The organism is Stenotrophomonas sp. GD03777 (assembly GCF_029842485.1).
In the GTDB taxonomy this organism is placed as follows: domain Bacteria; phylum Pseudomonadota; class Gammaproteobacteria; order Xanthomonadales; family Xanthomonadaceae; genus Stenotrophomonas; species Stenotrophomonas sepilia.
This window is the reverse complement of the sequence record NZ_JAOCGL010000018.1, coordinates 1-47,965: the sequence shown is the minus strand read 5'-3', so window position 1 is coordinate 47,965 and position 47,965 is coordinate 1. Positions and strand designations below refer to the sequence as shown.

The following is a 47,965-nucleotide window of genomic DNA, read 5'->3' as shown; positions in this document are numbered from 1 at the left end:
CCGGCTGCGGGGAGTTGACAGCGATTCAACCTACTAGTAGGTTGGCGGCATGAAAGAGTCGCTCTCGCCCAAAGCCCAGGAGATCCTGGCGCATGCCCGTTCGCTGCTGGAGGCCGGTGGCTACAACAGTTTCAGCTACGCCGATGTGTCGGCGCGGGTGAACATCAGCAAGGCCAGCATCCATCATCATTTCCCCAGCAAGGCGGACCTGGTGCGCACGGTGGTTGAGCTGTACCGGGCCGAGGCGCGCGAAGGCCTGGCGCTGCTGGACCGGCAGCTGGGCGACCCGCTGCAGGAGCTCAACGCCTATGTGGACTACTGGTCGAGCTGTATTGCCGGTGGCACGTCTTCGTTCTGCATCTGCGCGATGCTGGCGGCCGAGGCGCCGATGATCCCTGCGGAGATTGCCGAAGAAGTACGCGGGCATTTCGAGGATCTGAGCGGGTGGCTGACGGTGACGCTGGAGAAGGGCGCGGCGCTGGGTCAACTGCGCCTGCAGGGTCCGGTGGCCGATGAGGCCAGAGCGTTCATGTCCTCGGTGCATGGCGCGATGCTGGCCGCGCGCGGTTTCGGCGATGCGGCGAAGTTTGCTGCGCTGGCACGGTTGGCCATCGCGCGGGTGAGCGCGGCTGCCTGATGGATGTGTGCTGGGCCTGCGGCAACGTAGGCCTTTTCTTTTGATCTAGAAGTCTACCTACTAGTAGGTTCAATCAACCCTTGGAGATGTTCCATGTCGCACTCTCTGTCCACGCTGGGCGTGATCCATACGGCCGTCAGCCTTGTACCGGTGTTCGCCGGCCTGTATGCCTTCATTCGCCATCGCGCGATCGACCCCGCGACACGCTCCGGCAAGCTGTACCTGCTTGGGCTGGTGCTGTCGGTGGCAACGTCGTTCACCGTCTCCAGTACGGGCGGGATCAACCCGGGCCACGCATTCGGAGTGATCGTGCTGCTGGTGGCGTTCGGCGGCGTGCTGGCGGCCCGGCTGCGCTGGCTGGGTGGCGCAGCACCTTACCTGTCGACATTTGCGCTGTCCTTCAGCTTCCTGCTGTCGCTGGTGCCAGGCGTGAATGAAACGCTGACACGGTTGCCGGCAGCGCATCCGATTGCTGCGGCGCCGATGGCACCGGTGGTGCTGCACACGTTGCTGGGATTGGCGGTGGTGTTTGTGATCGGCTTTGCCGCGCAGTGCTGGCGCATGCGGTTTCAACCGGTTCGCAGGCGCCCTTGAGCAGAGGCGCCTTAGTCCCGCACCGCGAGCGCGGCCAGCAGCGACTGCGGTTCGATCAGCGCAGCCGAACGTGTGGCATCCACCCGAACGTGTCGGCTGCAGAAGTTGAACGGTCGACCCTGCGCCGGCGAGGCTGCGTCTGGAGATGCGTCCGGTGTTTCGATTTCCAGCACTTCATCTACTGCCAGCGCCAGGGTTGCGGTGCCGGCGGTGATCAACAGCATGGCTGGGCTGCCGCCATCGAATGCCGGTTGCCCGCTGAGCCTGCGCAGGTCGGCCACCGGCAACGGCTGCCCCCGTACCTCCAGGTTCCGCCTGCCATGCTGATCTGCAGGGCCGAAGGTCTCGGGGCCGCGTATTTCCACGGCCACCTGTACGTCGATCGCGAACAGGGCCGTGCCTGCACGCAGGACGACGACCTCGAACAACTCGGCGGGCGAGGCACGTGTTTCCGTTGAAGGTTGAGCAGGTACAGGCATGCTGTGGATCTGGCAGGAACGATGGGTAACGCGGCTTGAATGATGACGTGCGCAGGGAGCACGCGGCCGCGTGGGACTACGCGCGCAGGGCGGCGGTTCAGCTGGATCCGACGGACGCATGGTGCGCACTGAGCGGGCCGATGCGCGGAAAGTGCGGACGCAGCAGGCCGACGAGCTGATCCATGCCCGGAACGGCATGGCCAAATTCGTCCCATCGCGCATTGACCAGGCCGGACACCACGACCTGCCCGGTCTCGATGCGGGTCATGGCCCAATAGGGAACCGCACGCGCGCTGATGGCCATGTCCAGTACCGGCACGACGGCAGCATGCGAGCGACTGTCATGGATGCGGCGCTTGACCGCCTCCAGGCCGTCGGGCGGGCCTTCGACGTACTGGAAAAACCGCTGCCCGTCGACGAGCAGCGCTCCGGTAACGTCCACGCGACGGTTGAACGTGGCAGAGCGGGACACGATCTGCCGGAGCATTTCATCGGAAAGCCCAGCCGACATGTGGCTGGAGTAGGCAAATGCGTGGAGCATGGAAGGGGCTTCTTGTGACGCCCGTCACTATACGTGGGTCGCCATAGCCTGCCGTGAGCCTTTCCTCACGCATCACCGGGAAGTGATGCGTTGGATCAGCAGCCCACCAACCGATCCGCGCCAATTCCGCCGCGATGCTGGCTGCGGTATTGGGTAGGACTGGCGTCCACCTGGCCGCGGAAGTGCCGGCGGAACGACTCCTGCGAACCAAAGCCGGCCTGCTCGGCAATCCACTGCAGCGGCCGGTCGGTGGTTTCCAGCAGCTCGCGGGCGAATGCCACGCGCTCGCGGATCAGCCAGTCGATGGGTGACAGGCCGGTGGCTTCCAGGAACTGCCGCTGCAGCGTGCGCTGGCTGAGCGCGGCCTGCTCGGCAAGACTGCCCAGCGAGTGCGGCTCGCGCAGGTTGCGGCGCATCCATTCCATCAGTTTTGCCAGACGCGAGGGCTCGCCATTCGGAATGGCGCGGCTGACACGCTGGCTGCGTTCGGCATCACGCCATGGCGCCAGTACCAGCCGCTCGGCCACCAGGTTGGCCACGCGCGCGCCGTAGTCCTTGCGCACCATGTGCAGCATCATGTCCATGCCGGTGGCCGAGCCGGCCGAGGTGATGACGTTGCCGGTGTCGACGTACAGCACGTCTTCGCGCACATCGATGCGCGGAAAGTCGCGTGCCAGCGCTTCGGTGAGGCGCCAGTGGGTGGTGGCCGGGCGGCCATCGAGCAGCCCGGCCCAGGCCAGCACGAAGGCGCCAGAGCAGATCGAGGCGATGCGTGCGCCACGTGCGTGGGCGCGGACGAGTGCATCGAGCAGTGCCTGCGGCGGGCGTTCGCTGGGTTCGCGCCATCCGGGAATGACGATGATGTCGGCGTCATCAACAGTGCTGAGATCGTAGGGCAGCTGCACCTGTGCATTGCCGAGCATGCGCAGTGCACCGGGTTCACCCGCGCACAGCTGGGTGCGGTACCAGGCCACGCCGAGTTCCGGCCGCACAGGCGCGAACAGGCCTACCGCGCAGCCGAATTCGAACAGCCCCTGGCCGTGGCAGGCAACGATGGCGACGAGCGGTGCGGTGGGATCGGCGGGTGGGCTGGGCATGGCTTGATGCTACGGATGCAGACGCGTGGCGCTGCGTGGTGCGAGGGCATGAGGTGATGCCGGGCAGGCATATGGAGCGGTCGCTCCCTTCCTGTAGGCCCGCGCCCACACTCGGTTCAGTGCCGGCGGGGTGGATGCATCTGACGCCGTCGCGAAGAGCAGCCGAACGTGGGCTCGGCTCTACAGGCAGCAGCGCACCGTTGCGGCCACCTAACGTCATTACCAGCGGTCATGTGGGTGGCCGGATGTTACGGCTGGGTGACGCGATCGCGCCTGTCGCGGTGGGTGAACAGGCCCTTGAATGGAAGCGTGTTTCCGGCCCACCCCCACGAGCCCCCATGCCTGCCGCCCACGCCCCTGTCCTGAGCACTCTCGCTGTTCTGATCACAGCCATTCTTGCCGCTTCGCCCAGCCATGCGGCTGACGCCGATGCAGATCCTGCTGCCACCGCCGCGACGGCCAACGTGGCAGCGTCCACGCTGGATGCGGTGGTGGTCACCGGTTCGCGCACCAGCACGCGTACGGTGAAGAACAGTTCCACACCGATCGATGTGATTTCCGCAGAGGACCTTGCTGCGACTGGCCAGGGCAACCTGCTGGAAGCGTTGCAGCGCAGCCTGCCGTCGCTGAGCCAGATCGGTGGCTACCAGAGCGACCAGGAGAGCCTGATCCGTGGCTACCAGCTGCGCAATCTCTCGCCGGGTTACACGCTGGTGCTGGTGAACGGCAAGCGCCGCAATGCCAGTGCCTATGTGAGCGGTGCCAACGGCGGCGGCTTCCCGGGCCACGCCTGGGCCGACCTGGCGCTGATTCCGGTGTCGGCCATCGACCATGTGGAAGTGCTGCGCGATGGTGCGTCGGCCATCTATGGCTCGGACGCAATCACCGGCGTGGTCAACGTGATCCTGAAGTCGCAGGCGCATGGCGGTGACCTGTCGGTTGAGAGCGGGCAGAGCATTGATGGCGATGGCTCGCGCACAAGCGTGCGTGCCAACGTGGGCCTGCCGTGGGGCGCCGATGGCTTCGTCAACCTGTCCGGTGAAACCACCCGCCAGCATCATGCCATCCGCAGCCGCCGCTACATCGACGGCTACCTGAGCTACCCGGCGGTGGATGCCAATGGCAATCGGGTAGCGTTGCGCCCGAACAACCGGTTGCCTGCGGGTGCGTCGCCGAACCCGGCCGAGGCCGGCCGCGATGCCGAGGCCAACATCATCCTCAGTTCGCCATCGTATGCGCTGAAGGCGTTTGCGGTGAACGTGGGCCATGGCCTGGGCGAGAGCGCGCAGTTCTATGCCAATGCCACCGCCAGTGATCGCACCGCGCAGGCGATCCAGAACTTCCGCCTGCCGGCGACCATCTTCACCACCTACAAGGCACCTGGCGTGCTGAGTGTGTTTCCCGATGGCTTCCTGCCCGTGCTGGAGACCAAGGAGAAGCAGTACACCGGCACCGCAGGTGTGAAAGGCCAGATCGCGGGCTGGGATTACGACGCCAGCCTGACCGGCAACCGCAGCACGGTACGTACCTATACCCGCAATTCGGTGAACTACTCGCTGCCGTACCCCGGTTCGCCCACCGACTTCTATGACGGCAAGCTGGACTACCAGCAGGGCATCGCCAACTTGGACCTGCGCCGTGGCTTCGAGGTGGCCGCCTTTGCGTCACCGCTGGAAGTGAGCGCCGGCGCCGAGTACCAGCATGAACAGTATGAGCGCGGGGCAGGGCAGTGGGAGTCCTACACCGGCTTCGGTGCCGCAGCCTTCGTCGGCTATTCGACTGCCGATGCGGTGAAGGCGACGCGCAACAGCAAGGCGGTCTATGTGGGCGCGGCCAGCAACATCACCGCGCGCTGGTATCTGGATGCCGCTGCACGCTGGGAAGATCATTCCGACTTCGGCAGCGTGTCCACGGGCCGACTGACCACGCGCTTCGACTTCACCGACGCGTTGGGTGTACGCGCGACGGTCAGCAATGGCTTCCATGCGCCCAGCCTGGGCGCGCAGTTCTACCAGGCCACCGGCAGCTGCCCGTGCGGCACCACGCTGGTGGCACAGGTGTCTTCGCCAGCGGCGGTCGCACTGGGTGCCACGCCGCTGAAGCCTGAGAAGGCCACCAATTACAGCCTCGGCGTGACCTGGGATCCGAGCCCGGCGTTCCACCTGGCCGTGGATGCGTACCAGATCGATATCCGTGGCCAGCTCGGTCAGTCCAGCCAGATCGGCTACAACGCACAGGATCCGGCGCGCATCACCGACAACAGCGGCACGGTGCTGAGCGCAGCGCAGAAGAACACCATCGATGCACTGCTGGGGTCGGCCGGCATCAGCATCCTGCCGGGTGATGCGTTCTATGCCAGCTACTTCACCAATGTGGGCAATACCCGCACACGCGGTGTCGAGCTGACCCTGGAAGCGAACCAGGAAACGGCGTGGGGCAAGCTGCGCTGGAGCTATGCGGCCAACGTCGGCCGCACCACGATCCGGAAGGTCAGTGATATTCCGGCGGCGCTGCAGGGGCTGCCCAATATCAACCTGCTGACCAAATCCAGCGAGTACGCACTGCGCTTCCGCACGCCCAGCTACACCCAGGTGGCGGGCTTGGGCTGGCAGAACGGGCGCTGGCGCTCGAATGTCGACTTCACCTACTACGGCCCGATCAAGCGCCTGAACAACGGCGTGGAATACAGGCAGCCGCCGGTGCTGGTGACCAACCTTTCAGGTGCGGTGGAGCTGGGTGCCGGCTGGAGCGCGGCGCTGGGCGTCAACAACGTGTTCGACAAGCGCACGCGCAAGGTGCCGGAGTACGCGCGCAGTGCTACCGATGTGGCCAGCATCGAGACGACGTGGGATTCGGGCGATGTGCTGAGCCGGATCGGGACGTTCTGGTACGGGCGGATCAATTACCGGTTCTGAGGTGGAGCAGCCGAGCATGGCTCGGCTCTACAGAACGCGAAAGGCGGCCGGACGGGGTTCGGCATCATCGAGGAGCAGTTCATGTCTTCTGCATTTAGGGTGGTTGCAGTGGTGGGGTCGCCGACCAGTTCGGCGACGTCGCGTACGTTGCTACTGGTGCGGCACCTGTTGGCGTCGCTGCAGCAGCGGGTGCACGCCAGCGTGGAGGTGGTGGAGCTGGCGCCGATCGCGCGCTCGCTGGGGCAGTCGTTGTCGCGCGATGAGGCGGAGCCTGCGGTGGAGCAGGCGCTGCAGACGATCGAGGCGGCCGAGCTGCTGGTGGTGGCCGCGCCGGTGTATCGGGGGTCGTATCCGGGGCTGTTCAAGCACCTGGTCGACTTCATCGGGCTGGAGGCGCTGGTGGATACACCGGTGCTGCTGGCGGCGACCGGTGGCAGCGAGCGCCATGCACTGGTGATCGACCACCAGTTGCGGCCGTTGTTCAGCTTCCTGCAGGCGCACACGCTGCCGATCGGGGTGTATGCCACGCCGGCCGACTTTGATGGCGAGCACCTCAACAGTGCAGCGTTGCAGGCCCGCATCGCGCTGGCGACCGAGCGTGCGGCCGGGCATCTGGCTACGCAGGCGCTGGCGGTAGCGGCGCCACTGCGACGCATCGCCTGATGCCATAACCGGCGGCGCTTTGCATATGGCCAAGGCGCATCTGCGTGGCCGGATCTGACCTCCGATTGTCGCCTGGCACCGCCACCGCAAGCACCGGCATCCCTAGCATCGAAATCGAAGCGGCATCGCATTGCCGGCCCTGATGAGGACACTCCCGTGGCGTTGGACGCAGCAAGCAAACCCATCCTGTTCCTGCTCGACCGCGAGTTCGAGGATGGCCAGATTCCTGGCCAGCGCTTCTTCTGCCGGCACAGCCTGCTGCTGGAAGGGGCGCTGTCGAGCATCGACGGCCTCGACGCGCAGCTGGACGTACGTCGCATTGGTTTCGCGCGGCCACGCCGCGAGGTGATCGCCGAGATCGGCGAGCAGGACCAGTCGTTGCCCAAGCTGGTGCTGCCGCAGGGCGTGCGCAGCGAGCTGGCCAGTGGCGCGCACCAGGACCGCCAGTACATCTCCGGTGCCGAGCCGATCCTGGCTGCGCTGAACGGATTGCTTGGCATTCCCGTGGCCCACCCCTGAGCGAGGACACGACCTTGAGCTATCTGATCAGCGTCTTGGACAAGAGCCCGGTGGCCGAAGGCGCCTCGCCAGAGCAGGCGCTGCGCAACAGCCTGCAGTTGGCGCAGCGCGCCGAGCAGCTGGGCTATCACCGGTACTGGTTTGCCGAGCATCATGCCGCGCCGGCGCTTGCCAGCCCGGCGCCGGAAGTGCTGGCCGCCTGGGTGCTGGCGCAGACCCGTCGCATCCGCATCGGCAGTGGCGGGGTGATGCTGCGCCACTATGCGCCGTACAAGGTGGCCGAGAGCTTCAACCTGCTGGCGGCATTGGCACCGGGGCGCGTGGATCTGGGCGTGGGCAAGGCGCCCGGTGGCCTGCCAGCATCGACCGCCGCGCTGGCGGCGGGACGCCCGGCATTCGCCGATTTCGACCAGCAGCTGCGCGACCTGGAGGGCTATCTGTCCGGTGCCGCAACCGAGGCGCTGGCGCGCCCGATTCCACAGCAGGCGCCGGAGCGCTTCCTGCTCGGTGCCAGCCCGCAGAGTGCGCAGCAGGCGGCCGAGCTCGGCTGGCGCTTCGTGTATGCCGCGCACTTTGATGGCGACCCGAAACACATCGAGGCCGCGTTCGACGCCTACCGCGGTGTCTCCACGCAACCGCCGTTGCTGGCCACGGTGGCCTTCGCCGCGCCGACTGCCGAAGCAGCCGCACGCCATATCGGTGCGCTGCGCGTCTACAAGCTGCATCTTGGCCCGGGGCAGACAGTGAACCTGCCCAGCCCCGAGGCAGCTGCCGAGTATGCACGCCAGGTAGGTGTGGCGGACTTCCGCATCGAGGAAACACGGCCAAGCGTGCTGTCCGGCGATGCGCAACAGGTACGCGGCGAACTGGATGCGCTGCACCGACGCTTCGGCGTGGGTGAGTTCATCCTCGACGCGCCGGTGGCCGACCTCGACGCACGCCTGACATCCCTCGAACTGCTGTCGCCCGCGCCGCGCGCGGCGGTGGCCTGACCTGCAGGAGCGATCCCCAATGAGCACGACCGCGCGCCACATTCCGTTCGGCATCATGCTGCAGGGCCCCGGCAGCCACATGCATGCTTGGAAGCATCCGTCCAATCCGGCTGATGCCAGCGTCAACCTGCAGTTCTACATCGACATCGCGCGCACCGCCGAGGACAACGGCATCGCCTTCGGCTTCGTGGCCGACGGCCTGTACATCAACGAGAAGTCGATCCCGCACTTCCTCAACCGCTTCGAGCCGATCTCGCTGCTGTCGGCACTGGCCACGGCAACGAAGAAGATCGGCCTGGCCGGCACGCTGTCGACCTCCTACAGCGACCCGTTCACCGTGGCCCGCCAGTTCGCCTCGCTGGATCTGCTCAGCGGCGGCCGCGCCGGCTGGAACGTGGTGACCTCGCCGTTGGAGGGTTCGGGCCGCAACTATGGCCGGCCACACCCGGAACATGCGCTGCGCTACCAGATCGCCGATGAGTACCTGGACGTCGTGCAGGGGCTGTGGGATTCGTGGGACGACGACGCCTTCGTGCGCGAGCGCGACAGCGGTACATTCTTCGCGCCGGAAAAGTTCCGCCGCCTCGACCACAAGGGCCGCTTCTTCCAGGTGGAAGGGCCGCTCAACATCCAGCGTTCGCCACAGGGCCAGCCGGTGATCTTCCAGGCCGGTTCGTCCGACGACGGCATCGCGCTGGCCGGCAAGTATGCCGACGCGGTGTTCACTCATTCGCCGTCGCTGGAAGAAACCCGCGCGTTCACCCAGAAGGTGAAGAACTCGGCGATCGCGCATGGCCGCAGCGCCAACGATGTGAAAATCTTCCCGGGCATCGGCCCCATCGTCGGCCGCACGGCCGAAGAGGCCGAAGCCAAGTACCAGGCGATTGCCGCACTGGCCACGCTTGAGGATGCGCTGGCGTACCTGGGGCGCTTCTTCGATCACCATGATTTCAGCCAGTACGATCCGGACGCGCCCTTCCCGGAGTTGGGTGACATTGGCAGCAACTCGTTCCGTTCCACCACCGATCGCATCAAGCAGGATGCGCGAGAAAAGGGGCTGAGCCTGCGCCAGGTGGCACTGGAAGCAGTGAGCCCACGGCCGAACTTCATCGGCACACCGGAGCACGTGGCCGATGAGCTGATCCGCTGGTTCGATGCCGGTGCCAGCGATGGCTTCATTCTCGGCTTCGCCGCGCAGCGCGAGGGCCTGGACGATTTCGTGACCCAGGTGCTGCCGATCCTGCAGGCGCGCGGCTACCACCAGCGCGGGCTGGAAGGACAGACCCTGCGCGAGCATCTGGGTCTGCCGTACAAGACCAGCCGCTATTCGACCGACGCCGAACCGGCGCGGAAGGTGGGGTAGGGCGATGAGCGGAGAAACTGCGGCAGCACCGGGCCACGCCCGGCGGAATCCCGCGTCCATCGGCGTGCTGCCGGAAATTGCAGCACGCGCCGAGGCCGCCATCGCGATCCGCCATGACCTGCACCAGCACCCGGAGCTGGCCTTCGAGGAGCACCGCACCAGTGCCCGCGTGGCCGAGCTGCTGCAGCAATGGGGCTATGAGGTGACCACCGGCCTCGGTGGCACCGGCGTAGTCGGCACGCTGCAGCGCGGGCAGGGAAGCCGTCGGCTGGGGCTGCGTGCGGACATCGATGCCTTGCCGATCCACGAAGACTCGGGGCTGGCCTACGCCAGCCAGACCGAGGGCCTGATGCATGCCTGCGGCCACGATGGGCATACCGCGATCCTGCTGTCCGCTGCGCACTATCTGGCCCATCACGGCAATATCGACGGCACCCTGCAGCTGGTGTTCCAGCCTGCGGAAGAAACCGGTTCGGGTGCATCGAAGATGCTTGCCGACGGCCTGTTCGAGCGCTTCCCGGTGGATGCGATCTATGGGCTGCACAATTGGCCCGGCGTACCAGTCGGCCACTTCGGCTTCGTCGATGGCCCGGCGATGGCGTCGGTGGACTGGGCGCGGCTGAAGGTGATCGGCAAGGGCGGCCACGGTGCCGAGCCGCAGGGCAGCGTGGATCCGATCCTGGCGGCAGCGCACATCGTCACCGCGCTGCAGAGCGTGGTGTCGCGCAATGTCGATCCGCGGCAGATGGGCGTGGTCACCGTCGGCTCAATCCACGGTGGGCAGGCTGCCAATGTGATTCCGGATGTGGTCGAGCTGAAGCTGACCGTGCGCGCCTACCTGCCCGAGGTGCGCGACACGCTGCGACGCCGGGTCACGGAACTTGCCGAGCAGACCGCCGCCGCGTTCGGCGCGCGCGCCGAGATCGAGTTCCCGCGCGGCTTCCCCAGCGTGATCAACCACCCGCAACAGACGGCCTATGTCCGCAAGGTGGCGGTGCAGTGCTTCGGCGCCGAACAGGTGGTGCCCGGCTTCGCACCGCGCACCGCCAGCGAGGACTTTGCCTTCCTGCTGCAGGCGCGGCCCGGCAGCTTCGTGTTCGTCGGCAACGGCGACAGTCCACCGTTGCACAGCCCGCGCTATGTGTTCAACGACGCCGCCATTGCACCCGCTGCCAGCCTGTGGGCGCGGCTGGCCGAAGACTACCTGGTGAAGGACGTGGCATGAGCAACAACGAACGCTTCCTCTATACCTCGGTCGATGACCCGCTGGCGCGGCCGCTGTTCGCTGGCCTGGAACAGGAGTACGACCGCCGTTACGCCGACGTGCGCCGACGCATCGGTGGCAGCGCCCGCGAGGAGCTGCAGCGCTATCCGGCGCAGGCCTTCGCGGCGCCGGTAGGGGCCTTCGTACTGTTGCTGCGCGACGGTGTGGCGATCTCTGGCGGCGCCTTCATGCCGCACCGCGATCCAGACACCGCCGAATTCAAGCGCATCTGGACGCTGCCGGGGTTGCGACGCCAGGGCATCGCGCGGCGCGTGCTGCAGGAACTGGAAGAACAGGCGGCACGCCAAGGCTATCGGCGTGTGTTCCTGACCACCGGCTTCCGCCAGCCCGAAGCTGTCGGCCTGTACCTCAGCCATGGCTACACCGCGCTGTTCGATCTGGATGCAGATCCGGAAACCGTCGCGCACCTGCCCTTCGAGAAGCACCTGCGGGCGACGACGCCTGTCGTTACCCCTGCACAGGCACTGCTGCACGGAGCCCACGCATGAGCACACCGTCGACCGCGCTGGAGGGCATCGCCGCTCGTCCGGCGCCCGGACAGGCACTGAAGATCGTGCCGGCCCGGCATCCGCTGCAGGTCTTCGGCACGGTGCTGGCACTGGCGCTGATCCTGATCGGGCTGCAGTCCGTGCTGGGCAATCCGCGCTGGGGTTGGGGCACCTTCGCCGAGTGGTTCTTCGCACGCCCGGTGCTGGAAGGCCTGGGTCGCACGCTGCTGCTGACCGCGCTTGGCACCGGCCTCGGTTTCGCGCTGGGTACGCTGCTCGCGCTGGCACGCGTCTCCGGTTCGCCGCTGCTGTCGGCGGTGTCGTGGGGCTATGTGTGGCTGTTCCGCTCGATCCCGCTGCTGGTGCTGTTGCTGCTGCTGAACAACCTGGGCTATCTATACAGCACCATCGAGCTGGGCGTGCCGTTCACCGGCATCAGCCTGTTCTCGTACCCGACCACGCAGCTGATCGGCGTGTTCACCGCCGCGGTGCTGGGCCTGACCCTGAACCAGGCAGCGTTCTCGGCCGAGGTGATCCGCGGTGGCATCCTCTCGGTCGACCACGGCCAGTACGAGGCCGCGGCCGCGCTCGGCCTGCCGCGTGGCCGCCAGGTGCGCCGCATCATCCTGCCGCAGGCGATGCGTTCGATCCTGCCGGCGGCGTTCAACGATGTGATCGGCCTGGCCAAGAGCACCTCGGTGGTCTACGTGCTGGCGCTGCCGGAGCTGTTCTACACCGTGCAGGTGATCTATCGGCGCAACCTGGAAGTGGTGCCGCTGCTGATGGTGGCCACGGTCTGGTACCTGGTGATCCTGACCGTGTTGTCGCTGCTGCAGCGGCGCGTGGAACAACGCTTCGCGCGCGGCCAGCTGCAGCGCGAGCGCTCGGTGTCGCGGGTGTCGTCACCGGTGCGGACACCCAGTGATGCTGCGCCGCGCGTGGCCAACCGCCCGCGCATCGCCACCCAGGTGGAAGCGGGCGAGGGTGCGGCGGTATCGCTGCATGGCGTGGGCAAGGTGTTCGGCGATCAGCCGGTGCTGGAAGACGTGAACCTGGACCTGCGCGCCGGCAGCGTGACGGTGCTGATCGGCCCGTCCGGTGCCGGGAAATCCACGCTGCTGCGGTTGATCAACCACCTGGAACGCGCGGACAGTGGTTACGTGACTGTTGGCGGCCAGTTGATCGGCTACCGCCGTGACGGTGACACCCTGTACGAACTGCCCGAGCGTGAGATCCGCCGTCGGCGTGCCGAGGTGGGCATGGTGTTCCAGGGCTTCAATCTGTTCCCGCACCTGACCGCGCTGGAGAACATCATCGAGGCACCGATCGCGGTGCGTGGCGTGCCACGTGCGCAGGCCGAACAACAGGCGCGCACGCTGCTGGAGCGGGTCGGCCTGGCCGACAAGGCCGATGCCTTCCCGCGCCAGCTGTCCGGTGGCCAGCAGCAGCGCATCGCGATTGCCCGCGCGCTGGCGCTGCAGCCGAAGGTGCTGCTGTTCGACGAACCCACGTCGGCGCTGGATCCGGAACTGGTGGCCGAGGTGCTGAGCGTGATCGAAGAACTGGCCCGTTCCGGTACCACGCTGGTGATCGTCACCCATGAGCTGAGCTTCGCCCGCCGCGTGGCCGACCACGTGGTGATGATGGACCAGGGCCGGGTGATCGAGCAGGGTACGCCCGACGCCGTGTTCGAGCAGCCGCGCCAGCAACGCACGGCCGATTTCCTGGCCAAGACCCTGTAACCCCGGAAGGAGCACCATGAGTCGTGCAGCATCGCGTCGTCCCTCGCGCAGCACCCTGTTGATCGTGGCGGTGCTGGTCATCGGCATTGCCGGTATCGTCTACTCGCGCGTGCGCCAGGCACCGGATGCAGGCACCATAGCCGCGACCAGCCTGGCCGGCGCGAACACGGCCGTCCTGAAGGGCACCTTCGACCCGAAGGCGAAGGCGTTGATCCCCGCCGGTTATCAGTTCGTCACCCCTGGGGCGTTTACCGTGGCCACCCATCCGGGGCAGCTGCCGCTGGCCGACTACGGCGCCGACAGCAAGGACGTGGTCGGCATCGAGCCGGACATCGCGCGGCTGATCGCCGATGCGTTGGGCCTGAAGCTGGTGATCGTGCCGGTCGCGTGGGCGGACTGGCCGCTGGGGCTGGAATCGGGCAAGTACGATGCGGTGCTGTCGAACGTGACGGTGACCGAAGAGCGCAAGAAGAAGTTCGACTTCTCCAGCTACCGCTACGATCTTCTGGGCATCTATACGCGCAGCGACGGGCCCATCCAGAAGATCGAAAAGCCCGCTGATGTGGCCGGGCTGAAAGTGGTGGTGGGTGCCAGCACCAACCAGGACCAGATCCTGCGGCAGTGGGACCGGCAGAACATTGCGGCCGGGCTGAAGCCGGTGGAGTACCAGTACTTCGACGACGCCGTGGTCGGCCGCTTGGCGGTGATCACTGGCCGCGCCGATGTCTCGTTCGAGCCCAATGCCACCGGCGCCTACTCGGCACGCGATGGCAAGGTGCGGCGCGTGGGCCTGTTCCCCGGTGGCTGGCCGAACGCTGCGGCGATCTCGGTGACCACGCGCAAGGGCAGCGGCCTGGCCGATGCGGTGACGCAGGCGTTGAACACCCAGATCGGCAGCGGCACCTATGCGCAGGCATTGGCGCGCTGGAACCTGGCCGAGGAGGCGGTGCCGCAATCGCAGACCAATCCGCCGGGGTTGCCGACGCTGCAATGACACCGGGCGTGGCCCGGCGCTACCGCTGCTTCTGTAAAGCCGAGCCATGCTCGGCTGCAGTTCGCGCGGTGCGCGATGAGTCGAGCATGGCTCGACTCTGCAGGAGCATCCACCCATCGCGTGGATCTACTGGTGGAGTCTGCTTTCCGTAGAGCCGAGCCATGCTCGGCTGCTCTACCAACGCGCCTCCAGCGTTCTGAATGGTCTTGCCAGGCGCACGCCCTCCGCATCGAACGCGGTAACGTCGCGCCCATCCACACGCACGGTCTTCGGCATCGTCCGCGCCGGCCACCAGACCTTCACCGCCGTCCCACTGCGCAGGCCCTTGCCCAGCGTGATCGATAGCGTGCCGTCGCGTTGCCGTGCCTGCATCTGCAACGTGCCATACGCGGTGGGCAGGCGTTCCACCGCCAATCCATCGCCCGCCACCCACGAGGGGGGCGTGCCCGGCAGCAGTGAGAGCGCATCATCGTCTTCGCGCATCAGCATGCCGAACAGCGTGCGGCCGTATTCGGCACCGATCCAGGTGTGCGGCATGTCGCCCAGGTAGCGAGGAAAGCGCAGGCGTGAGTGCACGACCTCGGCCAGCACCTGCCACTGAAGCGGGCGCCGGTCATGCAGCAGCCCCTGCAGCAGCTCATCGGCGACCTGCGGCTGGCCCAGGTGTACGTAACTCAGCACGTTGCGGATCTCGTACGGTGTGTACGCGTACAGCGCACCGGGCTGGCTGCGCTTGCGCACGTCCTCCAGATAGCGCGCAAAGGTTGTCCGCAACGCGTCGGCGGGCAACACGCTCTGTGCGCCGGTCGGGTCCAGTGCGATCGAAACGCCGGTGGGATCGCCATCGCCCAGGTCGGCCGAAGAGGGAATGAAGTCGATGCCCTTCCACGCCATCGTCGCCCGGATCGAGGCATGCAGTGCGTCGTAGAGCAGCTTGTATTGTTCGCGCGCCCAGGCTGCGGTCTCGTAGTCGCCCAGCGATTCGGCCAGCCAGGCACCGTCGTGCCAGCCCTTCAGGCCCCAATAGTCATCCCAATAGCTGTGGGTGGGTGACGGGTAGCCCTCATGGCTGATCGACGGCGCAAGAATGCCCGCGAACCGTTCCGGCGAAGGCTGGTCAGCCTTGTAACCGGGCACCAGCGTGCGTTCGCGCAGTTCCTGCAGGAAGCGCAGCGCTGCTTTCACTTTCGGCAGATAGCCACGCACAGACTCGGGGCCGCCGTCCAGGCGCGCGACATCGGCCACCAGCGCGACGTACTGGCCCTGACTGTCGTACTCGATGTCTGATCCAAAGCCGGTGTTGACGCTGCCATCGTCGTTGAGGATCGGTGAGACCAGGCCGTTGGGATGCACGCCGTGCTCGCTGTACCAGGCTAGGTAGTCGCGCGCCACGCGGGCTTCCCCCATGCGCAGCAGCACCGCCGAGGTGGCCATGCCGTCGCGGATGAAGGAACGGTTGTAGTTGCGCGGGCCGGGCTGCATGGCTGGACCGGTCTGGTTGATCAGCATGTAGGCGGCCTGCGCGCGCAGCATGTCCACCAGCGACGGATCGGGCAGGCGCAGGCCGACCTGGCCCAGCCGTGCCTGCCAGTCCGCAGACGCCTGCGTGGCCAGTGAATCAAACGCCGCACTGGCATCGTGGGGCAGCGTGGCCAGATCCAGCGCAGGCGCTTCGGGCAGCACGCCATTGGCATCGGCGGCGGCGGTGCCCAACGGGAACGCGACCACGACGGCATCACTGGTTCCCGGCGCCAACGAGACGCGGTAGTTCAATGCAGCCGAGGCAAGCCCCTGATCATCACGCACCTGTTGCGTGGAAGGCAGCTGGCCGGCAGCGAGGGTCGCGGTGATCTCCGTTGCGCCATCCTTGCCGAATGGCGCCGCACCCGACGCAGCCACCGGCGTGAGCGACTGCAGCAGCGTGCGGCCATTGATACGCAGGGCTTGCCCGTCGATGGTGACCTCGCGGATCGGGGACAGCCCGCCGTTCTGCCACGGTGGATTCATCTGCATCGGGCGCACCACCAGGCTGAGCGTGCCTTCGATCTTGGTGCTTCCCGTGTTCTGCAGCCGATGCCGCAGGAAGGTCACCGGCTGGCCATCGCGCTCGATGGCAAATACTTCACTGCGCAGCTGCAGGCCGGGTTGCGGTGACCAGGTGGCAGAGGGCATCGGCTTCCAGCCGTCGCGCAGGGCATGCTGCATTGCCTGCCCGGCGGCACCTGCGGCGCGCCCGTCAGCGCTACGCCAGATCGGCTGCACCAGTGGCGCGCCCTTGAAGGCTTCCAGGTTGCCGTACTCGTCGAAGATCGATTTCTGTCGTCCTGCATGCACACCCACGGCCGTCCAGTAGGTCTGCTGCATCTGCAGCGAGGCCGGGAACAACGCGCGCTGGGCGCCGCTGGCAACGATCTGATACTGCTTCATCGGCGTCATCACGGCTTTAGGACCGAGCAGGCGCAGGCGTGCGATCCGTGGCGCAGCGCCGTCCACGCTCAGGCGGAAAGCACGCAATGGCTGTGCTGCAGTGGCGGCCAGCCAGCTTTGCCGGTGACTGGCCGCCTGTGCATCGTGTGCGAGGTCCTGCCAACGGCCCTGTGCATCCTGCGCCTGTAGTCGGGCGGCGCCTCGTGCGCCATCGGCCCAGTCGACCACCAGGCCAGCCGTTGATTGGGCCTGCGGCAGCGTGATCTCGAACGTATGGGATCCATTTGCCCCGGCCGGCATCGCGACGGTGCCGCCGCCTTGCCAGAGCGCCGCTGCCTGCGTTGCATCGATACCGCTGATGCGTGCGCTGAGCGTGCTGTCCAGCGGCTCCATCTCGAAGATCGACACGCCCCAATCGGAAGTGCGCTGCGGGCTGGCCAGCCGCAGGTAGCGCGCCTGGCGCGGCGCGAAGTACAGCGTTTCCACATCGCCCAGCGAATCGGCCATCGTGTACGCGGTCTGCCACTGCCTGCCATCCATTGAGGTCTGCAGTGAATAGCCTTCCGGGTTCGATACGTCCCAGGTGAGGCGTGCGCCGGCCAGCAGGGTGGGCGCGCCCAGGTCGATCTGGAACCAGTGGCCCGGACTGAACGCGCCGCCGGTAACGGTCTTCGGGTTGCCGTCGATCAGGTGGCTGATCGCCATCGCCGGCACTTGCTGCGAGGAACTGCTGGCCTGCCATTGGCTGCGCGGGGGAAGGGTCTGTGCCTGTGCGCTGGAGGCCAGGGCGGCCAACAGCAGGGCAGCGGCAGGGCGCAATGGGAAGAACGGTGTGGAAACCTTGTAGCGTTCGGCGCGCAATGTCATTACGGACAGCCTCGCAGGTTCGACCGGAATCGGGCGAGCGCTACGCTAGCAAGGGATGTAAACGGTTACATGACGCACTGCAGCGCCGCTGGACGCTGGCGCTGCCATCACGGGAGGGCTGACGGATGTGGCTCTGGACGTGTAGCGCGGATTGGCTAGGGCACGTCGAAAGTCCGTCCACGTGGTTGTCATTTGACAACCAATGTGAGCCGTGTGCAGACTATGGAGAACAAGGAATGTCTCGAGCGCGTCATCCAGACAAGGACATCGAAGCGGCGTTGCAGTTCGCGGAGGATCGTGGGTGGAGGCTCCGTATGGCGGGCGGCCATGCGTGGGGCCGGATGTATTGCCCTTACAACGACACCGATTGCCGATGCGGGGAGTTCTGCATCGTCAGCATCTGGAGCACACCGCGTAGCGGCAGCCATCATGCAAGGGCCTTGCGGCGTGTGGTCGAGAACTGCAGTCGTGAGCAATGAGATCTCGCTTCGTCAGAAGCGAAGGGGTCAATCATGGAATTCAACTTCACCCTGAAGTACCGCTTGCCGGACACAGGTATTGAAATCGGTGTCCTCGAGCAGCGCCTGGCCGAAGGCGGCTGTGACGACGCGCTTGTGGGCCTTGGGCTGCCGGGACGGCTGGCCTTGGCGTTCTGCCGCGAAGCAGATAGCGCAGGGGCTGCCCTGCGTTCGGCGCTGGACGATGTGCAGCGGGCCGTGCCCGGTGCCGAACTGGTTGAAGTGAGCCCCGATCTGGTTGGGCTCACTGACGTCGCAGACCTGCTCGGAATGTCGCGCCAGAACATGCGGAAGCTCATGCTGGCCAACCCGCAGTCGTTTCCATCCCCCGTGCATGACGGCTCGACCTCGATCTGGCATCTCGTCGACATTCTCGGTTGGCTGCGAGCGCGCGGCAGCGGGAAAGTCACGACGGAAATGACCGAGCTCGCCGCCGCTGCGCTACAGATCAATCTGGCCCGGGAAGGGCGCAGGCTTCACCCGAAGACGTAGCGGCGGCCAGAATTGTAGCCCACCGCATTACAGCTCCACCGTCTCCCACCAGCGCGTACCTGCCTGCGGCGCCTGCATGTCCAGTGCTTCGCCCATCATCGGCGTAGCCACTGCAACATTGTTTGCAGCGGCCAGCGCGGTGATGCGTTCGAATGGCTGCTGCCATGCGTGCAGGGCCAGGTCGAAGGTGCCGTTGTGGATCGGCAGCAGCCACTTGCCGCGCAGGTCCAGGTGCGCCTGCAGGGTCTGTTCCGGCTGCATGTGCACGAATGCCCAGCGTCGATCATAGGCGCCGGTCTCGATCATGGTCAGGTCGAACGGACCGTATTTCTCGCCGATGGCCTTGAAGCCGTCGAAGTAGCCGGTGTCGCCGCTGAAGAAAATGCGGAAGTCACCGTCCTGGATCACCCATGAAGCCCACAGGCTGCGGTCGCTGTCACCCAGCCCGCGGCCGGAGAAGTGCTGGCCCGGGGTCGCGGTCAGGCGCAGGCCGTTGGCTTCGGTGGATTGCCACCAGTCCAGCTGCTCGACCTTGCGCGCATCCACCCCCCACGCGACCAGCTGGTCGCCAACGCCAAGCGGTGCGATGAAGCGCGCGGTCTTGCCGGCCAGCTGCATGACCGCGGCATGGTCCAGGTGGTCATAGTGGTTGTGCGAGAGGATCACACCGGCGATCGGCGGCAGCGCGTCGATGCTGATCGGCGGTGCATGGAAGCGTGCCGGCCCCATCCACTGCACCGGCGAGGCGCGCTCGGAGAACACCGGATCGGTCAGCCAGTACTGGCCACGCAGCTTCAGCAGGATCGTGGAGTGCCCCAGCCGGAACAGGCTGCGATCCGGTGCGGCGTCCAGCGTGGCGCGGTCCAGCGGCTTCACCGGAATCGGGTGCGCGGGCACGGTGCCCTTGGGCTTGTTGAACAGGAACGTCCACCAGATCTCCGCGCCGTCGCGCAGGCCCATCGCCGGACGGGGCAGGGCATTGCGGAACTTGCCATCACGGTACTGCGGCGAATCGGGGAAGTCGGGAAGGGACCAGGACTTGCAGAAGGTGTAGGTGGTCACGGCGAGGATTCCGAGCAGGAGGACAAGGAGCAGGCGCTTCATGGGTGACGTCCGCTGGGTACACTGCACAGTGTAGTTTCGTGTTTTTTAAAAAGTACACTGTCGAGTGTAAAATGGAGGCATCCGTTCAGTTATCCGGTTCCCGCCATGTCCCGTCCCCCGCAACGCCTGACCGACCGCAAACGTGACGCCATCGTGCGCGCGGCGGTGGAGGAGTTCCGTGCATCGGGCTACGAGGCGACCAGCATGGACCGCATCGCCGAGGCGGCGGGGGTCTCCAAGCGCACCGTCTACAACCATTTCCCGAGCAAGGAAGCACTGTTCTCGATGATCCTGGAGGAGCTGTGGGAGCGCAGCGTGGCCAGCGACGCACTGCCGTACCGCGCCGACCAGCCGCTGCAGACGCAGCTGCTGCAGTTGCTGGGCCAGAAGCTGGACCTGCTCAGCGATGGGAATTTCATCGATCTGGCGCGGGTCGCGATGGCCGAGATCATCCATTCACCGGAGCGCGCGCAGGCCATCGTCTGCCGCATGGGCGAGAAGGAAAGTGGCGAGAGTGCCTGGATCCGCGCAGCAATTGCCGATGGCCGCCTGCGCGAGGTGGATCCGGACTTTGCCGGCCACCAGTTGCATGGGCTGGTGAAGAGCTTCGCGTTCTGGCCGCAGGTCACGATGGGGCAGCCACCGTTGACCGCGCAGGAACGTGCGCGCGTGGCCGAATCGGCGGTGGCGATGTTCCTGGGGTTCTACGCGGTCTAGCTGGCTGCGAAGCGACGGAACTCGTCGGCCGGCAGCGCCGCCGAGTACAGGTAGCCCTGGCCGACATCCACCCCGAGTGCGCGCAGCTTCTGTTCCTGGGCCAGGGTCTCGGTACCCTCGGCCACCACGATCGCGCCGCAGCGGTGCGCGACCTCGACGATGAAGCGCACGATCGACTGCGACTTGGCGTCGGACAGCGTGGCGATCAGCGCCTGCTCGATCTTGACCTCGGCGATGGCCAGCTGCGAAAGCAGGATCAGGGTTGAATAGCCGGCGCCGAAATCATCCAGCGACAGGGTGACCCCGGCTGCCAGCAGCTGTGCGATGTTGGCATCGACCACGTCGCGCTCGACGATTTCGGTCCATTCGACGATCTCCAGGCGCAGCATCGCACCGGGGATGTCATGCAGCTGAAGCAGCTCCTGCAGGCGCAGGCCGAAGTCGGGCAGGCGCAGCGATTCGGCTGAAACATTGACTGCAATTGTCAGCGCCGCGCCGTCCCGCCGGCAGTGCTGCAGGAAGTGCACCGCCGACCGCAGCGTGGCCCATTCCAGGTCTGCCAGCCGCCCCTGCCGGCGCAGCAGCGAGATCACCCGCATCGGGGCAATCGGCCGGCCTTCGCCGTCGCGCATGCGCAGCAGTGCTTCGGCGCCGACCAGTTGGCGGTCCTGCAGACGATGCTTGGGCTGGTAGCACAGCGGCGCATTGCCCTGCTGCAGCCAGTGCTCGAGCGCAGCCTCGATCAGGGCGTCGATCTCGCTGTCGCGCTGGATCGGGTCATCGAAGAACACCACGCCCGACTCGATCGCGCTCAGTGCCACGGTTATGGCGCGGAACGGAAGATGTCCTTCGTCGGCATCAGCGGGGGGCTTCAATTCAACCACTGCACAGCGGAACAGTGGCCGGAAGCCCGGCCAATCGCGGCCGACCCGATCGGCCAGATTGCTGGCCAGCTCGGTGATCTGCGGTTGCGTCCGCAGTGTGGACAAGGTCAGGCCGCGCACCAGGATCGCCAGCGCGGCATCACCGAACTGGTACATCTCCAGCTGCGCAGCCGACAGCGAGGGCAGCAACCGATGCACCTCCTCGGTGCTGTCGCGCTGCCACAGGCCGTTGTCCTGCAACGGCCCGTAGCGCAGGCGCAGATCGCGCAGGTTGCCCATCTCGGCCACGATCAGGCAGGCCTTGCCCGTGCCGTCGTTATCCCGCCAGTACTGTTGCAGGCGTTCACCGAGCGCACGCATGTTGGGCAGCCCGCTGATCGGATCGATGCGGAGCCAGGCCTGTTCGCGCTGGCGTTGCGCATCGATCTGGGCATCGTTGTAGACCAGCGCGAACACAGCGCCGAGCACGAGCAGCGAGACCGGTAGTGCCAGCACGCGCTGGATCGCCAGCTCGGCCACCGGCAGTTGATCGGCGCCAATGATCGCCACACCCAGCGCCAAACCCAGAGCGGTTACCCCGATGCGCACGGACCATGCCTGCAGGATCATGCGCGGCGAGAGCTCGTTGAGCATGCGCGGGTACAGGTGCCTGCGCAGCCAGACGCCGGCCACCATCTGCAACACGGCCTCAAGGCTGGCAGGCAGGAAGAACGGGATACCGACGAACTGGTAGCGGGCCAGGAGGGCGGCAGCCAGGCAGGCCAAGCCGCCGCGCCAGCCGCCCAGCAGGCCACTGACCAGTAGGATGTCGAAGCCCAGGTGCAGTTTGACGACACCCTGGGAATAACGGGCCACGAACCAGGAATTGAACAGGTAGATCAGGCCCAGCGCTACGCCGACATACAGGCGACGGCCTTCTATGGCGTGCCCGGCGCGACGGGTGGCGATCAGCAGCACGCCGATCATGCCGATCACTGCCGTGGCCTGCAGCAGATACAGCGGCAGGCTGGGCAGGGCGCTGTCCAGGACCTGGGCCGAGACCCGTGAAAGCGCATCCATAGCAGGTTCCCGCCTGTGACCGACGGCCAGTGACGAGCAGGGTAAACCACGACCGCGCGCGCGGCCACTGAGGGTGCTCTGCCGCGGCCGGCAAGGTCAGTAGCGCGGGTCGGCGATGGCGGGCAGCACCAGTTCGCGCACGAAGCCGGAGGATGACAGCTGCAACAGGGCGCTTACCATGGCCACGACATCGTGGACCGGCACCTGCTCACCGTCGCCGCGCGCTGCGGCCTCGGCCACCGGCACCGACAAGGCGTCGTCGGTGTTGAGGTAGCCCAACTGCAGGCTGGTCACCGCCAGCCGGCGATCGCGGAAGCCTTCGCGCAGCGCATCGGCGATGCCGTTGAGGGCGAACTTCGAGGCGCCGAACGCCACTTCCGGGCGGCCACTGCGAGGCAGGGCCGAGGTCGAACCGGTCAGCACCAGCTGCGGGCGCGCTGCGCCCAGTACGCGGGGCAGCAGGCGTTGCAGCAGTACAAGGGTCGCGGTGATGTTGACGTCGACCAGCGTCGTGAGTGCAGCGTCGCTTTCATCGAGGAAGGCGTACTCGCCGCTGAAGGCCTTGTCTTCCCAGATACCCAGGTTGTGGATCAGCACATCGATATCGGCCGGTGCCTGCGCTGCGATGTGGTCGGCAGCCACGGTCGGCCGGGACAGGTCTGCTTCGATCCATTGCAGGGTGACGCCGTCAGCGCAGGCGATGCCGCACGGGCGGTTGCGCGAGACACCAATCACAGTGTCACCCGTGGCACAGAGGCCTTCCACGAACGCGCGGCCCAGGCCCTTGCTGGCGCCGATGACCATCAGTTTCATGTTGCTTCCTCGTTGTACTGCGGCAGCCACGATCGGCTGCCAGAACGGTGCTCCACTTGGCGAACGCGCGCAGGCCGCCGCGTTCGGCGGTAAGGGTCGAGGCCGTGTCGTCGAACTGGCACCGGTACCGTGGCAGCAGCCGTCGCTGCTGCAGGCGCTGGGACGCAGTGGCCGCCGACGGCCCGGTCAGCTCGCTCAGGCTGCCTCCCGCACGGGGGGCGATGTGCGCCAGGATGAGCGAGAATGCGTAGGGTCACCGGCAACAGGAATCTCCTGGCATGGACGAGCACAACGCCACCCCTGATGGCATGCCGCTGCCGTTGGCGTGGCAGAAAGCGTTGGCCGATGCGCGCATCGAGCGGCAGTCGATGGGTGTTTCGCGGGCCGACGTTGCCCGCGTGCAGCGGCCGGGCCGCCCCGATGCCTTCGTCAAGTCGGAACTGATCGACGCCTTCAGTGAGCTGGGCGATGAGATCGCGCGCCTGCGCTGGTTGCAGGCACAGGGGCAGCCGGCGCCAACGGTGATTGCCACGGCTGAAGAAGCGGGCCGGCGCTGGTTGCTGATGAGCGCGCTGCCTGGCCGCGATCTGGCTTCGTCGCCGGAACTCGCGCCGCAGCAACGGGTGGAGATACTGGCCGACGCGCTGCGCGGGCTGCATGCGTTGCCGGTAGCAGCCTGTCCGTTCGATCAGCGGCTGGCCTCGCGCCTGCCGGCCGCGCAGGCACGGGTCGAGGCGGGGCGCGTGGACGCCGATGACTTCGATGACGAACGCCTGGGACAGAGTCCACAGCAGGTCTTCGCCCAACTGTGCAGCAATCGTCCCGATCATGAAGATCTGGTGGTCAGTCATGGCGATGCCTGCCTTCCGAATCTGATGGTGGCCGAGGGGCGTTTCAGCGGTTTCATCGACTGTGGGCGGCTGGGCGTGGCCGACCGTTACCAGGACCTGGCGCTGGCCGCGCGCAGCCTGGTCCACAACTTCGGTGATACGCGTTGGGTCACGCCGTTGTTCCAACGCTACGGCGCTGTAGCGGACGAGCGCCGGTTGGCGTTCTACCGGCTGCTCGACGAGTTCTTCTGAGCCCGCGCGCGGCTGGCGATGGCCGCGCAGATCAGCCCACCGATCACGCTCAGGTGTTCCAGTGCGAAGAACAGGGCCAGCTGCTGTTCCGCGCCGTGCTTGGTCCAGAAGGCATGCACGATGGCGATGGTCAGCAGCATGAACACCGCCAGCGCGCCGCTGCCCAGCCAGAGCAGGCGATCAAGTAGCAGGCACAGTGAGCCACCCAGCAGCACCACGGCGCTGGCGAGGTTGAACAGCACAGGCGGTTGCAGCCCGGCCGCCTGCATTTCGGCCACGCTGTTGTCCCACGCCAGCAGCTTGGCCAGACCCGATGACAGGAACACCACGGCCAGCAGCAGTCGGGCCAGGAACCACAGCACGCGGCTGTCGAGCAGGGCGGTGATCATCCGCGGCATGAAGTCTCTCCGGGTTGGGCTTGGAACGGGCCGCGCAGCATCGGGCCTCAACCGCAGTTGAGGTCAAGGGCCGGCTGAACGGAACTCGCTGGTTGGCCGGGTTGCCATCTTCCATATGGACGAACGTTCGTTCATTATTGGCGCCATGAACCGAGCCGACCGCAACGCGCAACGCAACGCGCAGATCCTGCAGGCCGCCCTGCAGTGCTTCCTCGCCAAGGGATTCCACCAGACCAGCATGCGTGACATCGCGCAGGCGGCCGACGTCAGCCTGGGCAATCTCTACAACCACTTCCCTGGCAAGGAAGCGATCATCCTTGCAGTGGCCGTGGCCGAGAGCGAGGAATTGGCGCCGTTGCTGCAGCGGCTGGCCGTGGCCGACGGTGATCGCACGCAGGTGCTGGCGTTCCTGCAGGACTTCCACACGCTGTGCAGCCATCCGGAATGGGCGACGCTCGCCGTCGAAGTGCTGGCCGAGAGCGCACGCAATCGGGCCGTGGCCGAGGCATTTGCGGCCAATCGCAGGCAGTTGCAGGCTGTACTGGCCGAAGCGCTGCAGCAGGTGGCACAGCGTGAACGTCGGCGTCCCGTGCTGGCCCCGGCACTGCAGGCGCAGGTGCTGCTGGATGCCATCGAAAGCGATGCGCTGCGTCGCGGGCTGGGCGAAGCCGGTGGCACCGATGAGGCTCCGCTGGACCCTGGCCTGCTCGCGCTGCTGCTCGGTGCACGCGCATGAGCGCGGTTGAGCGGCGATTGCACGGCCTCGATCTGGCACGGTATCTGGCGCTGGCCGGCATGGTGCTGGTCAATTTCCGCCTGGCGATGGCCGTGCCGGCAGAGGGTCAGGGTTGGCTGGCCGGCTTCTTCCATCTGCTGGAAGGCAAGGCCTCTGCGACCTTCGTCACCCTGGCCGGACTTGGCCTGGTACTGGCCACACAGCGCCTTGGCTGGATGCCGGCCGGCGCGCAGACCTGGCGGCGCGCGCTGTTCCTGCTGGTACTGGGCCTGCTCAACCTGACCCTGTTCCCGGCCGACATCCTGCACTACTACGCGGTGTACTTCGCGCTGGCGGTGCTGTGGCTGCGTGCGTCGTCACGGGTGCTGCTGGCCAGCATCGCCGGCCTGGCGGCCGGGTCGTTCTGGGCACTGCTGCACTGGAATTACAGCCAGGGCTGGAACTGGCAGACGCTGGAGTATGCCGGTCTCTGGCAGTGGCCGGGTGCCGCGCGCAACCTGTTGTTCAACGGCTTCCATCCCTTGCTGCCCTGGATGTGCTTCTTCCTGCTGGGCATGCTGCTGGCGCGCCTGCCGTTGTCACAAGCGCGGGTGCAGCGTGCGTTGCTGCTGGCGGGCCTGCTGCTGATCGGCGCAGGCCAGGCCGTGCAGCAGCTTGCGCAGGGAACGCCCTGGCAGCCGTGGCTGGGAACGCAGCCGATGCCGCCGGGACCGGCCTACGTGTTGACCGGTGCGGGCGCAGCCTGCAGCGCGATTGCCGCGTGCCTCTGGATCAGCCGCCGGTATCCGGGGGATTGGCTGGAACCGCTGACTGCAGCAGGGCGAATGACCCTGACCCTCTACGTCGGCCACATCCTGCTGGGCATGGGTACGCTGGAATGGTTGGGGCTGCTCGATGGCAGCGCGTCGCTACCGACCGTGCTGCTGTGGGCGCTGTTGTTCCTGATGCTGGCCACGGGCGCAGCGTGGCTGTGGTCGTGGCGGTTCACGCGGGGGCCATTGGAAGCGGTGATGCGTCGCGTCGCCGGCTAGCACGTTGGTCGCGCAGGCACGATGTTGTGACGGACATGTCTGTGTCGTGGCGGGCACATCTGCGATAGTTGTCGCAGATAACACTTACTGCTTGCATCCATGTCATCCGCTTCGGCGCAGCATCTCGGCGAAGTCCTCCAGCAATCCTATGGCATCACCGCGACCGCCGTGGTGCCACGCCCGGTTGGCGCCGATGCCAACGCCAGCGTGTATCGCATCGATGCACGGCGCGGGCAGTGGTGGTTGAAATGCCGCAGTTATCAGGTGGCCCCTGCCGTCTGGGACACCCTGCATTGGCTGCGCGGCACGCTGGGTATCGAGGAGATCGTTGCGCCCTGGCCGGCGTTGACCGGCGGGGCATCGGTGCAGCGCTGGGGCCTGCAGTTCACCCTGTTCCCGTATGTGGAAGGCCAGTCCGGTTTCGAGGCGGCATTGAGCCGCACGCAATGGCAACGGTTGGGCGAGGTGCTGCGGCGCCTGCACGAGGCGTGCCCGCCACCGGCGCTGCAGGAAGCGCTGCCAAGCATCCGGATGGAAACCGCGGCGCTTGATACCGTCGGGCAGTGGCTGGCCGGCGAAGGCCTGGCGGCTGCCAAGGATGGGCTGGGCCGTGCCTTCGTTTCCGTCTGGGACCAGCAGCACGCGCGCATCGCGGCGCTGCACGCGCAGGCACTGCAGCTGCACGCGGCGTTGCAGGATGTGCCGGTGCGGCTGCACCTGTGCCACACCGACCTTCATGCCGGCAATCTGCTGATGGGCAATGACGGCGGCCTGCACCTGATCGACTGGGATGGCCTGTCGCTGGCACCGCGCGAGCGCGACCTGATGTTCATCGGTGGCGCTGTCGGCGGGCGCTGGGGCCGCGAGAACCCGTTGGGATTCGAGGAAGGCTATGGCAGCGACCGCGGCGACCCTCGCTGGATCGCCTGGTACCGTCACTGGCGCATCCTGCAGGACCTGATCGAGTTCCAGCAGGTCCTGCTGGGCAGCGATGGAGAGGACCGGTCGCCGCAGCTGCGCCGGCAGTCGCTGCATTTCCTCAGCGAACAGTTCGCACCGGGCAATGTGTTCGACGCGGCCGAGCGGGTGTATCGCGCGCTGTAGATCCACGCCATGCGTGGATGAACCCTGCGCGCTCAGTCAACGGTGGAGGCGCGAAGAGCAGCCGAGCGTAGGCTCGGCTCTACAGAGGAGTGCAGCGTCATCCACGCGTGGCGCGGATTTACTCGGCGGGCTTCGCCGCTGATGAGGCGGCTGCGCTGGCGGCGCGGCGCGACAGCACGGCCTCGCGGTGGGCAATGTAGGCGTTGGCGGCGAGGATGATGCCGGCGCCGATGATCGTCCAGCGGTCCACGCTTTCGTTGAACAGCAGCCAGCCGAACAGCGTCACCAGCGGCAGCTGCAGGAAGCTGATCGGGGTCAGCGCCGAGACTTCACCCAGGCGCAGCGCCCGCGTCCACAACAGCTGGCCGATGGTGCCGAGCACGCCGGTGGCCAGCAGCCACAGCCAGGCCATGCCGCTCGGCCAGACCCAGACGAACAGCGCCGGAACCAGCGACAGCGGCACCCAGAACACGTAGGTGTAGAGCACCACGGTATCGGCGCTGTCGACGCGGGTGAGCTGCTTGATCTGGATCGCCACCAGCGAACTGAGCACCGCGGCGGCCACGGCGACCAGGCTGCCCGCGGTGAAGCCGGCGGTACCGGGTCGCACGATCACCAGCACACCGATGAAGCCGATCACGACCGCGGCCCAGCGGCGCACGCGCACGGTTTCACCCAGCCACAGCACGGCGGCAATCGTGACGAACAGTGGCGTGGAGTACGACAGCGACACCGCTTGCGCCAACGGCAGGTGGCCCAGCGCCCAGAACGCGCACAGCATCGAGCCCAGGCCGATCGCACTGCGCACGAAATAGCGCGGCAGCTGCCGCGTCTTCAGCGGAGCACGGCCCGGCCGCAGCAGCATCGGCAGCAACGCCAGCAGGCCGAAGGCATTGCGGAAGAACGCCACTTCCTGGGTTGGCACGTACCGGGTGGCGTAGCGGATCGCGACCGCCATCAGGCCGAATGCCATCGTGCTGCCAAGCATCAGCAGCGCCGCCCGCATCGGGGCGCTTGGGGAAAGGGCGGGGGTGTTCACCACTGTGCGCCGAGCAGGCGGGGCTCCGGTTCGATCGGCACGCCGAACTTCTCCAGCACCGAGGCCGAGATGCGGCGCGCCAGCGCCAGCAGCTCAGCACCGCTGGCATTGCCGTGGTTGACCAGTACCAGCGCGTGGCTGGGGGCCACGCCGGCATCGCCTTCGCGGAAGCCCTTCCAGCCGCAGGACTCGATCATCCATGCCGCCGAGACCTTGCGCTTGCCGTCCTGCTCGGCCGGGAACACCGGCAGGTCGGGGAAGTGCTGCAGCAGCACGTCGACCTGTTCCAGCGGCAGCACCGGGTTTTTGAAGAAGCTGCCGGCGTTGCCCAGTACATCCGGGTCGGGCAGCTTGCGGCGGCGGATCGCGATCACGGCATTGGCAACGTCCACTGCGCTCGGCAGCTCCACGCCCTGTGCCTGCAGTTCCTCGCGGATGCCGGCGTAGTCCATGCGCAGATCGTGCAGCAGTGGCAGCTTCAGTTCGATGGCGGTGATCAGGTAGCGATCCGGTTGCTGCTTGAACACGCTGTCGCGGTAGGCGAAGCCACACTGTTCGTTGTCCAGCCGTACCCAGGCCTGTTGCTGGCAGTCCCAGGCCTCGACGGCCTGGATGAACTCGCCGACCTGCGCGCCATAGGCGCCGATGTTCTGGATCGGCGCGGCACCGGCGGTGCCGGGAATCAGCGCCAGGTTCTCCAGCCCGGACAGGCCTTCCTGCAGCGACCACATCACCAGGCCATGCCACGGCACGCCGGCGCCGGCACGGATCACGGCATGGTCGGCGCGGTGTTCAAGGAAACTGATGTCACGGTTGCCGAACACCAGTACGGTGCCCGGCAGGTCCTCGGCGATCAGAACGTTGCTGCCGCTGCCCAGCACCAGCAGTGGGTCGCTGGCCACCTCGGGCAATGCCAGCACCTCCGGCAGCAGCGCGGCATCGTGCAGTTCCAGCAGCTGCGCGGCGCTGGCCTGCACGTGGAAGGTATTCAGCGCCTGCAGCGGCGCATTGCGGGTGAGCGTCCAGCGCAGCGGGGCGTTGCCGTCGATGGTATCCATGGGCGCGCTCACAGCGGGGCCACCGCGCCGCGGCTCGGCGCTTCGCGGCGGCGACGGATCGCCTCGACGCATTCGGAAACCAGCGCCGGTCCACGGAAGATCAGGCCGCTGTAGCACTGCACCAGTGCGGCACCGGCCGCCATCTTGGCTACTGCATCGGCGCCGGACAGGATGCCGCCGACGCCGACCAGCGGCACCGATTCGGGCAGGCGCGCGCGCAGGCGGCGCAGCACCAGCGTGGACTGCTCCAGCACCGGTGCACCGGACAGGCCGCCAGCCTCATTGGCCAGCGGATCGCCGGCCACCTTGCTGTGGTCGATGGTGGTGTTGGTGGCGATCACGCCGTCCACCTGCAGTTCGCCCAGCACGCGGGCGGCGGCGTCGATATCGCGTTCGCTGAGGTCCGGCGCCACCTTCACCAGCATCGGCACGCGTCGGCCGTGGCGGGCAGCAAGGTCTTCCTGGCGGTCGCGCAACTGGCTGACCAGCTGGCGCAGCGCGGTCTCTTCCTGCAGCTCACGCAGGCCGGCGGTGTTGGGCGAGGAGATGTTGACGGTGATGTAATCGGCCAGCGGGTACACCTTGTCCAGGCAGGCGATGTAATCGTCCACGGCCTGTTCGTTGGGTGTGTCTTTGTTCTTGCCGATGTTGATGCCGAGCAGGCCGCGGCGGTTGCGCGCGCGCTCGACGTTGCGCACCAGCGCATCCACGCCCGCATTGTTGAAGCCCATGCGGTTGATGATGGCGTTGTGTTCCGGCAGGCGGAACAGGCGCGGTTGCGGATTGCCGGCCTGCGGGCGCGGGGTGATGGTGCCGATTTCGACGAAGCCGAAGCCGAGCGCGAACAGTGCATCGATGTGCTCGCCGTTCTTGTCCAGGCCGGCGGCCAGGCCGACCGGATTGGGGAAGGTCAGCCCGAACACCGTGCTGGGCATCGGCGCGATGCGTGCGGCCAGCAGCGGCGTGGTGCCGGTGCGATAGGCCAGGTCCAGTGCGGACAGGCCGAGGCCGTGGGCGCGCTCGGCGTCGAGCGAGAACAGGAAGGGGCGGGCAAGCGAATACATGCGTCGGTTCAGTCCAGCGTGCCGAGGAAGGCTCGGGTTCGATATTCAAAAGCGACCTGGCCGTCCACCGCATGGGCGGCGAACAGGTCCTGCAAAGCGTCGATCATCGCCGCGTGGCGGGGATGACCGGATTGGGGTGCGTAGGAGGAGGACAGCAGGCGCCCGCGCAGGGCGTCGAACTCCAGATGCTGCACGTTCGACAGCTCTACCCTGCCGCGCAGGCCGGGGCCGAACCAGGCCTGCATGGTGGCATCGTCCTGGTAGCGCTCGGCCACAGCGGTGTAGTCGGTGCCATAGTCCAGCAGCAACTGTTCGTAGCCGATCAGGAACGGGCTGGCATCGAGCAGGCGCGAATTCCAGTAGATCAGTGCCTGGCCACCGGGGCGCAGGATGCGCTGCCACTCGGCGCGCACCGCCACGGTGTCGAACCAGTGAAAGGCCTGCGCGACGCTGACCAGATCGATGCTGGCATCGTCCAGTGTGGTGGCCTCGGCGCGGCCGTCCACCGCACGGAACTGCGGGTACTGCGGTGCCAGCCACTGTTCGGCGGCGGCGCGCATCGCAGCGTTGGGCTCGACCGCCACCAGCGGATGACCGCTGGCGAGAAACGGACGGCTGGAGATGCCGGTGCCGGCGCCGATGTCGGCGACACGGGCCTGGTGGCTGACGCCCATCGGGCCGTGCAGCCAGTCCAGCAGTGCGGGCGGGTAGTCGGGCCGGTAGCGGACGTAGTCGGCGACGCGGCTGCTGAAGCGTTCAGTGCTGTCGGAGGCGGTCATGGCGTCAGTTCGACACCGCCGCCAGCCATGCCAGGCCGCCGAAGAACAGGATGAAGACCAGGACGGCGGCAAGCACGGCGCCGACCATGACCCAGCCCAGCACCAGGCCGGTAACGGCCAGGCCGTCGCCTTCCAGTTCATGCGGGCGGCGGCGGATCTCGGCGCGGGCCATGTGGCCGGTGATGATGGCGACGATGCTGGCCACGAAGGGCAGGACGGTCCAGCTGGCGATGCCCATGACCAGGCTGACCACGGCCAGGGCGCTTGTCTGTCGGGGTGCCACGCTCATCGGGTCCTCCTTGGCAGTATGCACATGATAGTGCCTCTGCCCGGGCAATCCCATGGGCAGTGCCCTGTAGAGCCGAGCCCATGCTCGGCTGCCCCCTTGGGCTCATGCGGGATCGACCGCGTCTTGCGTGCAAGCCGAGCATGGGCTCGGCTCTACAAATTCAGCCCATCAACACCTGGCCGCCATCCACGTTGAGCACGCTGCCGGTAACCCAGCGCGCCAGTGGCGAGCACAGGAACAGGGCGGCGTCGGCGATCTCACGCGGGTGGCCAAAGCGACCGAACGGGATCTTCGCCAGGGTGCCGTGGTACAGCGCTGGATCCTCGATGCGGCGACGGTCCCAGAGCCCGTCATCGAACTCGATCGAGCCCGGTGCGATGGCGTTGACCCGGATCCGGTCCTTGGCCAGCGCCAGCGCCTGCGAGGTGGTGTAGTGCGAAAGCGCGGCCTTGGCAGCGGCGTAGGGCGCGCCACCGGGGCGCGGCTGCTGCGCGGCAATCGACGACAGATTGAGGATGCAGGCATCGCTGGATGCGCGCAGCCAGGGCAGGGCCAGGCGTGAGGCACGCACCGCCGCCATCAGGTCGATCTGCAGGCTCGCGGACCAGCCCTCCTCATTGTCGGCCATGCCGTAGCCGGTGGCATTGTTGACCAGCACATCGATGCCGCCGAAGGCATCGGCGGCGGCCTGCAGCCAGGCCTGGATCTGGCCGGGATCGGCCAGATCGGTGGAAAACGCATGCAATGGCGTGCCCTGCGCCTGTGCATCGGTGCGCAGGGCCTCCAGGCCGGCCTGGCCGCGCGCGCAGACCGAGACCTGCGCACCGGCACCCGCAAAGGCCAGTGCCATTTCACGACCAATGCCCTTGCTGCCGCCGGCAATGAGCACGCGGCGGCCGCTGAAATCGAGGATCGGAGCCCCTGCGGGGATCCGACCCTGGGCATGGCTCAGATCCCCGGAGGGGCTCTGACCCACAGACGTGTCTGCGTCGCTTGCCATCACAGGTCGAACTTGATGCCCTGCGCCAGCGGCAGCGAATCCGAATAGTTGATGGTGTTGGTCTGGCGGCGCATGTAGACCTTCCAGGCATCCGAACCGGACTCGCGGCCACCGCCGGTGTCCTTCTCGCCACCGAAGGCGCCGCCGATCTCCGCACCGGACGTGCCGATGTTGATGTTGGCGATGCCGCAGTCGCTGCCGGCGGCCGACAGGAACTTCTCGGCGGTCTTCAGGTTCTGGGTGAAGATCGAGGACGACAGGCCCTGGGGCACGCCGTTCTGCATGTCGATGGCTTCGTCGAGGGTGTCGTACGGCATCACGTACAGGATCGGTGCGAAGGTCTCGTGCTGGACCACCGCGTCGCTGTTCTTCAGGCCCGTGACGATTGCAGGCAGCACGAAGTTGCCGGCGCGGTCGATGCGGGTGCCGCCGGTCTCGATGGTGCCGCCGGCCGCCTTGGCCTGGGCAATGGCATCGAGGAACTGCTGCACGGCGCCTTCGCTGTTCAGCGGGCCCATCAGGTTGGCGGCATCGGTCGGATCGCCGATCTTGCCTTCCACCTGCTTGTAGGCCTTGACCAGGGTGGCCAGCACGTCGGCGTAGATCGAGCGGTGCACGATCAGGCGGCGGGTGGTGGTGCAACGCTGGCCGGCAGTGCCGACCGCACCGAACACGATGCCCGGCACGGCCAGCTTCAGGTCGGCGGTTTCGTCCAGGATGATCGCGTTGTTGCCGCCCAGTTCCAGCAGGCAGCGGCCGAGGCGGCGTGCGACCTTCTCGTTGACGGTGCGGCCGACCTGGGTCGAGCCGGTGAAGCTGATCAGCGGCACGCGGCGGTCATCGACCATCTTTTCCGACAGCGCGGTGCCGGCATCGTTGATCAGGAAGAAGATGTCCGGGAAGCCCGCTTCGCGCAGGGCATCGTTGCAGATCTTCAGCGAGGCGATGGCGGTCAGCGGCGTCTTGTTGGACGGCTTCCAGATGCACACGTCGCCACAGATCGCCGCCAGGAACGAGTTCCAGCTCCACACCGCGACCGGGAAGTTGAAGGCCGAGATGATGCCGACCAGGCCCAGCGGATGGTACTGCTCGTACATGCGGTGGCCGGGACGCTCGGAATGCATGGTGTAGCCGTACAGCATGCGGCTCTGGCCCACGGCGAAATCGGCGATGTCGATCATCTCCTGCACCTCGCCATCGCCTTCCGGCTTGCTCTTGCCCATTTCCAGGGCAACCAGCGAACCCAGGGCGTCCTTGTGCCTGCGCAGCGCTTCACCGCACAGGCGCACGGCTTCACCGCGGCGCGGCGCCGGCGTGGTACGCCAGACCTTGAAGGCTTCCTGGGCGCGGGCGACGACGGTCTCGTACTCGGCCTCGGTGGTGGCGCGGACCTGCGCGATCGGCTCGCCGGTGGTCGGGTTGACCGGGGTGATCAGCTCACCGCTGGTCGCGCTCGACCACTCCCCGTTGCCCAGGTACGTGCCAGCGTTGATCGCGTCCAGGCCAAGGGACTTGAGCAGCTCGGAAGACATGCAGACTCCTGTGTTTCGTTACGTTGTTTGGCGCCATCGCGGGCAGTGGGGGACGCGATGAACTGAATCGCCGATGGTAGCAGAGCGCCCCGACCGGCCATGGTGCAACGCGCCAGCGGAACCGGGCTGGACATGAATGCTTGGAGGGCAGGGCACGTTGGCTGTAAACTTCCCGGCTGCATGGCCCCGTAGCTCAGCTGGATAGAGCGTCCCCCTCCTAAGGGGAAGGTCGCCCGTTCGAATCGGGCCGGGGTCACCAGAATCAATGGCTTACGCGCATGTGTCCGTTGCCTGTTTGGCTTAGTTGGGTCAATTTGAGCCCAGAACTGGCACAGTTGGCACAGCTTGCATGTACTGCATCTCGGCGCACAGATTGCGCAGTGGGCCTGGCGAAGCCCCCTCCCAAGGTAGGGCTTCGCCGATCAGTTATCACCTTTTCGAGAAGAACTCTTCGAAGGTGTACTCCTTGTTACTGGCCGCGATCTTAAGTAGCGCCCTTTGCTCTTGTACAAACTGATTTTTCAGCCGAGCGGCCTTGCTATCGTTCGCTGGCACACGGGTACAGACGATCAGTCCTGCGATTGGTGCGACCTTCTTCTTGCAGCTTCTAAGTAGTTTCGCCGTCGCAATGATCTGCTCGCAAGCCCGAGCAACTTCTTTTCCTTTTAGCTCTACTATCACATCTCCCACGCCGGGTTTGCTGACAGCGTAGTCCGCGCTGCATTCATTCACCGCTACCCCGCCGTCCACTTTCACGACTGAGATTTTGCTTCGGCTTGGGTTGAGAAAAACGGCGCTTTTGCCGTGTTCTTCAACCTTGACCTTGGAAACATCTTTCACGCTTCGATATTTACTGCAGTCAGCATTCCTTTGCTTACCGTTCAATGGATAGCTCCAATTCCAGCATCTGGTCGAATTCCATTCCTGTCTCGGCTGATACGTCGTCAATGTAGTCAGCATTGATCAGGCCGTGGTCGTCTTTAATGTCAATCAGTTTGCGATTATGGATGGCGTAGGCCCTTACCCGGCTGGATGTCAGCCAGGTTGCCGGCGAAACGATCTTCGCCAGATCTCTTCTCCGTTCCGCCGTAATCTTTGAAGCTAGCTCGCCTGCCTTGATTAGATTATTAATTTTGGCCAGAACGTACGGGCTGTGCGTAGTGAGGATGGTCCTGATGCCCTGGGACTGCTTTGCAGATTTTGGGATCAAGATCATTTGCGCGAACATTTCAACAAGTGCGGTTTGAGCGCTAGGGAAGAGGTGGGCCTCCGGCTCTTCAATATAAAGAAGCTGGGGGTTGTGGCGGCTATATTGCAGTGCAAACTGCAGCGATGACAGGAGTGGCAGCAACTCTTGCTGCCCAGATGATAGTGCCGAAAAAGGTATGGATCGGCCATCAGGCGTCGCGAGGAATTGTTTCCCCTTTTCGTTGACTACTTCGCCGTCAATTAGTTTTTCTAGTGTTTTTAGAAGCGGTGGCTTGGGCTCACGCTCAAGAATTTGGTGTTCACGCAGTGAGGTTATAAATCGGCCGAATCGTGTTACTACTGGATCTAACATGCTCCGGTCTTCGAACGCAGTGACGATTTTGCCGATGCTTGTAAAGAATGAACGGCCGGCAGGAATATAGAGCTGAGACTCTCTCGCCACCTGCTCAAACGGCTTGTGAACGGCCTTGGAGAGTGCGTCGTAATTCTGCCAAGACATGCCTAATATCCTGGCTTCGTCTGAATCATCACTACGAAGATTTGAGAGCATTCTCAGCCCTCTGGACAAAGTGGCCTCTAGTGGCTCCGAGAAGGTGGCCTTAGCTCTCGAGCTCTGAGACTTGCTGCGCCCGCGGGAAATTTGAATCCAATGGTCGCCGACAGTAAAGCGGATGCTGAACGCTCTAGATCCCCAGCTCGAAGGCCGGAACCATTCGTCAAACTCTTCAGTTATCTTGTTACCTGCATCAGCCAAGCTGCTTGACTCTTGGAGGGTCTTGGGCAGGCTGACGACCGCCTGTTGGAAGAAGTACAGAAGTTTGCAAAGCACGCTCTTCCCGCTGGCCTGAGGGCCGATAATCACCGTCATGTCAGATATTTCCAACGAGGCGCTATCAATGCAGGAAAAGGACTTGACTTCGAGTTGTGCGGAATTTTTTGCCATCTTGGCCACGCTGTGCTGAATGCCCTCAGATTACAAAATGTATGGCTGAGTAGCTACAGGTGCTAGGTGCTAGTACCTAAGGCGGCCGACCGCTTTGTCGTCGCCCTCTGGAGTGAGATGTGCGTAGTACTTCTCCGTGGTGGCGTAGTCCGCATGCCCAGCTAAGATCTGCACCCTCCGGAGTGGAACACCTCCCATGACCATGTGGGCGCAAAATGTATGGCGCAAGCGGTGAAGATGCCCGCCCACGCCAGCTAGTTCCGAATCCTTCTTGAACCAGTCTGACACGGTGTCCTTGTGCACCGTCACAAGGGGATCAGGCAGGTGTCGTAGTGCCCACCTGGCATAACGGTTGAGGGGAACCTCCCGCCACTTGCCCGACTTCGTTCTGCCTTCGCCACTCTCGTCCGGGTCGCTCTCCACCAAGAGACGGCCGGCGACGACTGAGCTCTTCTCCAGACCGATGATCTCTCCCCGCCGCAGCCCGGTGTGGGCCATGAAGAGCCACAGCGGCGCCCGCCCAGGGTTTGCCCGATATAGCCGGCGCATTGCCGCCCGGTCATAGAACTTGACGGCCACGCTCCGCACGCCGCGAGGCGCTTTTACGGAGGCCAGCGGGTTCACGTCCAGCTCTTTCCATTCGACGCCGCGGTTGAACGCCGCCTTCAGCCGTCGAATCTTCATCCCCACTGTTTCCTTTGCCGCCTTGTCGTCCAGCAGCCTGGAGCGCTTGTACTGCTCCACTTCGACCGCTCGGATGCTATCAATTGGCCGGTGCCCGAAGCGCTCGATGAAGCGCTTCACCTCGCTCCTGGCTTTTGAGATTGTGGTCGGGTGCTCGGCTTCGTACCAGTCCAGATACCACTCCAGGTAGTCGCGGACCTTGGGCAGGCGCGCCAAGATCCGGACCCCATGAGTCAGTTCTGCTTCTTTCGCTGCTCGTACGCCCTTAGCTTCGCGTCGGCTGACGCGACCAATGGCGACACGGCTTCGCTTGCCGCCTTCCCGCCAGTTGAGGTACGCGGCGCCATCGCGCCAGAAGATTGTGACCTTGGCCAAGGACCGCGGCTACCGCGTCGGCCATGAATACCGATTGGAGATCAAGGCCTCGCGCAATGCGGCGTTCCACCGCCTGGCCCACGTCCTCGGGCACCTGCTGGTCGACAACGTCGAGGCGTTCCGCGACCTGGACGCGCATGCCGCGCTGGAGCAGGTGCAGCTGGAGTCGGGCATCTGCTGCGAGATGGTGGAAATGGACGCCAGCCCGGTAGTGAAGGCGCTGCTGGACGCCGCCGAAACAATGCTGGGCACGGGTGCACGCAAGGTGCTGTCGGGCGTGCTGCCGGAGATCCGGACCATTCCGGTCAAGGTGGCCCAGTCCCTGGCCTTCGATTTCATGGAGGAGGAGGACTTCGCCGCCTTCTTCAAGGGCATCACCGCCTGGATCGGCGACCACTACGCGCACGTCATGCTGGACGACGTGCGCGCGGACTACTGGCGAATGGTCAATGACCGACAGCAGGGGAGGGCAGCTTGATGAAGCCAGCTAGCCCCTCTGAGTTTAGGGAGCAGGAACACCTTGCTTTTGCAGTAGCTTTCCAAGGCAAATGCACCCGTCACCGGTCAGCAGCGTTTTGTTCACTCCCCCCGGAATCTCTTCAACATCTGCAAGCCCGAGTGCCATCAGATCAACAATATTTGGGGTGTGGTCCGGGGCCTGACCATCCCTTGCTCTTATCAGCGAATCCAACCACACCAGCTCCGTTTGATTCAACGCCATCTGCAACGTCCGTTTGTGTTGTAACGAGGTGCAGATCATGAAGTGCGGACGCTCATCCGGCAACAGGACCAAGGCCCAACAGGCCAGGTTCGACGCCATCAGGTACATCGGCCGTACCGCCTGCCGCCACACTTGCCTGATGCTCGACGACTTGCGCGCGGAGTTCTGGGAGATGGCTGGACAGAATAGGAGGGTTGCGTGACGAGCCTAGCTAGGCAGAGCACTTTCCGGATTTGCGGAGGGTGTCTTCGCGCGAATGCCGGCAAGGGCAAGCGACGCAAGTGTCTGCGCGCGCTCAAGGTGTGGGCTTGCATCTTCCGGCGCGGGGACGTCCACCGGTCCCAAATGCTCTTCGCCAACGACGAATGCCTCACCACCGCAATCGTGGTAGAAGACCTGGAAGTCCAAGAGCTGCTTGGCTCGGGACGCCGCAACGACGGCTGCTTGGAGATGTACGCCAAGCTCGCCGAGTTCATGCACATGCTTCAATCTCTTCTTGAGGCTTTCCGGAACGGCCAGAAGTTTCGCTATAGATTCAAGCTCTTCTTGGTCATCACTTTGGCTCAAGCGCCGACGGGTCCGTTCTATAGAGCCATTGAGCTCCTCGGTTGCATCGAGGAAACTCAATGCGTAGCTATCTTGCCGCAGCTTCCTCTCTCCGTCACGACGGGTTTCCTGAAGCCGATTTATGTACATCGGAATGCCGATGGCCGCGAGGATGGCCAGGATGGTGCCAATGGCCTGCACCCAAGCGGCAGCAGACGACCACCAGCTCAACGGCTGGCAGAGGATCTGAAAGGGGTAGCAGTAGAGCGAATCGGCCATAATTTTCTTCTCTCCTCAGTTGGGAGTGAAGCATGAGGCGCGGCCGCTCCACAGGCAAGAAGACCAAGGCTCGACCGGCCGGGCTCGACGCTATCAAGGACATCGGCCGAATTGCCTGTCGTCACACCAATTTGACGCTCGACGACGTGCGCGCCGAGTTCTGGAACGTGGCCGGGCAGAACAGGAGGGTGGCGTGATTTTGCTCAACCTACGAGCGCGGCGCCGGCACTTCTTCAATCAGTTGCCTGATGGCAACACGATAGACCTCAAACGCCGCCGCCTGGTTCTCAGTGATCACCCGCATCGCTTCGATCTTTGGCTGGGCTGTCCGAAAAAGCTCTACAAGGCCCAAGCAGTGAGATTGGGTCTCGACCTTCTTCAGCAGAAGCACGGCAGAAGGAACGTCGGCAGCCGGGTAGGAATCCAGCGTCTTCAGCTGAAGTTCGATGTCTCGAACAAGTCCAGTGGCAAAGTTCATATCGACGTTTCTCGTCGAGAGCATCTTTGCGAGTGCTTCGGCTGGGAAGAGGGAATTTCCGAGAAGAGTTACAAGCAGATCGGTACGTCTGGATCGCTCTGCATCTGCGATCTTTCGAGGAACCTCGACTGCGGCATATCCAACTGCAAGTGCAACCGCCGCCTGCGTCCAGGCGGGCCACTCGACGCCGCCGATCCACCTGCGCAGCCCCTCACTGTCCGTGATGAGTCCCATCACCACTACGCCTGCAATGAAGGTCAGTACGGACACGATTGCCCAGTCGCGGTCTGTGCGGCCTTGATTCATAGGTTCCCTCCTGTGTTGGCGCAGATTCTACCGCTAGGGGTAGCCGAGTGAGGACCAAGAACTCTGGGGCTTTCACCCCGGCTGAGAAGCGCCACGTGGGCGCCGTGAAGCTGCTGCCGTGCAGCGTCTGCAGCCGGTCAGGGCCGAGCGACGCCCACCACATTAATCAGGGCCAGCACTTCACGACCGTGGCCCTGTGCAAGGACTGCCACCACGGCAGTTTCAACGGCATCCACGGGCAGAAGCGCATGTGGCTCGTCATGAAGATGGACGAGCTGGCTGCCTTGAACGTCACCCTTTGCCGGCTGCAGTAGAAGGAGGTCGCGCGATGATCCATCTCACCCTCCCGCAGCCAAGCTGTGAAGGCACGAATGGTGGTGGAGAATTACGGGGGGAGGCCTCACTGTTCGCCAGTATCGATACGAGCTGGGGAAAGCCATAGACTGGTTCAGGGGCCGCGCCGCGGCCTGACATTGGGAGGGGGCATGTCGAAGGATGTTCAAGTCGGGTCAGAGCAGCCCGCGCCAAATTTGGAGCCAACCGGGCCGTGGAAAAGGTTCTGGCGGTTGGTAACTGAGCCGTGGACTCTTATCTTGCTGTTGGCCTCAATAGCGCTGTTCGCAATAGGGCAGCAGAAGCTTGAGCCCAGCGTGACGGCCCTGATTCAAATTCTTCTGGCGGTATCGTCCGGCGTGCTTGGAGCCAGGGTGACCAACCTGCTGGAGACAGCCTCTGGCAAGAGCATTCTCGAAGCGCGCGGAAAAGTAGCGGTTCGGGGTTTGAAGCTGATGTTGGTGCAGACTGCCGCATTCCAGCGGCGCATCCAGCGGTTCATCGATAATCGCGATCACATCGAGACAAACCCAGATGTAACTATCAGGAACTATGAGGAGGCCGTCGAGTTCTGTAGGCGTATCCAGGAAGAGGCAGGAAGCGCAATGGAGACGTGGGGAGATGTCGTTCCAACTGCGGATTTGAGCTCGCTTATCGGGCGGATCACCGAAGCTGATGATCAACGTGACAATCTCGAGCGATTGCTGGAGCAGGCCAAAGTCGATCTCAGAGACGCTGCAGGGAACGCAGAGGATGCTGCGAGGCTACGAAATCTGGTGGGCGTTCTCGAGGAGCAGGTGGCAAAGTCTGAGGGACGGGTGCGCACCCTATTGGGGCGCTTGGAGGAAGTACAGAGCACGCTTGGGCACGTTAGTTCCTTGACGCGGCCAGTCCAGAATCTCGGTTTCCCTTCCTCAGGACCACAACCTGATAGCAGTTTCGCAAGCCACAGGAATGCACTGGTCGAAGTACTGCGCCGAACTAAGGATTCGAAGGACGTTGACAAGTGACGTAACTAATTGTTTAAACTGTTTCATCGTCAAGATTTGTACCTGAAGCCCCGGCCCTGCGCTGGGACTTCTGCGTTTCCGGGACCCGGAACACCGATCAACCACCGCGCCGAAACCCCCTCCGCTCGCCGTGAGGCGATTGGGGCTGGCGTCAGCGCAGGCGGGCGGTCTGCGCACGGCCCTTGGAGGCCGGACACCGCGCTGGTGCAGCAGGGCGACAAGCTGGGCGTGATCTCCACCGCGGTGGACGTTCAACCCGGCAAGGACGACCGGCTGCTGCTGGGCGGCCAGCTGTATCACCTCATCGACCTGCAGCCGCTCTCCCCAGGCGGCCAGATCCTCCTCTATGAGTTCCACACCCGACGCCGATGTCCGACATTCTGGGGTTCGGCCTGGTCGGTGGCATCGTTGCCAAGAACCTGCCGGAGCAATTCAGGCCCCCGTCCTTCGCAGACCTGATGAATCGGGCGGCATCCAGGCTTGGGAACCCCAATGGGCTGCCAACGAACATTGAGGAGATCGGCGCGCCGAATGGCGACGTTGTAGACCCAAACGACGCCAAGAAGGCCTCGGATCAGTGGAACCGCCGGCTGGAGATGTACGACAAGCAGTTGAAGATCCGCCCATGCAGTTCATCGCTGAACCGGAAGTGGGTGGTGCCGGGATTGTCGTAGACGCAGATCGGGGTGCCCACCGCCGTGCACACCGATTCGAAGAGCGTGTAGACCTCGTGCTCCTTCAATGGCTGGTAGGACACGGGTGCCAGCAGCAGGCCGGCTGCACCCGCGTCCTCGGCGTCCCGGGCCAACGCCAGCACATCGCGGGTGCGCAGCGCACCGATGCCGACGATGACCGGGACATCGCCCGAATGGGCCAACGCTTCGTGCAGCACGCGCATGCGCTCGGCCTTTTCCAGGTAGGCGTAGCTGCCGGTGGAGCCGAGCATGCCCATCGACTCCACGCCAGCGGCCGCGAGACGCTCGACCAGCCCGGCGAAGGCGTGCAGGTCGATGCCCGATTCGGTCACCGGCGTAAGACGCTGGGGCCGTGGATCATGCCGGATCCCGAGGGCAGAAGGAAAAGAGGGGTTGTCAGGTGTGGCGGCGGTGGACGATCGGCATTGCTTACTGCCCTGGGACAAAATTCAAGCGCTGGCGTGCAACGTGATTCGGCCACCGGGATCGCGCAACATGGCGGCCATCCTTCCTTGCGAGCACGCCATGAGCGAGTACCTTCACCCCGTGCAGCCCCCGCACTACGCCGTCATTGGCGCGTGGCTGGATTCGGCCAGCGCAACCCGGCGCTGGGCCGGTCCCGGCGTGGCGTATCCGCTCGTGCCGGACGCATTCGCGCGGGCACTGCAACTGCAGCAGCGCCCGGGTTGGGTGCTGCTGGATGCGCATGGCCACTGCCTTGGTTTCGGCCAGTACTGGCCAACGACCTCTGGCACGCTGCACCTGGGCCGCATCATCGTTTCGCCGCGGGCACGCGGGCTTGGACTGGGACGTGTACTGATGCAGGCGCTGATGGCGCAGGCGTTGCAGTCGGCCGGGGCGGAGCGGCTGACCCTGCGTGTCTATCGTGACAACATCGTGGCGGTGACCCTGTATCGCGACCTGGGCTTTCAGCCGATCGAAGATGCTTCGACGCCGGAACTGCTGTTCATGCAGCACCGTGCCGGCTGAGTGGTGATCACGCGCGCAGCACGGAAGCCTGTTGCGCCTGCCATTGATCGCGGGTGATGCAGCTGATGTGTTCGGTGTGGTAGTCGCCGAGGAAGCTGTTGAACTTGTTCACTTCGGTATGGTGATGCTGGAAGCCGCATTTGCTCTGTGCGTTCAGTGATTGCAGGTTGTCGGCGAAGTAGCCGCACCACAGTGCGTCTAGGCGCAGGTCGAGGAAGGCGTGCCGCATCACTTCGCGCACTGCTTCGGGTACCAGGCCGCGCCTCCAGTACGGCACGCCGATCCAGTAGGCGATCTCGCCTTCGCGCTCGCCGATCTCGAAGTTGCTGTCGGCACCGATCAGGATGCCGACGTAGCCGATGGCGCGGCCATCTTCGCGGCTCTGCAGGGCATAGACCTCCGGCCGGTTGAAGACCGTGCGGATGACGTCGGTACTTTCCTCTACGCTGGTCCGGCCATCCGGCGCGGGTCGCGTGCGTACTCGTACAGGTCGGCGGCGTCGGTGTCGCGCCAGGGGCGCAGGATCAGGCGTTCGGTGTGCAGGGACATGGTCATTCAAGGCAGGGAGAGAGCGCACAGGCTAGGCCGCGCCGGGCGAAGGGCACAGGGCGGGACCTTGATGGTTTCGGTACTTTTCGCAACTGCCTCGTTGGCGCAGGTATGCTGTGCTCCGGAATGCAGCCGGATCCGCCCTTGGACCGCATACCCCAGCTTCTGGATCAGGACGAATCGATGCGCTTGGAGGTCAGTACGCTGGCCGAGGGGCAGGGCATTCCGCTGTCGTTCGGGCACGCGTATCTGGCGGTTCTGGTGTGCGTGTCCGGGCGTGCGCGCTTCGCACTGAACTTTCGTGAGGTGGCGGTGCAGCGGCACGACGTGCTGGTGCTGGCCGAGGACACGCTGGCGCTGCTGCGGAAGCGATCGCATGGCTTCCTGGCGGTGGTCTGCCTGATGCCGAAGGCGCTGGCGTCGGAGGTGGCCTACGTACTGCCCAACGCGCTGTTCAAGTTCCTGCATGAGCATCCCCATTGCGTGCCGTCGCCGCTGGAGGTGCCGCTCCTGCAGGGCTGGCTGGCTGCAGCAGCTGATGGACGCGCAGCACACTGGGGGCCGCTATCGGCACGTGATGCTGCGCAATCTGCTGCAGACCTTTTTCCTGAAGTTCGCCACGCTGTTGCCGGCACAGAAGGGGGCCGCAGCGCCGGTCAGCCGGCGCGAGCGCCTGGCTTGGGATCTCTGGGAACTGGTCGGCCAGCGCAGTACCCGCCAGCGCGACGTGCAGTCTTATGCCGATGCGTTGTGCATCACGCCGTTCTATCTTTCGCAGCTGACCCGCGAGTGCTTCGGTGAAACACCCAAGGCGTTGATCGACCGCCAGGTGGTGCTGGAGATCAAGGCGCTGCTGAGCTACAGCGAGCTGCCGATCGGGCGCATCGCCGAGCGATTGTGCTTCGAGGATGCGTCCTACCTGTGCCGCTACTTCCGGCGGCACACCGGGAAGTCGCTGACCGGCTACCGCCGTGCGGGGCAGGGCGGCGCTAGCGGGATGCGAACAGCGGTGCTGGCACTTCGGACAGCAGATCCTCGGTAACCCCGCCGAGCACGCGTTCGACCACGCAGTCGCGGCGGTAGGGCCCCAGCACCCGCAGATCGGCTTCGCCAGACCTGGCGAAAGATCAATCCTGCTTGAGCAGCTCGACCAGCTGGCGCAGGCGATAGGGCTTGGGCAGGAACTCCACCTGCTCCGGAAGCGGCGGCAGCTGCGAACGCGCATAGCCGGAGGACAGGATCATGCGTGCATGCGGCTGCTCACGCGCGACGTGCTCGCTGAGTTCGATGCCGGACATGCCATTGGGCATGCTGACATCGCTGAACACCACGTCGAAGCGTGCGTCGCCCTTCAGCAACGCAGCGGCTTCATGCCCGTCGGCGGTGGTGGACACCTCGATGCCGAAATCGCGCAGGGCCATGCCGATCATCTCGCGCAGATCGTTCTGGTCCTCCACCATCAGTACGCGGATCGGGTCATCGGTCATGGGTAAATTCCTCGGTTGCGGGTAGCAGCAGGCTGACCGTGGTGCCGACACCGGGCGTGGTGGACACATCGACGAAGCCGCCGCTCTGGGTAGTGAATCCGAACACCTGGCTCAGGCCCAGGCCGCTGCCCTTGCCGATGTCCTTGGTGGTGAAGAAGGGCTCGCTGGCCCGCTCGGCGATGTCGGCGGCCATGCCGTGGCCTTCGTCGCAGACGCTGAGGGTGACATAGCCGCGTTGCAGCGTGGTGTCCGCATCCGGGTCGAGGCGATGTTCCAACGCGGTGCCGATCAGGATGCGGCCGCCATCGGCGGTGGCCTCCACGGCATTGGCCACCAGGTTCGCCAGGGCGGTCTGGAGCTGCATCGCATCGGTGCTCACCTGCGGCAGGCCCGGGGTGAGATGGGCATCCAGTACCACCGTGGGCGGGCAGGCGCGTTGCAGGTCCGGCAGCCACTGCCGTACCAGCGCATTGATGTCCACCGATTCCCGGATCAGGGTCTGGCCGGTGCTGAAGGCCAGCAGCTGGCGGGTCAGCAGCGCGCCGCGGTCGGTGGCTGCCTGCGCGGCATCCAGCAGCTCGGCTGCGCGTGCATCGTCACTGCTGACACGCAGCGACAGCAGGTCCAGGGCGTTGCCGATGGTGGTCAGCAGGTTGTTGAACTCATGTGAGAGGCCGCGGCTGAGCCGGCCAACCGTCTCGAACTGCTGGGTATTGCGCAGCGCACGCTGGGCATCGCGCAGCAGCCGCTGCGCTTGCCACTGCTCGGTGATGTCACGGGTGATCTTGACGAAGCCGAGCAGTTCGCCGGCTTCCACGACCGGTTCGATGACCACGCTGGCGCGGAACGACGAGCCATCGCGGCGAACGCGCCAGCCCTCACTGGCGACATGCCCCTGCTGCGCTGCGACGCGAAGCAGGCGCTGGGGTTCGCCGGCCTCGCGGTCGGCGGCCAGGTAGAAGCGGCTGAAGTGCGTTCCCACCACTTCATCGGCTGAATAGCCTTTGATACGTTCGGCGCCCGGGTTCCAGCTGCACACGATGCCTTCAGGATCAAGCAGGTACAGCGCATGGTCGCGCACGCTGTCGATCAGCAGTCGCAGTTGTCGGGAAGGGTCCGTCAGCACGGACGTCGTAGAGGCGGCTGCGTCCACGTGTAAATAAGTGTTACCCCTGTGAGGGACGTGAAGCTAGGCACTCAAGTGTGAAGGACGCGTGCACACCTGACACGTGCCATTTGTCCTGTGCGGCTGAATGCGACACGGAGTACCATCTTCCACCCTTTGCCTTCTGGAACCGACCTGCATGCGTCCTGGTGCGACTACGCGTGACCGCTGGATCTGGATGACGTCCGCCGTGCTGCTGGCCGCGACCATCGCGTTGGAACTGGTCGTTCCGCTCGGCTACGCGGTATGGCTGGCCTACTTCCTCGCGGTCGGCGTGACGGTATTCCAGCGCAGTGCACGCGCGCCGTTCGTGGTCGCGGTGATCGCCTGTGTCCTGCTGGTGATCGGCTTCAACGTTGCGCCAGCCAGCAACAATTCGTCGTTCTCGCTTGTCAACCGTACCGTCGGTGGCTGCGCCTTCCTGATGATCGCACTGATCGTCTCGCGCGCGATCCAGGCCCGGCGCCAGGCGATGCGCGCGCTCTGGCTGCAGGAGGCCGAGAACGCCGTGGCGATGAGCCTGCGCGGTGACCTCGGGCCGGAGCAGATCGCCGAGGCGGCAGCAGCAAGCCTGGCCGGGCAGCTGGATGCAGAGGTCGGTGCGGTCTATCGCCTGGACGGCGGCCGGCTGCAGCTGACCGGTGGCGTGGCGCTGCCCACTGGGACGCCGGCCTCCCTGGCCCTGCACGAAGGACTGGCCGGGCAGGTTGCGCGGGACGAACGCATCCGCCACCTGCACGGCGAAGACGCTGCCGTGCTCGAACTGCAGACCAGCCTGGGCCGGCTGCCGGTGCGCGAGCGCATCCTGGCGCCAATCAGCAGCGATGGTACGGTGGTCGGTGTCATCGAGCTGGGCCGCGGGCGGGCGGGTGAACAGCGTGATCTGGATCGCGAGCTGCTTGAGCGCTGCGCCGACACCATCGGCATGGCACTGCGCGCATCGCTGCTGCGTGCGCAGCTGGTGGTGCTGCTGGAAGAGTCGCAGCGCCAGGGCGAGGAGCTGCAGGCCCAGCAGGAAGAGCTGCGCGTGGCCAACGAGGAACTGGAAGAGCAGAGCCGCAGCCTGTTGCAGTCGCAGAGCCACCTGGAAGAACAGCAGGCTGAGCTGGAACAGAGCAACGTGCAGCTGGAAGAGCGCACCCACGAGCTGGAGGCGCAGAAGCAGGCACTGCTGGTTGCGCAGAGCCAGCTGGTGCGCAACAGCAACGAGCTGGCGGCGACCTCGCGCTACAAGTCCGAATTCCTGGCCAACATGTCGCATGAGCTGCGCACGCCGCTGAACAGCTCGCTGATCCTGGCCAAGCTGCTGGCGGACAACAAGGACGGCACGCTGACCGAGGAACAGGTGAAGTACGCGCGTGCGATCCTGTCGTCCAACAACGACCTGCTGGCGCTGATCAACGACATCCTCGACCTGTCGCGCATCGAGGCCGGTCATGTCGAACTGTCCGATGAAGTGGTGGTGGTCGAGAGCGCGCTGCAGCGGCTGCGCGAGACGTTCGAGCCGATGGCGCGGCAGAAGGGCCTGACCCTGCAGATCGAAGCCGACGCCCTGGCACCAACCCAGATGGTGGTTGACAGCCAGCGGCTGCAGCAGATCCTGAAGAACCTGCTGGCCAACGCGGTGAAGTTCACCGAGCATGGCAAGGTCAGCCTGCACGTGCGTGCCGGCGGCAACGGCCGCATCCGGTTCGAGGTCTGTGACACCGGCATCGGCATTGCCCGCGAGCAGCTGGATGTCATCTTCGAAGCGTTCCGCCAGGCCGATGGCAGCACCCGCCGTCGCTACGGCGGCACCGGCCTGGGCCTGTCGATCTCGCGCGATCTGGCCGAGCGCATGGGCGGCGGCATCCAGGTCGACAGTGAGCCCGGGCGCGGCAGCTGCTTCATCCT

General features: G+C 65.4%; 50 protein-coding genes, 1 tRNA gene and 2 pseudogenes. 28 read left to right on the top strand and 25 right to left on the bottom strand.

From position 1 onward, the window contains the following. The first annotated feature begins 49 nt into the window (after positions 1 to 49). A complete protein-coding gene (locus tag N5E02_RS06700) occupies positions 50 to 637 on the top strand; it encodes a TetR/AcrR family transcriptional regulator (protein ID WP_279946098.1) in 588 nt (195 codons plus the stop codon). A gap of 93 nt (positions 638 to 730) precedes the next feature. Then, complete coding sequence (locus N5E02_RS06695) at positions 731 to 1,231, top strand: hypothetical protein (RefSeq protein ID WP_065177485.1); 501 nt, start codon at positions 731 to 733, stop codon at positions 1,229 to 1,231. Between the two features lie 11 nt (positions 1,232 to 1,242). Here N5E02_RS06695 and N5E02_RS06690 read toward each other — a convergent pair whose 3' ends face one another. Beyond that, a complete protein-coding gene (locus N5E02_RS06690; RefSeq protein ID WP_279946101.1) occupies positions 1,243 to 1,596 on the bottom strand; it encodes a chemotaxis protein CheW in 354 nt (117 codons plus the stop codon). On the opposite strand from N5E02_RS06690, the gene N5E02_RS06685 reads away from it, so the two are divergent. After that, the gene (locus N5E02_RS06685; RefSeq protein WP_279946102.1) at positions 1,552 to 1,689 is read left to right on the top strand and encodes a hypothetical protein; all 138 of its coding nucleotides are present in this window, start codon (positions 1,552 to 1,554) and stop codon (positions 1,687 to 1,689) included. The genes N5E02_RS06690 and N5E02_RS06685 overlap by 45 nt on opposite strands. Positions 1,690 to 1,807: 118 nt before the next feature. On the opposite strand, the gene N5E02_RS06680 is transcribed toward N5E02_RS06685, so the two are convergent. After that, positions 1,808 to 2,251 (bottom strand): BLUF domain-containing protein, encoded by a 444-nt coding sequence (locus N5E02_RS06680; protein ID WP_279946097.1) that lies wholly within the window; start codon positions 2,249 to 2,251, stop codon positions 1,808 to 1,810. 95 nt (positions 2,252 to 2,346) lie between these two features. Further along, positions 2,347 to 3,348, bottom strand: coding sequence for a transcriptional regulator FtrA (gene ftrA / locus N5E02_RS06675; protein WP_005416274.1), 1,002 nt, complete (start codon positions 3,346 to 3,348; stop codon positions 2,347 to 2,349). 338 nt (positions 3,349 to 3,686) lie between these two features. On the opposite strand from ftrA, the gene N5E02_RS06670 reads away from it, so the two are divergent. The 9 genes from N5E02_RS06670 to N5E02_RS06630 all read left to right on the top strand — a co-directional run bounded on the left by N5E02_RS06670 (position 3,687) and on the right by N5E02_RS06630 (position 14,309). Next, entirely contained in the window at positions 3,687 to 6,263 is a 2,577-nt protein-coding gene (locus tag N5E02_RS06670; protein WP_279946096.1) for a TonB-dependent receptor, read from the top strand. A gap of 81 nt (positions 6,264 to 6,344) precedes the next feature. Further along, the gene (gene msuE / locus N5E02_RS06665) at positions 6,345 to 6,926 is read left to right on the top strand and encodes an FMN reductase (protein WP_065177488.1); all 582 of its coding nucleotides are present in this window, start codon (positions 6,345 to 6,347) and stop codon (positions 6,924 to 6,926) included. A gap of 156 nt (positions 6,927 to 7,082) precedes the next feature. After that, positions 7,083 to 7,445 carry a DUF3088 family protein gene (locus tag N5E02_RS06660; RefSeq protein ID WP_065197036.1) on the top strand — a complete coding sequence of 121 codons (363 nt, stop codon included), beginning with the start codon at positions 7,083 to 7,085 and terminating at the stop codon, positions 7,443 to 7,445. A gap of 14 nt (positions 7,446 to 7,459) precedes the next feature. Further along, positions 7,460 to 8,437 carry an MsnO8 family LLM class oxidoreductase gene (locus N5E02_RS06655; RefSeq protein WP_005416278.1) on the top strand — a complete coding sequence of 326 codons (978 nt, stop codon included), beginning with the start codon at positions 7,460 to 7,462 and terminating at the stop codon, positions 8,435 to 8,437. 19 nt (positions 8,438 to 8,456) lie between these two features. Beyond that, on the top strand, positions 8,457 to 9,800 hold the full coding sequence (locus tag N5E02_RS06650; RefSeq protein ID WP_279946095.1) for an LLM class flavin-dependent oxidoreductase: 1,344 nt from the start codon (positions 8,457 to 8,459) through the stop codon (positions 9,798 to 9,800). A gap of 4 nt (positions 9,801 to 9,804) precedes the next feature. Continuing rightward, complete coding sequence (locus tag N5E02_RS06645; RefSeq protein ID WP_279946094.1) at positions 9,805 to 11,025, top strand: M20 family metallopeptidase; 1,221 nt, start codon at positions 9,805 to 9,807, stop codon at positions 11,023 to 11,025. Then, positions 11,022 to 11,573, top strand: coding sequence for a GNAT family N-acetyltransferase (locus N5E02_RS06640; protein ID WP_065177493.1), 552 nt, complete (start codon positions 11,022 to 11,024; stop codon positions 11,571 to 11,573). Before N5E02_RS06645 ends, N5E02_RS06640 begins: the two co-directional genes overlap by 4 nt. Continuing rightward, positions 11,570 to 13,315: an amino acid ABC transporter permease/ATP-binding protein gene (locus N5E02_RS06635; protein WP_081280485.1), complete on the top strand. Its 1,746-nt coding sequence runs from the start codon at positions 11,570 to 11,572 to the stop codon at positions 13,313 to 13,315. Before N5E02_RS06640 ends, N5E02_RS06635 begins: the two co-directional genes overlap by 4 nt. Positions 13,316 to 13,331: 16 nt before the next feature. After that, positions 13,332 to 14,309, top strand: a complete 978-nt coding sequence (locus N5E02_RS06630; RefSeq protein ID WP_065197031.1) for an ABC transporter substrate-binding protein — start codon at positions 13,332 to 13,334, stop codon at positions 14,307 to 14,309. A 174-nt stretch (positions 14,310 to 14,483) separates the two neighbouring features. On the opposite strand, the gene N5E02_RS06625 is transcribed toward N5E02_RS06630, so the two are convergent. After that, entirely contained in the window at positions 14,484 to 17,603 is a 3,120-nt protein-coding gene (locus N5E02_RS06625) for a discoidin domain-containing protein (RefSeq protein WP_279946093.1), read from the bottom strand. 236 nt (positions 17,604 to 17,839) lie between these two features. Here N5E02_RS06625 and N5E02_RS06620 point away from each other — a divergent pair, with 236 nt between their 5' ends. Both N5E02_RS06620 and N5E02_RS06615 read left to right on the top strand, forming a co-directional pair. Next, entirely contained in the window at positions 17,840 to 18,082 is a 243-nt protein-coding gene (locus N5E02_RS06620; RefSeq protein WP_080104304.1) for a hypothetical protein, read from the top strand. A 33-nt stretch (positions 18,083 to 18,115) separates the two neighbouring features. Then, positions 18,116 to 18,613: a hypothetical protein gene (locus N5E02_RS06615; RefSeq protein WP_005416285.1), complete on the top strand. Its 498-nt coding sequence runs from the start codon at positions 18,116 to 18,118 to the stop codon at positions 18,611 to 18,613. A 27-nt stretch (positions 18,614 to 18,640) separates the two neighbouring features. Here N5E02_RS06615 and N5E02_RS06610 read toward each other — a convergent pair whose 3' ends face one another. Next, positions 18,641 to 19,717: an MBL fold metallo-hydrolase gene (locus tag N5E02_RS06610; protein WP_065185131.1), complete on the bottom strand. Its 1,077-nt coding sequence runs from the start codon at positions 19,715 to 19,717 to the stop codon at positions 18,641 to 18,643. Positions 19,718 to 19,822: 105 nt separating this feature from the next. On the opposite strand from N5E02_RS06610, the gene N5E02_RS06605 reads away from it, so the two are divergent. Then, the gene (locus tag N5E02_RS06605; RefSeq protein ID WP_005416287.1) at positions 19,823 to 20,434 is read left to right on the top strand and encodes a TetR/AcrR family transcriptional regulator; all 612 of its coding nucleotides are present in this window, start codon (positions 19,823 to 19,825) and stop codon (positions 20,432 to 20,434) included. On the opposite strand, the gene N5E02_RS06600 is transcribed toward N5E02_RS06605, so the two are convergent. Both N5E02_RS06600 and N5E02_RS06595 read right to left on the bottom strand, forming a co-directional pair. After that, a complete protein-coding gene (locus tag N5E02_RS06600) occupies positions 20,431 to 22,377 on the bottom strand; it encodes a GGDEF domain-containing phosphodiesterase (RefSeq protein ID WP_279946092.1) in 1,947 nt (648 codons plus the stop codon). The genes N5E02_RS06605 and N5E02_RS06600 overlap by 4 nt on opposite strands. A 96-nt stretch (positions 22,378 to 22,473) precedes the next feature. Beyond that, positions 22,474 to 23,190: an SDR family NAD(P)-dependent oxidoreductase gene (locus N5E02_RS06595; RefSeq protein WP_095377703.1), complete on the bottom strand. Its 717-nt coding sequence runs from the start codon at positions 23,188 to 23,190 to the stop codon at positions 22,474 to 22,476. 278 nt (positions 23,191 to 23,468) lie between these two features. Between N5E02_RS06595 and N5E02_RS06590 the strand changes: the two genes are divergently transcribed. Next, complete coding sequence (locus N5E02_RS06590) at positions 23,469 to 24,272, top strand: APH(3')-II family aminoglycoside O-phosphotransferase (protein ID WP_164229544.1); 804 nt, start codon at positions 23,469 to 23,471, stop codon at positions 24,270 to 24,272. Here N5E02_RS06590 and N5E02_RS06585 read toward each other — a convergent pair. Then, entirely contained in the window at positions 24,245 to 24,670 is a 426-nt protein-coding gene (locus N5E02_RS06585; RefSeq protein ID WP_005416291.1) for a DoxX family protein, read from the bottom strand. The two genes, N5E02_RS06590 and N5E02_RS06585, sit on opposite strands and share 28 nt — an antisense overlap. A gap of 145 nt (positions 24,671 to 24,815) precedes the next feature. Here N5E02_RS06585 and N5E02_RS06580 point away from each other — a divergent pair, with 145 nt between their 5' ends. The 3 genes from N5E02_RS06580 to N5E02_RS06570 all read left to right on the top strand — a co-directional run bounded on the left by N5E02_RS06580 (position 24,816) and on the right by N5E02_RS06570 (position 27,541). Continuing rightward, entirely contained in the window at positions 24,816 to 25,406 is a 591-nt protein-coding gene (locus tag N5E02_RS06580) for a TetR/AcrR family transcriptional regulator (RefSeq protein WP_111129081.1), read from the top strand. Beyond that, on the top strand, positions 25,403 to 26,437 hold the full coding sequence (locus N5E02_RS06575; protein WP_139727022.1) for a heparan-alpha-glucosaminide N-acetyltransferase domain-containing protein: 1,035 nt from the start codon (positions 25,403 to 25,405) through the stop codon (positions 26,435 to 26,437). Before N5E02_RS06580 ends, N5E02_RS06575 begins: the two co-directional genes overlap by 4 nt. A gap of 99 nt (positions 26,438 to 26,536) precedes the next feature. Beyond that, positions 26,537 to 27,541 (top strand): aminoglycoside phosphotransferase family protein, encoded by a 1,005-nt coding sequence (locus N5E02_RS06570; protein WP_005416294.1) that lies wholly within the window; start codon positions 26,537 to 26,539, stop codon positions 27,539 to 27,541. Between the two features lie 118 nt (positions 27,542 to 27,659). Here N5E02_RS06570 and N5E02_RS06565 read toward each other — a convergent pair whose 3' ends face one another. The 7 genes from N5E02_RS06565 to N5E02_RS06535 all read right to left on the bottom strand — a co-directional run bounded on the left by N5E02_RS06565 (position 27,660) and on the right by N5E02_RS06535 (position 34,302). After that, the gene (locus N5E02_RS06565) at positions 27,660 to 28,547 is read right to left on the bottom strand and encodes a DMT family transporter (RefSeq protein WP_065185121.1); all 888 of its coding nucleotides are present in this window, start codon (positions 28,545 to 28,547) and stop codon (positions 27,660 to 27,662) included. A 29-nt stretch (positions 28,548 to 28,576) separates the two neighbouring features. Then, positions 28,577 to 29,638: a UDP-N-acetylmuramate dehydrogenase gene (gene murB, locus N5E02_RS06560; RefSeq protein ID WP_065177504.1), complete on the bottom strand. Its 1,062-nt coding sequence runs from the start codon at positions 29,636 to 29,638 to the stop codon at positions 28,577 to 28,579. Between the two features lie 8 nt (positions 29,639 to 29,646). Beyond that, positions 29,647 to 30,702 (bottom strand): quinone-dependent dihydroorotate dehydrogenase, encoded by a 1,056-nt coding sequence (locus N5E02_RS06555; RefSeq protein WP_061477858.1) that lies wholly within the window; start codon positions 30,700 to 30,702, stop codon positions 29,647 to 29,649. Between the two features lie 8 nt (positions 30,703 to 30,710). After that, a complete protein-coding gene (locus N5E02_RS06550) occupies positions 30,711 to 31,481 on the bottom strand; it encodes a class I SAM-dependent methyltransferase (RefSeq protein WP_065177505.1) in 771 nt (256 codons plus the stop codon). Between the two features lie 4 nt (positions 31,482 to 31,485). Beyond that, complete coding sequence (locus tag N5E02_RS06545) at positions 31,486 to 31,770, bottom strand: DUF4190 domain-containing protein (protein ID WP_005416299.1); 285 nt, start codon at positions 31,768 to 31,770, stop codon at positions 31,486 to 31,488. Positions 31,771 to 31,930: 160 nt separating this feature from the next. Next, the gene (locus N5E02_RS06540; protein WP_032954130.1) at positions 31,931 to 32,770 is read right to left on the bottom strand and encodes an SDR family NAD(P)-dependent oxidoreductase; all 840 of its coding nucleotides are present in this window, start codon (positions 32,768 to 32,770) and stop codon (positions 31,931 to 31,933) included. Then, positions 32,770 to 34,302 (bottom strand): aldehyde dehydrogenase family protein, encoded by a 1,533-nt coding sequence (locus tag N5E02_RS06535; RefSeq protein WP_005416301.1) that lies wholly within the window; start codon positions 34,300 to 34,302, stop codon positions 32,770 to 32,772. The genes N5E02_RS06540 and N5E02_RS06535 overlap by 1 nt, the downstream gene beginning before the upstream one ends. 182 nt (positions 34,303 to 34,484) lie before the next feature. Here N5E02_RS06535 and N5E02_RS06530 point away from each other — a divergent pair. Beyond that, positions 34,485 to 34,561: transfer RNA gene (locus N5E02_RS06530), tRNA-Arg, on the top strand. Positions 34,562 to 34,731: 170 nt separating this feature from the next. Here the strand turns inward: N5E02_RS06530 and N5E02_RS06525 are convergent. The 3 genes from N5E02_RS06525 to N5E02_RS06515 form a co-directional block, all read right to left on the bottom strand. Continuing rightward, positions 34,732 to 35,142, bottom strand: coding sequence for a hypothetical protein (locus tag N5E02_RS06525; RefSeq protein WP_242891497.1), 411 nt, complete (start codon positions 35,140 to 35,142; stop codon positions 34,732 to 34,734). 34 nt (positions 35,143 to 35,176) lie between these two features. Further along, positions 35,177 to 36,454, bottom strand: a complete 1,278-nt coding sequence (locus tag N5E02_RS06520; RefSeq protein ID WP_242891605.1) for an ATP-binding protein — start codon at positions 36,452 to 36,454, stop codon at positions 35,177 to 35,179. A gap of 69 nt (positions 36,455 to 36,523) precedes the next feature. Next, a complete protein-coding gene (locus N5E02_RS06515) occupies positions 36,524 to 37,513 on the bottom strand; it encodes a tyrosine-type recombinase/integrase (RefSeq protein WP_279946091.1) in 990 nt (329 codons plus the stop codon). Here N5E02_RS06515 and N5E02_RS06510 point away from each other — a divergent pair. Next, the gene (locus N5E02_RS06510; RefSeq protein ID WP_242891502.1) at positions 37,506 to 37,991 is read left to right on the top strand and encodes a hypothetical protein; all 486 of its coding nucleotides are present in this window, start codon (positions 37,506 to 37,508) and stop codon (positions 37,989 to 37,991) included. The two genes, N5E02_RS06515 and N5E02_RS06510, sit on opposite strands and share 8 nt — an antisense overlap. A 24-nt stretch (positions 37,992 to 38,015) precedes the next feature. Here the strand turns inward: N5E02_RS06510 and N5E02_RS06505 are convergent, their stop codons facing one another. Together N5E02_RS06505 and N5E02_RS06500 are read right to left on the bottom strand one after the other, a co-directional pair. After that, complete coding sequence (locus tag N5E02_RS06505; protein ID WP_242891504.1) at positions 38,016 to 38,342, bottom strand: hypothetical protein; 327 nt, start codon at positions 38,340 to 38,342, stop codon at positions 38,016 to 38,018. Positions 38,343 to 38,441: 99 nt separating this feature from the next. Beyond that, positions 38,442 to 39,059 carry a hypothetical protein gene (locus N5E02_RS06500; RefSeq protein ID WP_242891506.1) on the bottom strand — a complete coding sequence of 206 codons (618 nt, stop codon included), beginning with the start codon at positions 39,057 to 39,059 and terminating at the stop codon, positions 38,442 to 38,444. A 32-nt stretch (positions 39,060 to 39,091) separates the two neighbouring features. Between N5E02_RS06500 and N5E02_RS06495 the strand changes: the two genes are divergently transcribed. After that, a complete protein-coding gene (locus N5E02_RS06495; protein WP_242891508.1) occupies positions 39,092 to 39,256 on the top strand; it encodes a hypothetical protein in 165 nt (54 codons plus the stop codon). A gap of 11 nt (positions 39,257 to 39,267) precedes the next feature. Here N5E02_RS06495 and N5E02_RS06490 read toward each other — a convergent pair whose 3' ends face one another. After that, positions 39,268 to 39,843: a hypothetical protein gene (locus N5E02_RS06490; RefSeq protein WP_242891510.1), complete on the bottom strand. Its 576-nt coding sequence runs from the start codon at positions 39,841 to 39,843 to the stop codon at positions 39,268 to 39,270. A 104-nt stretch (positions 39,844 to 39,947) separates the two neighbouring features. Between N5E02_RS06490 and N5E02_RS06485 the strand changes: the two genes are divergently transcribed. From N5E02_RS06485 to N5E02_RS06475, 3 genes are all read left to right on the top strand, one after another. Beyond that, on the top strand, positions 39,948 to 40,157 hold the full coding sequence (locus tag N5E02_RS06485) for a hypothetical protein (protein WP_242891512.1): 210 nt from the start codon (positions 39,948 to 39,950) through the stop codon (positions 40,155 to 40,157). A 171-nt stretch (positions 40,158 to 40,328) separates the two neighbouring features. After that, positions 40,329 to 41,186: a hypothetical protein gene (locus N5E02_RS06480; protein WP_242891514.1), complete on the top strand. Its 858-nt coding sequence runs from the start codon at positions 40,329 to 40,331 to the stop codon at positions 41,184 to 41,186. Positions 41,187 to 41,390: 204 nt separating this feature from the next. Continuing rightward, positions 41,391 to 41,645, top strand: coding sequence for a hypothetical protein (locus N5E02_RS06475; RefSeq protein WP_242891516.1), 255 nt, complete (start codon positions 41,391 to 41,393; stop codon positions 41,643 to 41,645). A 115-nt stretch (positions 41,646 to 41,760) separates the two neighbouring features. On the opposite strand, the gene N5E02_RS06470 is transcribed toward N5E02_RS06475, so the two are convergent. Next, a complete protein-coding gene (locus N5E02_RS06470; RefSeq protein WP_242891518.1) occupies positions 41,761 to 42,213 on the bottom strand; it encodes a dihydrodipicolinate synthase family protein in 453 nt (150 codons plus the stop codon). A 193-nt stretch (positions 42,214 to 42,406) separates the two neighbouring features. On the opposite strand from N5E02_RS06470, the gene N5E02_RS06465 reads away from it, so the two are divergent. After that, positions 42,407 to 42,871 (top strand): GNAT family N-acetyltransferase, encoded by a 465-nt coding sequence (locus tag N5E02_RS06465; protein WP_279946099.1) that lies wholly within the window; start codon positions 42,407 to 42,409, stop codon positions 42,869 to 42,871. 7 nt (positions 42,872 to 42,878) lie between these two features. Here N5E02_RS06465 and N5E02_RS06460 read toward each other — a convergent pair. Continuing rightward, a pseudogene (locus N5E02_RS06460) lies at positions 42,879 to 43,420 on the bottom strand (GNAT family N-acetyltransferase). A gap of 144 nt (positions 43,421 to 43,564) precedes the next feature. On the opposite strand from N5E02_RS06460, the pseudogene N5E02_RS20925 reads away from it, so the two are divergent. Next, positions 43,565 to 44,462, top strand: a pseudogene (locus tag N5E02_RS20925) (helix-turn-helix domain-containing protein). Positions 44,463 to 44,547: 85 nt separating this feature from the next. On the opposite strand, the gene N5E02_RS06450 reads toward N5E02_RS20925, so the two are convergent. Together N5E02_RS06450 and N5E02_RS06445 are read right to left on the bottom strand one after the other, a co-directional pair. Further along, positions 44,548 to 44,907 carry a response regulator gene (locus tag N5E02_RS06450; RefSeq protein WP_049413819.1) on the bottom strand — a complete coding sequence of 120 codons (360 nt, stop codon included), beginning with the start codon at positions 44,905 to 44,907 and terminating at the stop codon, positions 44,548 to 44,550. After that, a complete protein-coding gene (locus N5E02_RS06445; protein ID WP_061477849.1) occupies positions 44,897 to 46,033 on the bottom strand; it encodes a PAS domain-containing sensor histidine kinase in 1,137 nt (378 codons plus the stop codon). The genes N5E02_RS06450 and N5E02_RS06445 overlap by 11 nt, the downstream gene beginning before the upstream one ends. Positions 46,034 to 46,211: 178 nt before the next feature. Between N5E02_RS06445 and N5E02_RS06440 the strand changes: the two genes are divergently transcribed. Further along, a partial coding sequence (locus N5E02_RS06440) for an ATP-binding protein (RefSeq protein ID WP_279946089.1) occupies positions 46,212 to 47,965 on the top strand: 1,754 nt, incomplete at its 3' end.

What these genes read in the sequence shown, in the direction of transcription:
- N5E02_RS06625 (WP_279946093.1), bottom strand. Translation starts at nt 17,603, where the DNA reads ATGACATTGCGCGCCGAACGCTACAAGGTTTCCACACCGTTCTTCCCA.
- N5E02_RS06590 (WP_164229544.1), top strand. Translation starts at nt 23,469, where the DNA reads ATGGACGAGCACAACGCCACCCCTGATGGCATGCCGCTGCCGTTGGCG.
- N5E02_RS06670 (WP_279946096.1), top strand. Translation starts at nt 3,687, where the DNA reads ATGCCTGCCGCCCACGCCCCTGTCCTGAGCACTCTCGCTGTTCTGATC.
- N5E02_RS06695 (WP_065177485.1), top strand. Translation starts at nt 731, where the DNA reads ATGTCGCACTCTCTGTCCACGCTGGGCGTGATCCATACGGCCGTCAGC.
- N5E02_RS06680 (WP_279946097.1), bottom strand. Translation starts at nt 2,251, where the DNA reads ATGCTCCACGCATTTGCCTACTCCAGCCACATGTCGGCTGGGCTTTCC.
- N5E02_RS06565 (WP_065185121.1), bottom strand. Translation starts at nt 28,547, where the DNA reads ATGCGGGCGGCGCTGCTGATGCTTGGCAGCACGATGGCATTCGGCCTG.
- N5E02_RS06550 (WP_065177505.1), bottom strand. Translation starts at nt 31,481, where the DNA reads ATGACCGCCTCCGACAGCACTGAACGCTTCAGCAGCCGCGTCGCCGAC.
- N5E02_RS06580 (WP_111129081.1), top strand. Translation starts at nt 24,816, where the DNA reads ATGAACCGAGCCGACCGCAACGCGCAACGCAACGCGCAGATCCTGCAG.
- N5E02_RS06575 (WP_139727022.1), top strand. Translation starts at nt 25,403, where the DNA reads ATGAGCGCGGTTGAGCGGCGATTGCACGGCCTCGATCTGGCACGGTAT.
- N5E02_RS06480 (WP_242891514.1), top strand. Translation starts at nt 40,329, where the DNA reads ATGTCGAAGGATGTTCAAGTCGGGTCAGAGCAGCCCGCGCCAAATTTG.
- N5E02_RS06540 (WP_032954130.1), bottom strand. Translation starts at nt 32,770, where the DNA reads ATGGCAAGCGACGCAGACACGTCTGTGGGTCAGAGCCCCTCCGGGGAT.
- N5E02_RS06495 (WP_242891508.1), top strand. Translation starts at nt 39,092, where the DNA reads ATGAGGCGCGGCCGCTCCACAGGCAAGAAGACCAAGGCTCGACCGGCC.
- murB (WP_065177504.1), bottom strand. Translation starts at nt 29,638, where the DNA reads ATGGATACCATCGACGGCAACGCCCCGCTGCGCTGGACGCTCACCCGC.
- N5E02_RS06545 (WP_005416299.1), bottom strand. Translation starts at nt 31,770, where the DNA reads ATGAGCGTGGCACCCCGACAGACAAGCGCCCTGGCCGTGGTCAGCCTG.
- N5E02_RS06535 (WP_005416301.1), bottom strand. Translation starts at nt 34,302, where the DNA reads ATGTCTTCCGAGCTGCTCAAGTCCCTTGGCCTGGACGCGATCAACGCT.
- N5E02_RS06505 (WP_242891504.1), bottom strand. Translation starts at nt 38,342, where the DNA reads ATGTACCTGATGGCGTCGAACCTGGCCTGTTGGGCCTTGGTCCTGTTG.
- N5E02_RS06635 (WP_081280485.1), top strand. Translation starts at nt 11,570, where the DNA reads ATGAGCACACCGTCGACCGCGCTGGAGGGCATCGCCGCTCGTCCGGCG.
- N5E02_RS06605 (WP_005416287.1), top strand. Translation starts at nt 19,823, where the DNA reads ATGTCCCGTCCCCCGCAACGCCTGACCGACCGCAAACGTGACGCCATC.
- N5E02_RS06630 (WP_065197031.1), top strand. Translation starts at nt 13,332, where the DNA reads ATGAGTCGTGCAGCATCGCGTCGTCCCTCGCGCAGCACCCTGTTGATC.
- N5E02_RS06450 (WP_049413819.1), bottom strand. Translation starts at nt 44,907, where the DNA reads ATGACCGATGACCCGATCCGCGTACTGATGGTGGAGGACCAGAACGAT.
- ftrA (WP_005416274.1), bottom strand. Translation starts at nt 3,348, where the DNA reads ATGCCCAGCCCACCCGCCGATCCCACCGCACCGCTCGTCGCCATCGTT.
- N5E02_RS06645 (WP_279946094.1), top strand. Translation starts at nt 9,805, where the DNA reads ATGAGCGGAGAAACTGCGGCAGCACCGGGCCACGCCCGGCGGAATCCC.
- N5E02_RS06570 (WP_005416294.1), top strand. Translation starts at nt 26,537, where the DNA reads ATGTCATCCGCTTCGGCGCAGCATCTCGGCGAAGTCCTCCAGCAATCC.
- N5E02_RS06465 (WP_279946099.1), top strand. Translation starts at nt 42,407, where the DNA reads ATGAGCGAGTACCTTCACCCCGTGCAGCCCCCGCACTACGCCGTCATT.
- N5E02_RS06640 (WP_065177493.1), top strand. Translation starts at nt 11,022, where the DNA reads ATGAGCAACAACGAACGCTTCCTCTATACCTCGGTCGATGACCCGCTG.
- N5E02_RS06650 (WP_279946095.1), top strand. Translation starts at nt 8,457, where the DNA reads ATGAGCACGACCGCGCGCCACATTCCGTTCGGCATCATGCTGCAGGGC.
- msuE (WP_065177488.1), top strand. Translation starts at nt 6,345, where the DNA reads ATGTCTTCTGCATTTAGGGTGGTTGCAGTGGTGGGGTCGCCGACCAGT.
- N5E02_RS06610 (WP_065185131.1), bottom strand. Translation starts at nt 19,717, where the DNA reads ATGAAGCGCCTGCTCCTTGTCCTCCTGCTCGGAATCCTCGCCGTGACC.
- N5E02_RS06595 (WP_095377703.1), bottom strand. Translation starts at nt 23,190, where the DNA reads ATGAAACTGATGGTCATCGGCGCCAGCAAGGGCCTGGGCCGCGCGTTC.
- N5E02_RS06555 (WP_061477858.1), bottom strand. Translation starts at nt 30,702, where the DNA reads ATGTATTCGCTTGCCCGCCCCTTCCTGTTCTCGCTCGACGCCGAGCGC.
- N5E02_RS06685 (WP_279946102.1), top strand. Translation starts at nt 1,552, where the DNA reads ATGCTGATCTGCAGGGCCGAAGGTCTCGGGGCCGCGTATTTCCACGGC.
- N5E02_RS06490 (WP_242891510.1), bottom strand. Translation starts at nt 39,843, where the DNA reads ATGAATCAAGGCCGCACAGACCGCGACTGGGCAATCGTGTCCGTACTG.
- N5E02_RS06520 (WP_242891605.1), bottom strand. Translation starts at nt 36,454, where the DNA reads ATGGCAAAAAATTCCGCACAACTCGAAGTCAAGTCCTTTTCCTGCATT.
- N5E02_RS06700 (WP_279946098.1), top strand. Translation starts at nt 50, where the DNA reads ATGAAAGAGTCGCTCTCGCCCAAAGCCCAGGAGATCCTGGCGCATGCC.
- N5E02_RS06620 (WP_080104304.1), top strand. Translation starts at nt 17,840, where the DNA reads ATGTCTCGAGCGCGTCATCCAGACAAGGACATCGAAGCGGCGTTGCAG.
- N5E02_RS06500 (WP_242891506.1), bottom strand. Translation starts at nt 39,059, where the DNA reads ATGGCCGATTCGCTCTACTGCTACCCCTTTCAGATCCTCTGCCAGCCG.
- N5E02_RS06585 (WP_005416291.1), bottom strand. Translation starts at nt 24,670, where the DNA reads ATGCCGCGGATGATCACCGCCCTGCTCGACAGCCGCGTGCTGTGGTTC.
- N5E02_RS06600 (WP_279946092.1), bottom strand. Translation starts at nt 22,377, where the DNA reads ATGGATGCGCTTTCACGGGTCTCGGCCCAGGTCCTGGACAGCGCCCTG.
- N5E02_RS06615 (WP_005416285.1), top strand. Translation starts at nt 18,116, where the DNA reads ATGGAATTCAACTTCACCCTGAAGTACCGCTTGCCGGACACAGGTATT.